The following is a 57671-nucleotide window of genomic DNA, read 5'->3' as shown; positions in this document are numbered from 1 at the left end:
TGATTTTGGAAGATAATGTCCATCTGGTCGCCAACGCGCCAGGTCATGTAATTGGGGATGTAATAGTAGTCGTACGCGTAGAGGTGGACCGTCCCGGAACTCACCGGCGATCCAAAGAGACCGCGCGCGGCATCCACGAGCGCTTGGCGCCCAAAGAGGGTCACTGCGCCCGCCACCCCTAAGGCGGCACTGCCGACGAGGAACTGGCGGCGACTCCATTGTTGCTCTTCAGGAATTTCCGGTTCAACCGGGGGCTCATTTGGTAATTTGTTCACCCAAGTTCCTCCTTCCAATCAGTTATTCATAACGTGCATTGGTGAGGAATCGGGAACATAGTCAGAATATTTTAACTATATATAGCTGACGAGGCGTCTTGGAGTCATACCAACGCGCTCGGGTTTTGCGGGGGATAGCAATCACTAAGATGTTGTGCTGTCGTCGTGCCGGGGCAGATTAGTCTCGGTTGGCGGCAGGGATTATTGACCTCGCATAAGCCCAGGACCTGTTCCCTTTCCAAACACTTGCACGAATCACTTGCACGAACTGTGGACGTTTAATACCTATCGGGAAATCCCCGATTACTCATCAAATTAATCTAGTTAAAGAGTGCTGTCAAGTTATATTTGATGATAATTCTTAATAGTTGTCCTGACTAACAATAATGGACTAACAGCAATGCTTATCATGGGTTCATCCCATATCTTTAATCGACACATCAATTTCGAATGATTCTTAAGACGTAGACATCGAAGGGGTTCCGGAGGGAACAACCTTGACAATATCCCACAAATCGCTCGTAGGCGTATTATTCGGATCGCCATTAAGCATATCGCCTAAAATAAATGTCCCGAGCTTCGATGCCGTAAAGGTATAGGATTGGCTTTGTCCCGGCAACAAGCCAGCGCTCGGCGAAATGGCAACTTGAGAATACGGTTCGCCTGCGCCCGGAAAGGCTAAATGATGATCGTGATAGACCCCAATGGACTCCGGAATCGGTCCATTATTAATAAAGTCCATATTAACGTGGTAGCCTAACGGGATGGTGATCACGAGCTGCCCTTGTGTGAAGCCGTCAAATACATTCGCCTGCTTGGCACTCGAGTAGGTGCTTTCAATCTTTAAATCGACCGTTTTGGTTGCCGGATGGACAATCATCCATTGCGAGGCATTGATGCTTTGTGTGCCGCAACCCGCTAAAGCCAATCCAAGCACACCCAAAGCTGTTACCCCAGCCCATTTACCGGCTTTTGGCATGCCTTCATTCCTCCTTTCTAAAAAATACAAATATACATTAGCACAAATAGGACGGAATGATGATACTCTATTTATCTTTTGACAAAAAATATTAAATCAGATCGTTATAACTTTACTAGTTGTATAGTCAATATTGTACTTTATAGATATCAAGTTAAGCCACCCAATGGGCTGTCGCGAATAAGGCGGTTAAGAGAGCTCCTAAATACAACGATCCCACCCAGTACCCTGTTCTCCAAAATGATTGACGTGTCAAACCAATGGCCGTCGCTAAAAGAATAGGAAAATCTTCAAAGATTAAGCGGGGAAACGACATGAGAGGTTGTTTGGCTGAAGGAAAGAACAAGGTCACACAGAGGGCTGGAACAAGATAGGCCCACAAATATAGCGGCAGATAACGACCATATATGATCACCATGATGAGGCTAAACATCATGAATAGGGCATCATAAAAATTAATATCAAAACCATGTGCTGGACCAGAAGCAAATAACTGCGGAAAATTCCATAAAGCCTGATGATGAAGCCAGGCGTCGTGTACCGCTTGACTTAATGTCACCCAAGGCCATGCAAAGTGCCGCCCCCAGTTCGATTGCACCGACTGAAATATTAAGGGATCATGAAAACGCCACGTCAGAAAAACCATATAGATCCCTAAGCCCACCACCGGTCCTAAACTGTACCCGACAGCCCGCCAAAAATCTTTTTCACGCTGCCAAATCCGCACAAAGAGCAAAGCGGCTAATAACAGACCATAAATACTGGTCAAGGTCGCCAAAGCCGTCGTGATAAAGGCGAGCCGATAATGCCTGGCTTGGACGAGATAGAGGGTGAGGAAAACCCAAGTCATGTAGAGCGACTCCGTATACACGGCACTGAGATAATACGCTGTGGGGAAAAAAGCATAGACAACCACGGCCATCCAGGCAACATGAACATCCCACTCTTTTTGGGCCCACAAGAACAGAAAAAGGCTAGAACTGGCAAAGAAGAACAAACTGAGCGCAATTCCAGCCCATATGGTGGCTCCAAAAAGATGAAGAAGCCAAGGATAAAGGGGAAAAAACGCGGTCGCGGTAGGACGCCCTTGATATCCATATTGCGCAATCGATAAATACCAGTAGCCGTCCCAATGTGCCCAAAATCCTACAAGACTTTGAAACCATAGTCCCCCATGCGGGGGAATTTCCCCTTGTGGAGCATCCACCCAGGCATGAGGTAAATAAATATACGCTAAGGTGCCAATCTCTTGGAAAAACGCCCGAGACAAGACAACAACAAACATCAATAAAGCCATTTGTGATAAGCCTACGCGCGACGATGACGCGTGTTCGACAGCTGACTCATCTTGTCTCGTCAGTTGTTGTCCCATTAATTGTCCTCCCATTTGAACACTACGAAATTCCGGTCCACTGACGGGACCGGAATTTCGTCAAAGATCACGACGGGTTTAAGATACACGAGCCACTTGAGGATGGGTTGTCGAGTGAACCGGAAAGCCGAGTTGTCGTTTACATTGGATAATATACTGATTTAACGCATCTAAGGTTTGAGACAATTCCTGGTTAACCTGGTCGAAATGATCGCTATCGGCCTGATTGAACCGGTCTAATGCCAATTGATAACGCCAAACTAATCTTTCGAACTCGTCCGGACCTCCCATGGACCATTCCTCCTCTTTTCTTTGTTGTACTGAAGCTTTCTTAAAAAATGATGAAAATCATGTCTCATTGTGAAAATCTGTATGGCCGATTTCCCCTCGACTTTTTACATGAAGAGACTTTTGACGTAATGTGCTCATGAGTCTCCAGTAGGGATCAGATCCCGGATGATAAAGGGGTTTGCGCATGTTATTTTGCGTAATCCAGCGTCCATGGGCTTTATCCGTCATGCGTCCTATTGACTGGCACAAAATTCCCTCTTCTTCTAGCACTTGTTGAATTATGGGGACAAAAGTCGATCGGGCTGTCATGACTAATGTTCCTTCGCTAATCACACTCAAAGGATCGATGTAGTAATGATCAAAAATTTTTTTGGTCACCGGATACACAAAAATGTTATCGGCGTCGAGTTCCACTCCCAAATCAGAAGCCACCGCGATTTCATAAACGGCCCCTAAAATCCCGCCTTCCGTCGCGTCATGCATAGTACTCACGCCCTTTTTCACCAAATTATGACGCAACAAAATACGAACATCTTGCAACACGCCAATCTGTTCAAACAGGGATTGGGCCTCAAAGGTTTCTTCAGCGCTTAAAAACGTGCGGAGTTCTGTTGAAAATAGCCGGGCTAATATCGCTGTGGCCTGGATGGCGGCACCTTTGGTACACAACACTTCATCACCTAATGACGCATCAGCTGGCGTGATATAGTGGCTCTGATGGCCCTGAGCAATGGCTGTGGCTGCCCCGACAACGGGAAATGTCGCATAATCCGAGTACATTAAGCGCACATTGGCAATTTGTATATGCTCCTTATGGCAGGCATCTGATAACGCCTGCCATAAGTCTTTAAGATCGGCTACAGCCAACGATGCTGGCAGAACGAGTGAAAAGGTCATGACCTGTGGCATAATTCCGGAAACAGCCACATCTGATGCCACGACTTGAACAGCAAACCAAGAGCTATCACGCCAGCCAAGCTCGGGACGAATCACAACCGGATCGGTACTGGTCACCAACACGTCCTCTTGACCGACCCGGACGATGGCCATATCCATCCCCGTATTCGGTCCCACTAAAATTTTAGGATTGGGATTTCCTAACGCAGGATAAATGATGTCGTGAAATAAACTTGGGGAAATCTTTCCAATCGGAAAATCTTCCATCTCAATTCCGCCCGCGTCGCATTTTTTTGTTGATATCTGGTATGATCATATGCCTTTCGTGTTCCAAGGTCCCCATCCAAGATGGCCACAATTCAAAGATCTTTTCGAGTGCTGACCCATAAAACATAATCCACTCGTGCCATGGCTGTCCTAAGTCTTTGATGTCCTCGGTCAATAAGGCTTCGGCAGCGTCTAGATAGCACAACACGACCGGTTCATGATCGGTCACTACATAAAATACTCCAGGTCTAATCAATACGCATTGTTGACAGATCCCCATGGGGGTGATGGTTCCTTGTGCAAGCATGATTAAAATTCCCTTTCTATCCACTCTATTCCTATAACGTCATGCTAGAGCCATAGGTCACAGGGAATCATTTCTTCAGCTAGTGCATATTTATGGTGTTTTTACGTGGTAGCCCAAAACGCCAGAGGACATTTGGTTGACTTTTTTGCCAATCCCCTTAATTATCAAGAGCAAGAGGAGAAATTCCAAAACATCCCTGATGACATGGCAAGTCCGGAGCTTTAAACGATGGAGGCACACCATGAGTAACGCGCTAGCCTTATATCTTCAGTTACATCAGTTACTTGATGAGCCCGGGGTCGAAGAAATTGTTTTAGGACCCAAAGTCGCCAAGGCTTTTCATTTCGATGTTCAAGATCTTCAAAATCTCCATGCCGAGGCCACACTCAATCGTCTCGTTTTAGGCGACGGCCCCGATATTGCAAGCGTTCAACCTAAAGAGGCTCAGCAGATTGCCGAGTGGATTAGACAAATTCCGATGTCGCTCGATTGGACGCTGAAAGATCGCAAGGAATTTCTTGAACACCGCATTTTATGGGTTATTAGACAGCTGCAACTCGGTAAAACGCGAGATCAAATTTTCCAGTCGACGCCCCCGTGGAGCCGAAATTCACAATGAATAAGGCGGTGCCCCCATGCTTATGAAGTGGTTGACGATCCCCTTTGCCCTCGACATCTTTTTACTAAGCGCCTTGGTAGCCAAAAGTCAGCCACGACGCGCTATGACTCTTATTCCTGTCCTAGTGGCCTTTGAAATCAGCATGTTAGGGATGGGGTTATGGTTCGCTTACACTATATCGCCTTTTATCAAAGCGTGGGCCCCCTTTATCAGTCCTATAAGCCTGATCGGACTCAGCATATATTTGTGGTTCGCAGGTGACGATGACGAGATTAATTCATGGACCGAGCGCCCCGTAGGTTCTTTTCTCTGGATTGTTTTGGGCCTCTTCGTTAGCCTGGATGAGGCCCTGGTGGGTTTAGCCATCGGCTTTGTCCAGATCCATCTGATTTCGTGGTTTATTCTTTTTAGCCTGACGTCTTTTTCTTCTGCGCTGTTAGGCTTCATCACCGGTTCCTTGGCACACAAATGGTCATCGCCCAAAATCATAAGCCAGCTTATTCCCCTATCTCTCTTTGCCGTGGGCAGCCTTCTTCTCATCCAGCAAATGGCCTGAGGTCCCCTCAAGACAATATCTTGAGGACATCAGATAACGCGAAGATTTTTTGAGGAGGAGAGGGGAGAGGACCATACCAGGGTCTGTCATAACGCCGCAGCCAAATCGCCTGCATTCCCGTACGTGTCGCTCCATAGATATCCATCACCGGGTTATCGCCGACAAACACGGCATCTTGAGGCGCCACCCTTAAGATACTCAAGGCATGATGGAAAATTTCAGGCTCGGGTTTCTTGACCCCTACCTCTCCTGAGATACTAATCGCATCGAGATAGGGGCGAATGCCTAACGTATCGATCTTTTGATTTTGCCCGGCCGTCTGACCATTGGTCACGACCGCGAGTTTTAATCCCCGCTGTTTTAAGGTGCGAAGGGTGTCTTCCATCTCCGGGGTCCAGTGACTACACAAGGGAAAATAGGTGAACCAGTGCTTCATCAACTGTTGCCAATCCGGCGGTGTGGCTTTCCACGGCAACATGCGTTGTAAAGCATGCATCGCTTCTTTTCCTGAACGAATAGGCCCTCCATCCGCTTCCACGATGACATCGGACAAAATCTCCTGCGGTATGGGCTTCAAGAGTGCATGAAAATCTCTGAAAAAATAGGTTGTCGCATAAGTCCGAATCGCTGGGATCCGGTCATAAAGCGTGTCATCGAGATCAAATAAAACCGCTTGAATTGGCTTCACATCCTTGTGATGCAACTTTTCGTTCTATGATACCCTTAAAGACAGCTTTGGGAAAAGCTAAGATCTAAGGGTTAAGTGTGACGAAAAATCCTGGGCAATGTGGAGGTCAATGATATTGGAAAAAGGCGATCATACGTTATTTTGGGAACCTCCTGGGCACAATCACCACCCGAGTCCACCATCTCTGGCTGAAGGTATATCGGGATTCATCGGAGGGTTTGTCGTCGTCATGTTATTGCGTTATGGCAGCCACATGACTAATTTTTTATGGTTTATCCCACCTTTTGCAGCATCGGCCATGGTATCTTTTGAGTACTGGCGTTCCCCGATTGCCCAGCCTAAAAACATTATCGGGGGACATGTCCTATCCTCTTTAGTCGGTCTTGTTGCGCTTCGCATTTTGGGTACCGCCCCTGTTGCCTTGGGACTGGCAGTGGGCACCTCGATTTTCTTGATGACGGTCTTACGATTTAGCCATGCGCCGGCAAGTTCTGATCCCATCATTGTCATGTTAAATCATGCGTCGTGGGTGTTCCTTTTGACGCCCGTGCTCGCTGGCGCTGTCACTGTCGCAGCCTTTGCCCTCTTTTATAACAGGTATATTCGCCATAAGCCCTATCCGGTATATTGGTGGGACGTAAAAAAACCGGAAGGGCGTCCTTCCGGTCGGAAACGGGTAGTCAGTTAGTACAACATATCGAGCGTATTGGTGTTGTCGTCCGTGAAGTATACCACCAAATGCCCTGATGCCGATTTTGTCGCATAGACACCAAAGAGCGCTGAGCCAGCACCCGTCTCAGGGTTTACTGCTGTCTTATCCAGTCGTTTCACCGCCACAGGGTGAGCTTTTATCGTGATTTCTTTATGGTTTTTGGTTTCTATGGTCTTGGGCAAGCGAATTTCAACCAAATTGTTGTTTTGTTGGTTGACAACCAGTAAGTCTCCATTGATGGGGTCGAGGGTGATTCCCGCCGGTTGGCGTAAAGGGCCACCTTGGTAAATTAATTGACCCTGTCCTTGATCGGGAGTGTTGGGTCCTTCCCACTTAAAGGCCCGAATCGAGTTGTCCGCCCCATCAGTCACATACACTTCGCCTGTCGCGGGATCATAGACCATGCCTTGCGGTCCCACAGCGTTATTAGCATTCGTCCCGGTGTGCGCCAGCCCTTGGCCAATGGTGAGAAACTTAGTATCCACATTAAAATCGGGTGGGGCGAAACCGTACATGGCTTCAATGGTTCCGTTTAATACGTTGGTCACCAAAAATGCGGCAGCCGTTTTATTGGGTACAAACACTTGTCCCCACGGCCCATCGAGATCTGGGTTGGTAATGACGCCCCCCCCATTGGGAAAGGTTTTGCCATTCGGAGCCAGAACGGCATCATTTTGCTGGGTGGGGTATAATCCTCCAAAGTCCGCAATCCATAGTGGCCCTTTAGGGCTCACGGCAAGTGCTACAGGCCCATATTGGGCCTCTTGTGAAAAGAGAGCAGTTTTGCCGGTTGTGGGGTTAATCGCTACAATACTGCTGCCTTCTCCATTAACTCCTTGGGCATTGGAAAAGTCGGAAACGAGCAGGTCCCCGTAATAGGGATTAGGCGCACTAGAGCTCCCTTTAAAACTGTCAAACGTTAATCCATACGGATTCTGATCGCCATTGGGCGCGACGGTACTCGCAATCACACGAATATGATGAAGGTGATTAATGTCCCCTGTTGTCGGATTTCCGTGAGCTGGACTTGCTGCTAAAACCGGGGCAGCCATCAACATGCTGGTCGAGGCGAGTAAAGCCAAAATCCCTTTGTGCATCATATATCTCTCCTTTGATTGGTCAATCCATCAAGATCTAGTTCGAAACATACCGCTTACAATTCATACCTCTTCAGTGGTGAACATCCTATGTTGTCTTTCGGTAAAGTCTACGCTGACAAGAAGTGATTTGGATGCAAAACATTTTGCAACCGGTGTGATTTCCCTCATCGTCTTTTTGGACTGCCTCATCGATGACCAGCACTGGCACAGGTTCCTTGGATGTCTTTTCTCTTCCCGATGTCTTTCCCCGTCTTTACCCCATGTTTACCGAGGATTTAAAGAATGGCCAGCGTTTGTGATGTTTTTCGGTCAACAAACTGGCCCCGAAGCGCCAAATCGGTGTCCAAAATTCGCTATACTCTTAAATAGATCAGAAAGGCTTTTTCACTTTCTGTCGAGTCATCTCGTAAAGCGCGAAAGGAGTCGTCTTTACGTCGAAACCCATTATTGTCCTATTCCGGCGGGATTTACGTTTAGCGGATAACCCCGCTCTGTACGATGCCAGACACGGTCAAGTCATTCCTCTCTATGTGTTTGACGATTCTTTGACCCCGCTAAATCACCCGACGGCGAGTGACTGGTGGCTGATGCAAAGTCTTTCCGCACTGTCCTCAGCCTTTAACGATCTCGGGGTCTCATTAATCTTGCGCCGTGGGCCTTATGCACGGACCATCGCCGATTTGGCTAGCAGTATTGGGGTCGATTATGTCGCTTGGAGTGAAGGAATTTTCCCGGGAGAAAAAGCCCAAGATGACGCATTAAAACATCTTTTATTAAAGCGGGGAATTCATTACCGCATTTATCCAGCAAATTATCTAACCCCATTTCAAGAGGTCATGACGCAACAAAAAACCCCCTATCACCTCTTTACCCCTTTTTTTAGCCAAATCCGGTCTTTGTTAAGGGAACAGGGTATTCCCCCGCTTGTGCCGGCTCCGACGGCTCTAAGAGGCTTTGGTGTGATTCCCAGTGAACGCTTAGCGTCATGGCATGAGGAGATGGCACAAGCGGTATCCCCTCAGCTGGTCTCTTATTGGAAACCGGGAGAAATCGCGCAACAAAAAATATGGCACGCGTTTGTCGCGCACGGTCTTGAGCAGTATCATGATAGCCGCGATATTTATCAGCCCAAAAATTCTTCACACCTCTCGGCAGCACTCCATTTTGGCGAGATCAGTATCCGCCAGATTCTTCACGATCTCGCCGAGTTGTACCCGCTCTTCCGTGCGGATCAAGAAATTCCGGCTGGTGTTGAGCATTTTTTTCGCGAGCTCATCTGGCGCGAATTCTCGGCCTACCTGCTCTATCATTTTCCGTTTTTAACAGATGTTCCGGCTGACAACGACTTTACCGCGTTTCCGTGGCGTCATGCCACCAAAACGCTAAAAGCCTGGCAAGAAGGGGAAACGGGATATCCCATTGTTGATGCCGGGATGCGGCAGCTAAAGACCATGGGCTTTATCCCTAATCGCATTCGCATGATTGTAGCGAGCTTTCTGGTTAAAGATCTCTTAATCTCCTGGACTGAGGGGGCCAAATGGTTTCTCGATCATTTAGTGGATGCTGACTTAGCGAATAATAGTGTATCGTGGCAATGGATTTCCGGCACGGGCTTTGATCATGCCCCCTTTTTTCGCATTTTAAATCCCATTACCCAATCTCACAAATTCGATCCCAATGGACAATATATCAAGTCCTGGCTTCCGGAGTTAGCAAACTTGCCATTATCCCTGCTCCACGCGCCCTGGCAAGCTCCTGGCGACGTACTAGAATCCTTTGGAGTGTACTTAGGAGAAAATTATCCCCACCGGATTGTTCGCCATGACCAGGCGCGTACACGCGCGCTTAAAGCGTATAACGCCTTGAAGAATTCCTCGTCGACTTCTCCTTAACGTTTTAAGGGGTTTTAGCGCGTGCATAGCCTGAGGAACCTCTGGGCAATTTTAGCCCTATGATGATAAGACATGGGTGGTTAATGACTTGGGCCTTCATGGCCGCAATCAGCGGGGCCTCTAAATCTCCACAAGTTCATGTGATTCCCTTAACCCCGCAAGAACAACAAATCAAACAGGTCTTATTAGACCTCGTGACAAAAGAAGACGAGGCCGTTGTGACCGGCAATAAAGAGGTTCTTCAGTCCGTTTTTCCGGCTCATGCCTCTGCCTTTCAACACGCCTTACAACGCGAAAAATATCTTAAAGCGTGGATAACAGCCCGTGGTCTTCAAATCACAGGCGTGACAGTGGGACTCAGAACCCCAGCGATTCGGTTCATCACCCCTCACCGCGTTCAAATTTTTGGTGTCGTCAGTGAAGCTTATTCTTTGAGACTCCCTGGTTCCAAAGATTCCCACAGGAGCCTTTACGATCAATTTGGCTTGGGCATCCGGCATGATTATGAATTAGTGAAGGACCACGGGCATTGGCTAATTGCTAACGATATCTTTACAGACCCCTTGAATCAAGATTCCCGGTTATCACATCACGCCGTGCCCGCTTCAGGCCGCATACAACGCCTCGCGCCCCCACCTGCGTCTCCTGAAGCCGCTAAAACCATTACCTATGCCAACACCTATTGTGGTGCGGCGCCAGGCTGCGGTAATGATAGGCGGTATAACCCGCATTATGTGAGTTACAATGGCGAAGGAGGGGATTGCACAAATTTTGTGTCGCAAGCCTTGAAAGCCGCTGGATTTCGCATGACGCCTTGGTGGGAGTACTCGGTAAGGCGTCAAGAAGGCAGTCCCGCCTGGGTTAATGCCCAGCGTCTTAAAGATTTTCTCGATGCGTCAGGCCGAGCCACCCTCTATGCTTCCGGTTCTTATGCACAGCTGACCAAACCGACTCCACAGTATCCTCACGGAGCCATTGACGCGATAAGGCCGGGAGATCTGATTAGTTACATCGAACGCGGGCGAGCCGTGCATAGTGCCCTGGTGGTGGGTTATGATCATTTTGGCTATCCGGTGGTCGATAGCCACACCGCTGACCGCTTTCAGGTGCCGTGGGATCTAGGCTGGGATCGCCATACCATCTATAATCTATGGCATGTTCATTATCCTCCTGCCCCGCATGCTCCGTCACAACGTCCTTAAGATTTGGGAGCATTGTCTTTGATTTGCGACAAGGACGGTTCCATCATAAACCATAAATGGGTCAACATACCGGGACCAATTGGAAAATATTGGCCCAAGAGGTAGGGCACAATCAAGTTATCATAATGCGAAGACAAAGGATGCCCCGATTGCCCCGTTAGGTGAACCCCAATGGATTCAACCGGGGAAGCCACATCAAGAATCTCCCGGTAACTGGGCATAAACGCCACCGTCCGTGGCCAAGGCAAGTGCGGGTCTAACGCAAACGCACTTTGTAAAGGACTATAAAGATCCCCTGGCATCGGCAATAGCTGGCGGGCAAATAAGGGGGCTAAAATTTTTACATCCGCAAAAGGATGAAAAAGACGTGCTTTATGAGCGCGCCCCCAAGCCCACTGCTGCGGCGTGGCGCCAAAATGCCGGTGCAATTGCTCGGTGGTTTCATTGATGGCCCGGGACACGTCAATATTTTGCCAATGGCTTAAGACCGCAGGAATCAGCCGCTCGCCCATCAGAGTCCATAATGTTTCCGGAAATGGATGAGTCCCCGGAATCCCCGGCGTGTTACCCGGGAAGAAAGCGGTATCCAGTCGTTCGCGAATGGCTGGCGGCACACAAGCCACCGCAAAGAGATAAAGCAAGGTCGGGGCTGGACTGTCTACGCTTGTCATGCCATCAAATTCTTCTAAGACGTGACGCCATTGTTCTGGAAGATTGTCGATATCCAACAATTTTTTGGCCAATTGGTCCAAAGGTTCCGAATAAATGTCCAGTTGAATGGCTTTGAATGTTTCTTTGGAATGTTTGGGTACTTGTTCAATCAATTCTTGGATGCGTTTGGCCCTGGCGCCCAACGAATAACGGCCAAATAAGCGCACAGGCGCTTTGTCACCCACTACAGGATTGTTCGCCGTGACGATATATCCGCGGGCGGGATCAAAAATTCGGGGCATTTCCGTCCACTCCACCCAGCCCGACCAGCGATATTTCAGGGTATTGCCATCGACAACCCCGCGCCACGGAGCATTTTCCCGCGTGGGCACCCGCCCTGCGGCAATATAACCAATGTGTCCTGCCCGGTCTGCATAGACAAAGTTTTGAGCCGGAACCCACCATTCCGCCAACGCTGTGTTAAAGGTCTCCCAGTCATGGGCCCGGTTAATGCGCAAGACCGCCTGCACCATCGGTAAGGGTTGAAATCCGGTCCATGCCATAGCAATATGTTCGGTCTCGGACTCCGAATAAATGACAGGTCCCCAAATGGTGTCGAGGCATTCCACAATCTCATCGATTTGTCCCCGGATATGGATGACTTCTTGACGTTTGACAATTTCATGCACTGTCTCGTCCACGTGATAATGGTGGTGGTCTTCATCCAAGTGGATCCGGTAGAGATCTTGCACATCGGGATCAATATTGGTCATTCCCCAAGCAATATGCTGATTTTGTCCAATAATAATGCCTGGCGCTCCTGGCAAAGAGGCCCCAAAGACATGCAAGGCACCGCCTTCAATAAACATTTCATACCAAATTGAGGGTAATTGGGGCATAAGATGCGGATCATTGGCCAATAACGGGCTGCCGGTTTCTGAGTGCGCCCCATCCACAACCCAGTTATTGGATCCCACCCCAATAGTCCCCCAGGCGTCATAGGTTCCCGAGTCTGGGACAATGGTGGGAGTTATGAGATTGAGCATACCAAATAGCCACTCCCGCACATCCTCATCTCGCTCACTTTGCAGTTGATCATAAACCCATTTGCTATGCCAAATGGTATTAAGCGACCAGGCCAATTGATAAATAATGGCATTAGTATCCTCTATGGTCCACTCTCTCAAATCCATTTTCAAAAACCGGTATTCGGGAGGCAAGGGTTGGGATCTCAATGCATAATTCACGCCATCGACATAAGCTTGTACGTATTCTTTGGTGTTGTCCGACCACGTTGAACTGGCTTCTTTAGCCCAATGTTTGACATTGAGCTTGCGCATAAATCGGTCGTAATCTAAGGCTTTTGGGCCGAGTAATTCGGCTAATTGCCCTAGCGGCAGGCGCCTAGACAAATCCATTTGAAATGCCCGCTCACGGCCATGAATAAATCCTTGCACAAACAAGGCATCTTTCATACTGCTCGCTTGGATATGCGGAACCCCGACATCATCGCGAACAACCTCAACGGGCCCGTCTAAATGATCGGTAAAAATCTCTTGGGGTAAATTCTGAACAGGCTTGACCATCCCTAGCCACCGAAATAAGTGGCTGGCCCGCCTAAACCCCTTGAGAGAAAATGGATAAAGCGATGATGGATCTTTTTCATTTAGATGAGTCTTACGCATTCTTCACCTCAAAATCCTAAGAATCTTCCCGTTATCCATTACACTTAGCTTGTAGTGTACAATGCTCTAAGCAAAATTACCATGGACAGCAACTTCGTGAAATCGACATTCTCATCATCCTTTCATCGTGACCGTGTTTACTGATGTTCAATGACAATGCACCAATGTGGAGGGGATCATGCATTTTATAGCTGGACTCTGGAACGCATTTCTTGGAACATGGATTCGTATTGGTATTCATCTCTTTCCTCATACCATTCATCCCATGGTGGTCCATTTTCCCATCGCCTTACTGTACCTGGCGTTAGCGATTGATATCTTGAGTAAGTTTGTGAAAACGCCCGATCGCTTTTTTGACCGGGCCAGTTTTTGGCTAACCATTTTAGGATTTATTGCCGGTGCCATTGCCGCGGCCATGGGGGTCATTTCGGAACAGTTTGTCCGGTGGAACGCTACGACGACGGTTCTTCTCAGTGCTCATCAACGCGATGCGGTTCTCACCGGAATTTTCGCTCTCTTAGCGATTGTGGTGAGATTTTTCTCACGGTATCCTGCGCCCACCACGGGCCGCAATCAACCGTGGTCCTTTTGGAATACCGGCCGCGGTCGCTCCAATGGTTTATCCACCTTATTTCTCTTGTTAGCGGTCGTTATGATTACGTGGACAGGCTCGCTGGGAGGGACCATGGTTTACCACTATGGGGTCGGAATCCGTCATGTGACCTACAAGAATCCTTTGAAGCCCTAATGAATTCGAGAAGACGGAATACATTGCGCAACCACCCACCTTCGCACCGTCGTGCGGAGGTTTTCTTCGTGATGAGCTCTTTTAAGAGATATTTCAAGGCTTTGGCGCATAGAGATAAGCCAGATTCCTGGGTAAATTAAGAGCAACGATGAAAACAAACGGGATATCCGCACAAAGGAGTTTCTTGGGACCATGACGGAAAAAAATCCGTGGACCATTTTAGGCATTGGGCCAACGACTGATGAACAAAAAATTCGCCAGGCTTATCTCACCCAAGTCAGGCGACATCATCCCGATTTATATGCCAAGGATTCCCTCACCCGTCATGAGCACGAAGAACACATGAAGTGGATTAATTGGGCCTATCACGAAGTCATGAAAACACCCTTCGTTGTCGAGGTCAACAAAAAAGATGCTCCTGGTCCCCGTGAATCATCGCATAAGGCCTCGCCACCGCCCCTATCGTGCCGGCTGCATCACCAGCCCATTGTGAGAACCTGCACACGCTGCCAAGCTCCTTTATGTCCATCCTGCGTGGGGTTCTCCCTGTCGTTATGTTCCATGCATTTTCGCAAGTGGGTGAATGCCAAATTCCGGCGGCGCGTACTTCGCGAATGGGGCCTCCTCTTTGTATTAATTGCCACCAGCAAATTATTATCGTGGCCCTTTTCGACCCTTCTTTGGAGTCTTTTAGGATATTTAGCCTTATTAGGTATTCTTGAACTCCGCCGTCTTCGCTATTTTGGGTGCATGGCTTGGCTGTTCATTCCCTATAGCTTGGTATTAGCTGGTCTCTATAGTCTCTATGAAGGTCTAAGCCGTTGGAACAAAGAGCTTGGAGATTTCACCGATTAGCGTATTTCGAGCACTCCTTGATTGGTCTATCCCACGAATTTTCATGGCGCTACCTTGCCGCAGTTTTTACCTCAAGAGTATGGTAGTGTTATGGTAAAAGGGATCAAGAGGGAACACGTTAGAATGGCGCTGGTCAGACACCGGGATCAGAAAAGGAGGCAACGATGCCGTACCCGAAGATATCCGTTATTATTCCGACCGTGCACAATCACACCATTAAACGAGCTCTATCCTCGATTGCGACTCAGAATTCTTCGGACCTGTCCGCCGTCGAAGTTTTTGTAATCCGCGATGGACAAGCTCCTTTCACCCGCCAAGAACTCGGTTCCTATCCTTTTACCCTGCACTTGCTGGGCCTTTTACCGGGACAAGGTGCCGCCGGTGCGCGCAATGTCGGTCTACATTTTTCCTCGGGGCAATATATCGCCTTTTTGGACGATGATGATGAGTGGCTCCCCAATCATCTAGCGCTGACGATTCCCTTAGTCGAAAAAACTCAAGGCATTGTCTTTACCGACGCCGAATTGTACCACGTTCAAGAAGGCTGGCATGAGCCGTTTCGGTTTGAGTATCAGCCCTCCATGTTAACCAAGACCAGCCCGGTGATTCCCTCAACGCTCGTAACGACCCGGACTACGTTCGAAGAGATTGGGTATTTTGATACGCAAATTCCCGCTTACAGTGATTGGGACTGGATTTTACGGGCCAGCCGCCGCGGCGTTCCGATTACCAGGCTCCCAGAAATCACGGCAAACTACTATTTCTCCATAGATTCGACTTCATCGCGGCCGTGCAAAATGGCCCCCGAATTGCGCAAACTGCGTAGTAAGCATCATTTAGGTCCGGTACCTGTCGCCAACTTTGCCAAAATGATGACAGATCCCTGGTTTGCGAAATGGCGCATCCCAGGACCTTAAGGTTTGGCAAACTCACAACAAATGGGCTCCATTGTGTAAGAATGTAAAGTGTTGGGCTATGAAATTCTCCCAGCGCAAAAAAGGATCTCACCAAATTATCGCGAAGTTATCACAAATGAATGATCATACCTACCCAAGCCGTTTGTTAAGGCGATATGAACACGATCCACGCATTTTTGCCGATGATGCACGGTGGCTGTATTTCGTCCTTACGTTCATCGTCACCATTTTCTATTGGAATCGTCAGGTGTTTATCCCTTTTCGCCTCGATGCTCTGTGGTCTTTAGGCGTCTGGCTATTATATCTTCCCATTCGGACAGTCATTCGCTCAACATGCCGAACTCCTAAGTGGCTGGTGTATGTCGATGCTCTGATCATGATTATCAACATGTACTGGTGGAAATGGCTTCCCGTATCCGTCCCCTTATTATCGGTCATAATCACCTGGGAAGCCGTCTGGTCTCTGCCCTTCATGCAAGCCTTAGTCGTTAGTGGAGGATTAGGTTTGGGGTATATCATCACCACGTTCATAGCACCTATCATTCCCCAAGAAGGTCCCTCGAGTCTCTTTATTGCCCCGTTTTATCCCTTAGTGACCATTTTGTCTTATTTCTTACGGCGGCAAATGGGTCTTTATGAAAGTTTAGCGGGCACCGATTATCTCACCGGGCTGTTTAATCGCCGCCAGCTCCTTCAAACCTACCGCCAGCATGAAAGCGCGCGGTGGTGGGTCGTGCTGCTTGACCTAGACAATTTTAAGCAGATTAATGACCGCTTTGGCCATTTGATGGGTGATATGGTTTTGCGGGATTTAGGACGCCTAATTCGGCAATTATTTCGTGCCGGAGAAATAACAGCCCGCTATGGCGGCGAAGAATTTTTGATTTTGCTACCAGCAGAACTCGACCGCAGTGTGATTGCCGAACGACTCCTACGCTTAAACGAACGGCTCAAAGATTTGTCTTTACGCTATCCCACGCCCATTACCTTAAGTGGGGGAATAGCCCTATCCCGTGAAGATAACGAACCCCTTTCCGACATTATCGCCCGGGCCGATCAGGCGTTATATCAGGCCAAATCCCAAGGCAAGGACCAAACTGTCTGGGCAAAGGATATTGTGGCCTCACCCCCTGCTTAACTTCTCTTCTCTATGACGGACCAGGCGCCGAAGAACTCGGCGTGGAGGATGACGATAGGCTTGGGGAAGTCGGCACATTTATGACCTGCGGCCCATTTTTCCACCAGTACCAACCCACGGGTAAATATACGGTGTGTTGTTGATCAGGCGCTTGATAGGTCAAAGCTAATAACGTTTGATTCCCTTTTTCCACAATCAGTTTGGGCGCCCCAGGATGCAAGCTCTGATACCCGGTTAAATTAATGGGCAAAGAGGCTACGGCTCCGGCTTGGCTATCAAAGGCGGTATAATCAAGGCTCTTAGCAATTTGGGTCAAATACTGAATTTGTGTCTCAGACAACACCACATTGACACCCTGACCTTGGGCATTTACCCCAATATGATAGGTCAAGATGTGCCCTTGCCATGCCGTGAGAACCTCTTTGGGGATAGGAATTCCCTCAGCGTCTAAGTGAAACCGGACGACGCGCCACCTGCCACCCGTCACATGAATCAAGTCTAAATGGTTGCCCTCTTGATTAAGAACCACGGCATTTAAAGGAACCTGGGTATTAAATAGGGTATTGGCTTCCCCAAGGCACTGTTCAATTAACGGGGCGGACGATGGTAACGGTTCACTAACACTCCCCGGTTGACTAGGAGCCGGTCCCGGGTTGATTTCTGGAACCGCATACAAAGTCGGAATGCCTCCAATATAGGGCGAGAGTTCGGCGGCTAAAGGCATAACTTGTGATGTTGTCATTTGCCCCGTAATCAAATTGGTGGTCAACCAGGTCGTGTGTTGACTTCCCAAGATGGAAAAATAGGCATTATCTCCACTCAAATTCGTCAATTGCACTGTGCCCGTGGCCACATAAGTCCCGGTAATTTGATGATCCCACGAGGTGGCAATGACTACACTATTAGGACCTTGAAAGAGTTGGAGGATGACATGGTGCCCTTCAAGCACGGCTTGGAGCTGAAAGGCCAGGGTATAGGTCTTAGGTTGATAAAACGCGATGGGATTTAAACTGAGAGGATAGTTAAGGGGTAATATGCCAGGTGCTTGGTTGCCTGCAAGAATCTGAACCTGGGTTCCAGAAAACACGGGTGTGGTGGTCGTCGTAATAGTCGTCGTCGAAAGACTCATGGTTGGGTTTGCAGCGGTTTTAACAGGCACGGAACCCTTTGTAGCAATATGGCTTTTAGAGACGACAGTTGTCGATGCACCCCGTGACGTGTTGGCTAAAACCGATCCGAAATATGGACGACCGACAAACGCTGCCAAGGCTCCTGTCGTCACCACGGCTGCCAAAGAAACCAGCACTATTTGGACTTTCATCGCATATACTCCCCTAGACTCACTCAAAATCTCCTATCCCTGGCATAACGCCACCATTCATCATAAGGTTACGGCTAATCCAACCAAAAAATCTAGGGAAATATTTGTCTTGAGTCCGTGGCGTCCAGCGGATCATGAAGCCCAAATTTTTGAGGATACCCTTTTGTACAGGATATCCTCTCGCCAAAGTCATTAATGAAATTTATGATAAAAAACCCGTGGCCCCGTGGGTTTTGGCATGTTGGGGGAATGTTCCAAAGTTATCCCAATAGCCTCAGCATTTCGGTCCTTTTTGGGTACGGCAAACATCACCGTTTCATCATGACTCGATAACGGAATAATCGCGACGGGGACATGCTTGCGGTCTTTGATTAACCACACTTCCAATACCGAATTGGGAATCACTTTCAACTGGGATGCAAAAATCTTGCCCATTTTATGGCCAGGGCTCCACTGAACCATGACACGGCTTGAAGCAAACGGAAGGGATGTCGCCGCCATCTGCACCGGTGCGGGCAGAATGGGTTTTTGTAAAGACGGGGAGAGCAGTGCCAATGATGACAACATCAAAGCTATGGCGACTCCAGCAATCTGTCGGCGCGATATCACCTTGAGAGTGTGTTCGCGTGAAGCCAGCCGCGATAAGATTTGAGTCGCTGTGAGGGAGGGCTCTTGGATGGGTTCTGGCAACACAGATGTCACCACTTCTAATAGGGCACGGCGTCTGGACTGACAAACAGGACACGACTGAATATGATCTAATTCATGTCCATAACGGCGCCACGACACCAGTAACTCTTCGTCATTTAGATGTGCCATTTTTCTCCCTCCCCTCCGTCATTCGCCGTTTCTGAAACGATCCGTTTAAGCTTGATAAGACCCCGTCGAATCCAACTTTTCACGGTACCCGGTGGCTTGTGCAACAACTTGGCGATTTCTTGTTGGGTAAAGCCCCCATAAACAGTCAATTCTAATGCGCGTCTTTCATCGGCGCTTAAAGCCTTCAACAAATCATCGACCACCACATGACTCACTTGATCCAGTTCAATGGGATCAGGCTGGCGATCCTCTTCTTCCATATCCACTAACACGTCATCATGATGACGGTGACTACGCATGTAGTCAATCATCCGGGTTTTCGCAATTTGGAAGATAAAAGCTTGAACACTTCCCCGCTCTCGCTCGTATTGATGACACTTCTGCCATATACTCATAAATACGATCTGTAACACATCTTCGGATTCATTTGCATCAAAAATTACGCGCCGAATTAATCCAAGGACCCGTGACGCATACCGGTTGTAGAGTTGCTCAAACGCCTTATCGTCGCGCCGTTGGATACGAATTATCAGTTCTTCATCGGAGCAATGATCCACGTCATCCGAATAGCCCATGGCTCTCTCCTAAACTTTGTTAGGTAGGACTCTACCCGCTTTGTCATTGCTATCCATTCAAACTTCTTCTTTGGCATGTTAGCATATTTCTTCACAAATGGGAGAGAACTATGTCTAAATGGCAGGAAAAGTATTCTCGCGTAAAGCCGTGTCTCACGCAGATGTTCCTGGCACCGGTATCAAAGATCAGCAAGCTCTTGAATTCAAGAGAGCGCGGGATTGAAAAAATCTGAGAAGACGAGGATTCACACAAAATAGTCAAAAGAGCTAGGAGGTGAAGTCATTGGCTGATGCTCCACAACCTGTGATGTTTGCCGTGGTTACCGTGAACCGTAAGGCCATTGGCGGAGGAATGGCTCCAATCTTTTTTGCCGATGATGTTGCTGAACGCGACCGAATTGCGATGTGGTTATCACGCATAACCAATTGTATTGTCCATGATCTGCATGATGGCTCTTTAGCCCTCACTGTGAATGCTGTGCCCCAGAGTTCGTCGTCATCCACCCAGGACTAATTGGTGTCCTGGGTGTTGATAGAGCGAAGATACTGCACGAGGCTTTCGATTTGCACCCGGTTAAGCACCAAAGACCACTGAGGCATCATGCCTTTCCCTTGCGCAATCATTTGAGTTAAAAATTCTGGTGTGCTTTCACGAGGATTCAGGTGATTGAGGGCGGGGGCTTTTTCGCCAGTGGGTAATCCCCAAAACCCTTCCCCATTTCCTTTAGGACCATGACACGATTCACAGGCTCTCACATAAAGTTTCTGGCCTAAGGCCCACGACGGCTTGATCTCTTGTGGGGTTTTTGGTTTCACCGGTTCATGATGCTCAAAAAAATGGCGGAAAGGATTCAATACCGAAGCCCCCGCCTTGGGACCCAAAAATGCCCATGTTCCGGCTAAAACCACAACCGAAAACAACAGCTTTCTCACGATGACGAACGCCTCCTTAAATTGACGGCATCTTGTAATAAGACATTTTGGATTTGCACCAGGCCTGCGTTTTTTATGTCGACCACACGAAACCCGAGTCCCATATATGGATCTGACGTGCTTTGGGGCCAGCGTTCCAACACCGTCAAAAATCCGGGTTCCGGCAACGGCCACGATGTGGGCATGGCTCCATATTGGGTGATAAAGGACCCTTGATGGCTCAGCAGCTGATGAACATGACCAAAGAACACCGACAAATGGTGAAAAGGCGCAAACAATTTCAGGACTTCATGGGCATCATAGGTATACCAGTTCCATGGACTAAACACATCATACAAAGGCGCATGGCAAAAAATCACCGTAGGGGCCATGGGGTTGGCCTGTTTCAGACGCTGTTTAAGCCATTGCCGTTGTTTTTCCCCCACAAAGAATCCTCGGGACACATTATCTAACGCATAAAATTGCACACCATGAAGACGAAAATCATAGTATAGGGGTCCCATAGCTTTTTCATAACTTTGCCCTTGGTCCATTAAGGCATCGTGTTCACCGGCCACCGTATAAACCGGAATATGTAACGATAACAAATGGTGGCGGAATGTCTGAAATCTTTTCAACCGTTCACTTTCCTGACTGGTGCCCTGCGTGAGATCCCCTGTCACCACAATAAAATCGGGCTTGGGATCCAAAAGGGCAATGGCGCCTAAGGCAATCGCTAAAGATCCCAAGACATCGCGGTTGGCATCGCCTTGATAGCCAATGTGGGTATCGGATAACTGCACAAATCGAAGAGGCTGTGATGGGCCCGTAGAACTCGCAAAGACCTTGTCACGCATCCAGATGCCCCCGGCGGCCATAAAAGACGCCCCAAGAAACTGGCGCAAAAATTGACGGCGTGAGGTCAACGAATCTTGGAGATGCTTACCTGGAGAAACTCCTGATGTCAATGATGGCTGTTCTGGGTTTGCCATTGTCATTCCCTCCCGGATCACTGTTCCCCACACAAAAGCGCCCTATACCGTGTCTAGGGCGCCTTGATGACAAAAAAGGGGAATAAAGGAGGTTGAGCTTTACTTCACAGTAATCTGGGGTTTTGACACATTTTTTACCAGGAAATATGCCCACATGCCGGAATCTGATTGACCATCCGGAACCGCGCTGACGACCGCATACTTGCCGTCTTGCCTCGCCACAAAATGAAAATGTTGGACCACCCCATGACTTACTCCGGTGATGGGGTCTGGACTGGTTGCTCCAGGGAATGCCGGCGTAAACGGTCCCCCTTGTTGCAGCTGGGCAAAGGGAACAATCATCGCACTGTTTTTTAAAAGAACCTGTTCATTAATAAAGGTGGCATCAACCGTCCATCCCTTGGGGATGGTGATCGTCATAAAACCATTGGCATAACCATCAAACGCCAAAGAACCAAAGTGGTTAACCGAGGCTTCTAAAAGTAAATGCACGGTTTTGGTTTTTACATTATATTGCATCCACTTATGTGGATTAAAGGTTGTCGGAGGAGCCGCTGGGTGATAATGAGGCGTGGGAGCTGGTTTGTCTCCTTGCGCGACCACCACCTGAGGAATGGCAAAGCCGAAGAGCAAAAACAGGGCCGTGAGAACGCTCGTAGAAATCCATCCCAGTTTCTTAACCATAGAACGCGCCACCAACGGCTCAACGGGTTTGGGCCGGTTGCTCTCAACCTTTCTCGCATACCACCAGCCGCCAAGCATTATCAAGAGCGCTAAAGGGGCGGCTTGAGGATCCGTTCCGACGCCCCCCACAATGCCAAAATCCTGACCTAACCACCAGCTCACAAAGATCCACAGGATCGTCACCGCCCAAAACAGTTTACCCGTGCGTTTGATCAGCATCATTACACCCAAATAGGCCATAACGGCCACAATAATGCTATTAAAGAGCACGGGATAGAGAGACGACTCGTGCATGGCCCAGGTAATGGGATCAAGGAATATGGCGGGCTGGGGCATCAGCGTATTATAGCGGAAGACGTTATAGAGACCTTGCGAAGACCAATAACCTGAGGCGGGAAGTGCTTGAAATATCGCCAATAAGAGCCAAATGCCGGCCATCAGATAGCGGGTCCACTCCGCAATTTTTCCTGATGTCCAGTATTTTGGGGGCAGTAATAACCAAATGGCGCCGGTAATATAAAAAATGACGGCACCTGGCGTTCCCGTTAACCACGAGGCGCCCGATGCAAATAAATTGCCGAGTCCCTCACCATAAATCCAGACCGGAATACTCCACAACAATGAGACATACAGCGCAATACGTCCAAGGGGACGGCGATATCCCAATAAAATGCCGACCCCAATGAACATCTGGATTAACACGGCAAAAACTGCCGAGGCAATTTGATGATCTGTCCAGGCTTGAATTCCTGCCCCTAGCAAGACTAAAAGCCAATGGGGTTGTCCCGTGACATTGGTGGCCACGTCCATGTCCACAAACATGCTGGTCGCCATCGGCGGTTGAGCTTGTAACAAGCCGTCAATCAGCCATAAAATCCCCAGTCCCCACCACAAAATATTGTAGCCCCGGGGATATTGTGGCGATTCCTTCAGTGCCCGATGATCTTCTGTAGTTCCGGGATGATCGGGGTTTTTACGAACCATATGCCTTATGCCTACGCCCACGAGTACCATCAACAAAATAACACCCGTCGCTTGAAATAGACTCACATAGAACGTATGAATCGTCACGGGGTTAATGTAATTTAATAGTGAATAAGGCATTGTCCCTATCTCCTAACCATTTTGTGTGCCATAAATGTGCCTTGCCACTAACATAACACGTTTTTATGATACATTCATGAAAATGTGTCCCCCTAAAACCCGCATGCAACGTCGATCATTTCATCCAAAAACGATGCGCCCATCAAAAAAGACGCCCCTTCGCAAAGGAAAACGCCTATCCTCGGGGGCGCCTTTTACCATGTCATCGAGTGATCTTTAAACATTTTAGATTCGATAAACGGGCGGAATATCGTGCCGGGTGGCTTCCCGGTAAAAGATGTTTGCTTCAATCGCGATAAGCGTGAGAACTCCTGCATAGAGCATAATCGCAAAAAATTGACCAATAATCGGAACTAAACTAAACAACGAGAAGAATATGGTCGCCACCAAAACAATGACCGCCGTTAATAGCAAAAGACGTAAACTTTCGGCTTTGTGGTGCCATACCCACCCTAAAGCCTCTGTAAAACTTACCCAAATCCGCTGTCCCCCAAAATAGACCGCACCGAGCCAAAATAATACGACGGCAAACCACAAAAACATAATCGTTAAGGTTATGATGGCGGCCACAACACTCGTAATCACACTAAGAACGGAGGAATGTCCACCTAAGAGGGTAAACAGGAGATTAATGGCAATGCCCGCCACCAGCATAATCGTGGTTCCTAGCACAATGCCCACAAAAAGACCAATGCTTTCCCAAAATAGCCGGGCCCCATAACGGAAAAAGGCAAACAGTCCCACCTGGTTATTCGCGGTCTTAAGACTATCGGCCACCCCGCCATAAAGCGCCCCAATCACAAACGGGAAAACAATTAAGATCATCGTCAGATAGGTTAATGCTAGTTTCAACGCCACCCCATGAGGTAACGGCGGCAAATTCGTCATGCTCATTTTGCTTGGGTTAAGGGCTTTTAGCCAGTGCTGAAAGCCACTGCCCAGTCCACGCATAGCAAATAACTGAAAAAAGAACAGGATAAACAGGTACCAAAAAGCCAACACCAAATTGCCCGGTTTGTGTAAGAGGTGTCGCCAAGCATGGCGCAGAATATTCGTGGCTGACAAAGTTTCCCCTCTTCTCCGTAATCGTTTTATTCTTCATTGGTACTTCATTGCTAAACTTTTCACACGGCACACCATCAACATCCCAAGCATAGCATTCCCATTATTTAGATGCCCGTTGATAAAGATGATGCCGGTAAATAACCCGCTATAGCATACCGTTTTCGAAACGCCTCACTTAAAAGTCCACCAATCTCACCCGTTATTTCTACAGGCATTATATAACACTTGGGGAAATCGCATCTGCGAAGTCTTGCAATCCCTCTTGACTCTGGCGATAATGAATGGGCACAAATTTCTCATGAAAGGTCTACCGCATGGCAACTATTCTTATTATCGATGATGAATCCGGGATACGCTACATTGCCAAAACCATCCTCAGTCAAAATCCCGGTCCTGAGCCTTTAACCATCCTCGAAGCATCAAGCGGATCGCAAGGTTTGGAACTGTTGACGCAATATCATCCGGATTTAGTCTTATTAGACTACCGGCTGCCGGACATGGACGGAGGCGAATGGTTGCAACAAGCCGAGTCGCTGTGGCCAACCGCAGTCCTTTTGGTCTCAGCCTCCTCCGAACTTGAACACATTGCGCATCAGCAAGCGTTAATCGTGGGCACTTTAGCCAAACCGTTCAAATTAGATAAGTTGCGGATTACGGTGCTAGACGCCTTATCGCGGGGGCTTCGCGGGGAAGTGTCACCGTAAAAATCGAACCACCCCCACACCGCGGATGATAGTGAATATCTCCTCCCATCATTTTCACAAATGTCGCCGTCACGTAAAGTCCGAGCCCCATTCCTCCCGAACCTGAACGGTGGGCAGGATCGGGCACCCGGGTAAATAATTCTTCAGCGATGGCCGCATCAACCCCGGGTCCTCTGTCCATGACGCGTAAGGTGACCCACTGATCATCGTTCTCGACTTCCACCGTCACCTGAGAAAATGGTGGCGAAAACCGTCCTGCATTGCCGATAAGCGCTTGTAAAATAGTCATTAAGATTTCATAGTTCATTCGTACCGGTAGACTCTCTGGCCCGACATAATCCCAATGGCAGTCAGGCCACAATTTTTTGGCTGTTGCCATTTCTGATTCCACCACTTTAATGAAATCCAGCGATTCCGAGAAATGGTCCCAGCCTCTCTTGGTTGCCTCACTCGCTCCCCAAATTTCCCGGATGAGACGGGACAAACGGAGCGCCTCACGCCAAATCAAATGAATATGTTTGTTCCATGACTCCAAATTGTCGGGCAGCGGAGTTGACTCCATCAACTCCGCCAATCCCTGAATAATCGTCACCGGAGTGCGAAATTCGTGGGCCACAAGCGACAAAAAGGATTCGTGGTATTGCTCGGATAAGACTTGCGAGGTCACGTCATTAAAGACGCAAATACGGCCTTGATAGACGCCCCTTAAGTGTACCGGTCTTGACATCCACCGCAAGTACCGTGTCGGTACCCCTTTTAATTCAAAGATCGCGTCGAAATCGTTATGTTGGGAATTGTTAAGCTGCTCCATGACCTGCTCGACCTTGTCTTCATCCAGAAAAATTTTCTGCATCTGCTGAACCATTTTTTTAACAGATCGGTCTCTAAGCGGCGGTTCGAGGTGAAAGAGTTCTAAAAATTGCCGGTTACAAACTTCGAGACGGTCCTCATAAACATAAGCATAGGCAGACTGGGTCATTGACGTAACCGTTCGTGCGACCACTTGCCGCAACGAATGGCTCTGCCATAATTCCGTCCATTGCCAGGCCAAAGCCAAGGTTCTGGCCACATTTTCCCATCGTTCGAGAATCACCTGGTCCATGGGTGGCGGATCGATCCACATGACCGTCAATACGCCTAATAAACAGGTGGGGACGCCAAATAAGGGAAAACTCGCCGTCCTCTTAATCCCTGTTTCTTGAGACCACTGACGAAATGGCGCATAGGAATGCTCGCATAAATGATCCAAAATAACCGGTTGGCCCGTCGTCCGCACCTGATTTAAATGCTCGTAAGCTTCAGGAGCTTGAAAAAGCTGTTTATGGAGAGCCCCATCAAGGCCCACGGAAGCAGCCAAATTCCACGACTTTGTCTCATCATTATTGAGCCATAACGACAACCCGGCCACGGGATAGATGTGGAACACTTCGTTTAATATCCACTGGGCGGTTTGGTCTTTTAGATGGACATGATCGACTTGTGTTACGAGAAACTGTTGTAGACGGGCAATAAAATCGAAGGCGTCGTCGCCCAACGATGCCTTCGAAGGGGAGCATTTCATAACATCCTCCTTCAAATCTCGACACTCAGGAGAGCTTCTCATAGGGAATATCCCTACTGATGAAGTCACAGACCGTTACCCGCTGTTACTTTTGCATTTTGGGTAATGACACCACAAACGCCGTACCCGGCGATAAATCGACAATATCAATAGTACCATGATGTTGCTCAACAATCCGCTGGCAAATGACTAATCCGAGTCCATGACCGTCGATTTTTGACGTATAATACGGTCGAAATAAAAAGGGACGGATTGTCTCATGAATTCCCATCCCATTATCGCTTACGCGTAAAATTACGTGTTCATCTTGCGCATTAACCGTGATATCAATATGGCCCCCAGGCAAAACGGCGTCAGCGGCGTTATGAAGAAGATTCCGGATGACCTGACGAAGTTGTTTCCGGTCCCCATGAATTTCACAGGGTTCCCCATGGATATTAAGCGAGATTTCTCTCCGGGTGAGAAAGACTTTGTAATCTTCTCCCACATCATGACACAATGCCGTTAAGTCAAATCCTTCCAGGCGACGGGTGCTTGAATACCCGCTTAACATATCATCTAGACGCTCAGCGATACGCATCATCAGTTCGTCCATTTTTTCCCACAGGGGATCAGGATGCTTTTGGGATAATAACTCTTGATATCCTGACAAAACCGTAAGGGGATTGCGAATTTCATGGACCGTAGCGGCGACAATCAGATCATCTTGCTGATCATGCACCATGTGCGCTAGAAACGCGGCCATCAACTTTACCCACGACATTCTCACCGGTTCTTTAAAGCCCAAACTGATCAGTCCCACATCGGTTTGTTCTCGGTAGACGTAACCCAGTGTTTGATTTTCACCGTATGTCCATTCACCCCATGTGACAAAATTAATCGGAATGCCAAAGCGGCGACAGAGCCGCCAAAATGATTCAACCACCTGCTGTTGTGAACTCACGATTATCCCATCTTCCTTTGTGTAATTTGGGACCGGTGATTTGGTGATGAGATGATACGAGATGAGTCTCTTGACGTATCACATCCTTTGATGATAATGACAGGTAATCCATCATGCGCCTGTGACTATGGGCTGATGGGTCCATGGTCTTTGAGTCCATCACCCGTTTGAGTGTTGAAAACCGTGAACGTTAAGGAGATCGTTATGCCGGTTTTGGATCTGTTTGCTGTGCAACCCTATATGGATCTCAGCGATTATGCTAACGCAACTGCATTTTACCACAAAATGGATCTTTTATTGCAGAAGGTCTCCCCTTATAGGCAGGCTGATATTCCCGCACTGGTGGTCTTCCCTGAAGACTTAGCCACTTTTTTGGTGCTTGCGGACAACTTGGATCTCATTGAAGGAACAAGGACCATGTCTGAAGCCTTTAGCCGCATAGGCCAAAGGCTGTGGCCGTCTTTGGCGCGTTATATGATCCAGTACCGAACCTTGTCATTACGCCAGGCATTTTTTCTCTTTAACGCGCCCAAGGTTTGGCGGATTTGGCAGACCACCATGAGCCAGCTGGCGCGCCAATATCATGCCTATATTGTTGCGGGCAGCGCGCTGTTGCCCATCAATGCCTTTGGCTACCAATCAGCGGCTTTTCGTCCTTTAAACAAAAACATATTTAATATGAGCATCATGCTCAATCCTTCCGGTGAGGTGATTCATATCACCCGTAAGGTGAATTTAGTGCCCACCCAAGAAGATGTGTTAGACCTTTCCCCAGGTCCCTTAGCTGAGGCTCTTAAACCCGTTTGGATAGAGGGAATTCCCTGTGCAACCGCCATTTGTTATGACGGCTTCCGTATTCCCCACACCAAGCGAGAACCTGGGTTTACCCCGCTACTGCCATTAATGGATCAAGAAGGCGTGCGCATTATTGCCCAACCGTCAGCCAATCCCTGGTGGTGGACTAAACCGTGGCCGTTTAATCCTGAGATTACGCGCCAACAGCAATGGACGACGGAAGGGGCTTTTAGCTTGCTTGAAAGCTTCGAGAATATTTCTATCATCATCAATCCCCAAATGCTCTTTCATGCTTTAGATATCCATTTTGATGGTCCGAGTGCCATTTATGGCTTTAGACAAGGGCAGGCACAAATCCTGGCACAAAGTTCTTTTGTATCCCCTGAACCCTCTTCCGAAGATATTGTGCATTTTCGTTGGCAGGATTGAATTGCCAAATTTTGTCTTTTAAGGTATGATATTCCTACGCACAAGGGGGAATATCCATGTCTATTCCACGCATCGCCATTTGCCAAATCGCCTATATGCGGGAGTTGGACAAAGCGCTGACACGGGCCGTTGAATGCATTCGCCAGGCTGCAAGCCGGGGAGCAGAGATTGTTGTGTTTCCGGAATGGTTTCTCGGATTAAATCCTGTCGAAGTCATTCCGAACCGGTTTACTGACAGTTTAAGCATCATGGCTCGCGAACTCGGCCTCATGATCATCACGGGCAGCTTGAGGGTTTTAGATAATGAATCCATTAAAAAGCAACAAAAAGGGCTCGTCATCGAACAAGATGGAACGATTGTGGGCACACAAGCCAAAATCATCTTTCAGCCGACAGAACGCCCCTGGTTTGAGCCCGGTTCGGGTATTTCTGTCATTCATACTCGTTTTGGCCGACTTGTGATTTTACTAGGTTTAGACGCCTTAGATGGCGACTTATGGGACAATGCGCGCAGTTATCAGCCCGATATGGTGGTGATGGCCACAAGTCCTCGCAATGTGGCCGAGCGTAACCAGTTACAAGAATTAGCGGTCAGTCACAGTTTGGACATTCAAGGCACGGTCGTCGTCTCCCCATTATTGGGCCGCTTTGCTGGACAAAATTATATTGGTGGCGCGGTGATTTCGCATAAAGGGCGATTACTCAGCATGGCAGGGGAAGAACCCACCCTGTTATTAACCGAAGACCCCCAGGCCCCCTTAATTCAGTTAGGCGTGACGGATGTCTCCTATTATATTCCCTTAACTCCCGCACCCCCAGGCCTCGCCTGCCATGCCAGGCGCGCCATTGAGCCAGAGGCCGAAAAGAAACTTTTACTAGACTGGGGAGCTTTACTCACGCATGAACCGCGCCTTATTGGCCAGCAATTGTTGCACGTCGCTCAAGATAACCCTCGTTGGCTCGCTTTAGCTCCGGGCATTCCAAATCAGAGTCATGATCTCGAGTCCCTTCTCGAACAGGGAGCCGCTGGAACCTACCTTTATCCAGCACTTCATCATCACCTGCCCTATGATCCGGAAGTATTGGCTTTGACCCCGGTTATTTCCCGATTTAAACGGCCCGTGGTTATCCATACCGGACCTGGTCCCATGCCGCTTCGGTGGGAATCGCCAATTTTTTGGGATGAGTTTCTACAAAAAATTCCCGATGTTCCCGTCATCATGGTGCATGCCGGAACCATGCCGCCTTTTTGGGACGAAGTCATCATGTTAGCCACACGTTATCCCCAGGTTTATTTAGAAACCTCTTTGCTCTCGGTCGAATTATTACAACGGACCATTAGCCTTTTAGGCCCCAACCGCCTCATTTTTGGCAGCGGCGGCGCAGAAAGTCATTTTTTGGAGGAATGGCAAAAACTTGAGTCTCTCAAACCCTTAGTCTCGGCCGTGGAATGGGCAGAACTCTCAGGTCAGCGCGCTAAAAAATTATTTTTCGATGCGTTAAGTCCTGTGAGTCAAAATAAGCTCACTGTAATCAGACGGCAAGGATAATACTCTCTTCGCATCACGAACATATTTTTCCACAGACTTATCAACATTTGTCCACAGTGGTGTGGATATTCTTGCAGATGCCAAAGTCATGATATCGCTCTTTCATAATCAATCAGATGTCCATCATCCAACTATCCATATCCGACATGCTTATCGTTCTAAATGACTAGAGCGAAGGCATCATTCTTTCCTGTTCGAAGACTCCTCTATTTTTAGCCCTCAAAAAGTTGCGGTATAATAATTCTGTAAGGAGGATTCCAAATGGAGGAGCCGGTCCTAGATAAAGTTCCGGTCGTCGATTTGCGGGGACAGATGTTATCACCGTGCAGTTGGGCAAAAGCGGAGCAAAATCTTCGTGATGGTTTAGCGCGCTTCATTGACGGTGTTCTCCATCTCAATTACCGTCCTCTCGCTTACCGGAAAATTTATAGGTTGGTTCGCCAACGTGATGGCTTTACCTGTGCATGGTGTCACGGTCCCGGATCCACTTTGGAGCATGTTCTCCCGATTTCCTGGGGTGGTCGAACCACCTTGGATAATTGTGTGATTGCATGCCGCTCCTGCAATCACTCCCGTAACAATGCCTTACCTTCACAATTCATCGCCTGGACAGGATTTAAGCCCACGCATCCGGTGATATTGAAAATTTTGCGCAATGAATCTGAGGCCTTACTAAAAGCCAAAGCCTCTTTAAGCTCTCGCCCTATCCAATCTTGTGCGAGTAAGGAGGAAGCGCAGATCTGGGTATCATTTCGGCAAGGTATCTTTGACACTGCCAGACCCAAGCCACCTCAAGAGCCTGTAAGCCGATTTCATCCCGATCCTCGGCCCTTTTTACAATTCTTCGTCCCGTAAAAATTCTATAATTCCTTCATCCTGCTGCCTCTAACCCGGTTGCCAGCTCCCTAAAACAGCTTGCGCCAGATTTTGTTGGGATTTTGGCACATGGATTTTAATGGCTTGCGTTTGATCGTGTCCCGTCCAGACCGCATAATAGGTAAAATGATTCGCTCCTTTGATTTGCCATTCATGAATGTTAGGGCCAACCTTCGGTAACTTTTTGGCGGTCGACGGAAGCTCTTGTGACGAAAAAGCCTTTAAGAACCACAAGCCATCTGCCGGACGCCCTTGTTCCAAATACGCTTGTCCATTATCTGTTGGATGCCACGTTGCAGGAATGGTTAAACTTTGCCCTTGATCATGCACCACTTTCCAACTGCCACTTTGTGTGCCAATCCAGATCGCCCCAATGACAACAATCCCGAATACTGCAGCACTGGCACTGATTATCGTCATTTTTTTCATCTTTTGTCAGTCACGGTGGAACATCCTCATCACGCAAAACGGGGACAAACACCGCATCCTCCTTTCATCTTTACCAGTAGTTTCAATAGCTTTCCTAATCTCCCGACAGGCATGCTTACCATGGTCATGATAGCACGTTCCCAAAACAGACGAAAACCCAAAAACCGGAAGAGGTACTGAGACAGCATGCAGAAAAGGATTCGCCAACTCATTTCTGAGACAAGAATCCCCATGAATGGGAAGAATGAGCCAAGTCCAATCTGTATGAAAAGAGCAATTAAAAAAACAGTAAAAATTAGTCGGATTCGCGGATAGGCACGGCATATGACTGCGTACTAAGATAAAAAATTGGACACGTTATCCCTAAAGATCTCGTGTCCCTTGATGCTGCCCAAATGATGATGACGACTTGATATAGGAGTGATGACACTGCAAACGCATTTAAAAAAGGAATTATCATTACTTGATTTAACCATGGCTTCTTTAGGTGCCATTATCGGCTCCGGATGGCTGTTAGCATCGCAAAGTGCGGCAGAGGGGGCGGGACCTTCTGCCGTGTTAAGCTGGCTTATTGCCGGCATTGTGGTCATGTTGTTAGGGTTGGTCTATGCGGAATTGGGTAGCTTTTTACCGGAGGCGGGAGCTATAGCCCGCTACCCCCAATATTCCCACGGACCTTTGGCCAGTTTCATCATTGGCTGGGCCGCCTTCGTCGCCTATTCGGCATTACCTGCTGTGGAATCTGAAGCGGTTGTGACCTATGCCCAAAGTTACATTCCCGCGTTTAAAGGCGCTCACGGAACCATTTCGTTATTGGGACTCATGACCGCCGCAGGCCTTATGATTGTGTTTTACACGATTAACTATTTTGGCGTCCGCACCTTTGCTCGGGTTAACACGCCCTTGACTTTACTAAAGTTCTTCATGCCGTCGTTAACGATTGTGCTCTTCTTTATTTTTGGCTTCCACGCCCGGAACTTCCATGTTGATGGATTTATGCCCGGCGGCAGTGCTGGCATGATGAAAGTCGTCTCCACGGCCGGGGTGGTCTTTTCGTATCTCGGATTTCGCCAGGCCGTCGATCTGAGCGGAGAAGCCAAAAATCCGGGACGTGATGTACCTTTAGCGGTTATCTTGTCGCTAATTATCGGCATTGCTTTATATACCCTGTTACAAGTGGTATTTATCGGCGCAGTCCCGTCGTCCGTCCTCGCTCATGGTTGGCAAAGCCTGTCCTATAGTGCTCCTTTTGCCCAGTTGGCCGTTACCTTAAATTTGGCCTGGTTTGGCGTATTAATTTTTGCCGACGCCATCATCTCTCCCTTAGGAACAGGCAATGTGTATATGGCAACGACTCCTCGAGTACTGTACGCTTTGGCCCAAAATCGTCATGTTCCAAAGATTTTTCGCAAAGTAGATCCCTTAACGGGGGTGCCCGTTTCGGCCTTAACGGCTGGACTTATTGTCGGGATTATTTTTCTCGCTCCCTTTCCCGCCTGGCAGGCATTGGTCGCGGTCGCATCATCAGCCGCCGTCTTAACATATATTACGGGTCCGGTTTCAGCGGCCGTATTTCGCCGCACGGCCATCCATCATGCCCGCCCGGTGCGTCTTGGCGGATTAGGGCTCATTGCCCCGTTAGCCTTTATCGGGGGATCATTAATCATTTATTGGACGGGTTGGAATACCAATGCACCCTTATTAGGCATAATTTTAGCGGGCCTGATTCTCTACCTGTTAGCGGGCTTCACCGCTCCCCAAGAAATTGCCCGCCCGGATAAACAATCCGTCAAATCGGCCGCTTGGCTTATTGTCTTCTTGTTATTTATGCTCGTCATGTCCTATATCGGATCAGGCATTTTTGGTTCACCCGCCAACCATGGGAAAGGCATTATCCCCTATCCTTGGGATTTGGTGGTCGTCGCCCTTTTCTCTCTCGCCTTTTATTACTGGGGAGTCCAAAGTGGCTACCGGACCAGGGACTTAACCGAACGGCTCGAGGAGTCTTTAACAGCCGGTAAAGAGGATCACGCATCATCTGTGGCCGATTTGCACCACCACCGCCACTAACATGCAAAACGGGCCTTAAAACATAACTTAAGGCCCGTTTGTCTAGCCAATAGTTCGTGAATTTGTGAATTACAACCGCATTAATCCGGGTGCCAAGAAGTAATACAAGAGTCCCACCACAATCAGCCAGGCTAAGACCACTAACGTCCAGCCCAAATTGTGGCGAATCACCGCCCCTTCACTCCGAACATATTGACTGGTTGAGACCCCGACACTCGCCGTTTGAGGCGCTATCGGCTTGCCGACTTCCGCTCCAACAGAGTTCAAGGAGGGAAGCAGCAAGATGGGAAATCCCAAGAGTTTGCCCACTAACGTTTGCATCACGCCAAACATGGCATTCGTTGAGGTATTACTCCCTGACAGGGCTACCCCAATCCATCCCAAAATGGGAGCTAACAAGATAAAGGCCGGTCCAATTCGGCTAAAGGCATACGCTAAAGAGGCCGCCATCCCCGAAAAATTAAAAACATCTGCTAAGCCGAAAATGAAAATGCCCACGACAATGGCTCCCCACATTTGATAGAGCGTTTTTTGAAAGATTTGTTTCAAAATGGCTGCCTGAGGTCGGACAAAGAGCAAGATCACGAGCCACGACGCCAAAATCGATGTACCGCCAACAAAAGGGGTAAAGCTAAACTCGACGTCCATGACCTTGTGAGAAATGGAAGAAATCCCGGTCACTTTCAAGAGGAGCCAGCTAATTTTCGGCAAGGGAGACCACGGCCCTGTCCATAACACCACCACAACAATCAAGACAATGAAAGGCATCCAAGCGCGCCATACCTCTTTGGCACTGAGCCGGGGCAAATCTGGACCCGCTGCCGCCACTTCATCCAGTTCGACGCCGCCATACCCTAAAATGTGACGCGGACGCCACACCCGCAAGAACAGCAACAACGCGCCAAAGGAAACCAGCGATCCCGTAACATCTGGCAAATAGGGTCCCACCCACTGCGATACGGGAAATTGTCCCAAAATATAGGATAGCGATCCCACCACAGCCAGAGGCCAGCCATCCCGTAAGCCTTTTTTCCCGGTGACTAAATAAATGAGGAGCCACGGCGGCAATAAGGCCAATAGGGCCACAATTTTCCCAACAGAAGCCGACAAGCTTAATAACGGCAGCCCGGTGACTGCCGCCAGCGCAATGATCGGTACGCCTAATGCGCCATAGGACACCGGGGCATTATTCGCAATGGCGGCCACGCGGATGGCATCTAATTCGACAATGCCAAACCCAATCAAGATCGGCGCCATGACGGCCCAGGGATAGCCAAAGCCGACCAATCCCTCAAGCAGTGCTCCCAGTGACCACGCTAACAAAATGGTTTGCACGCGAATATCGGCCGTCGCTTGACTAATTAACCAGGTTTTAAACGTGTCAAATATTCCCGTTAAGGTCAGCGTGTTGAAAATCACCACGCCCCACAAGGTAATCCAATCAATATCCCAAAAGCCCGTCAGGCTGCCTAAAAAATAGGCATGAAGTCCTGTGCCTAGGGGCATTTTCCAGACCCCAATCGCCATGGCGAGGGTGACGATGGATCCCACGATCACCGACAACCAGGCCGTAATGCGAAAACCCGCCAATAAGGCCAGCAGCACCGCAAACGGAATGAGGGCTAAAATAGCGGTCAAAGCGACATGATGTGCGGGATTTAAGATTTGATGAAACACCATTGTGCCTCCTCTTATCATCGGCGTAGTTCATGCGCTAGGAATAAAACGATCGAGCAATAGTTGACTGAATGTTCTTTCTTTTTTGAAGCTGGTAAAAGAGGGTTTCCCCTCCTTTAACGTCCGGTTTTCAATAACTTTTCATAAGCGGGTAGTGTCAAAAAGTCCACCCACTGGGGCGACAAGGCGACCTCCCGGAAGAGTTCCACCGCTTGCGGCAGATATTCCCACTGCTCTCCCCATTGCTGAACACCCTGTTGGATCACCCGATCGACCGCCTCGTGGGTCAAGGGACTGTGATGATCTAAAGATGCCCCGTGTAACACCCACTGCCATACCTGCGCGCGAGAAATTTCCGCGGTGGCAGCATCCTCCATGAGGTTATAGAGTCCCACGGCCCCATTACCAGCAAACCATGACGCCAGGTACTGGATGCCAACCGCCACATTATTAACCAAGCCTTCTTCGGTTCTCTGGTCCCCAGGTACCCTAAAGTCCAACAAGTCATAGACACTCACATGCACATCATCCCGCAACCGGTGCCTTTGACTTTTGCCCTCCCCAAGGGCTTGGTTGAAGACATCCATCGCGACCGGCACTAAATCAGGATGCGCCACCCACGTGCCGTCATATCCGTCACGGGCTTCACGCTCCTTGTCCTCGCGCACCTTAGCTAAAGCCACCTGGTTAATTTCCGGATGGCGCCGACTGGGAATAAAAGCGGCCATTCCTCCAATCGCATAAGCCCCCCGGCGATGGCAAGTCCGCACCAAAAGTTCGGTATAGGCCCGCATAAAGGGGACCGTCATCGTAATTGATTGACGATCGGCTGCTAACACATCACCCCGGTGGCGAAATTTCTTAATAATGCTGAACAGATAATCCCATCGGCCCGCATTTAAACCCACGATATGATCTTTAAGCGCCCACAAAATTTCCTCCATCTCAAAAGCCGCTAAGATGGTTTCAATGAGCACCGTCGCTTTAATCGTTCCTGGGGCCAAGCGTAACCTCTTCTCGGTCCAATCAAAAACATCATTCCACAATTGTGCTTCTTCCATATTTTCTAACTTCGGCAGGTAAAAATAAGGGCCACTTCCCTGTTCAACGAGATGGTGTCCATTGTGAAAGACGTAGACGCCAAAATCAAAAAGCGATGCGGACATTCGCTCACCATCTACAAGAACATGGGCTTCGTCCAAATGCCAACCCCGGGGTCTCACTATCAAGGTTGCCAGATGGTCTTTTAATTGATAGTGATCGCCCTTGGGCGAGGTATAAGTCAGTGTGCGTGCTATCGCCCGGGTCAGGTTGATTTGACCTTGAATCATATTCTGCCACCAGGGACTATTGGCGTCCTCAAAGTCGGCCATAAACACTTTAGCCCCCGAGTTTAGGGCATTGATAATCATTTTGGCATCTGTTGGGCCCGTGATTTCCACGCGCCGATCTAAGAGATCATCAGGAATATTTCCGACTTCCCAATCTCTTTGACGAATGGCTTCGGTGTCCTTGCGAAAATCTGGCCTTCCACCCTTAAGAAGGTCGTCTTGAATGGATTGGCGGCGCTGGAGCACCATGCGGCGGCGCTTTTCAAATTGGGCATGCAGTTCACTTAAGAAGCTTAACGTGTCCTCGGTCAGAATCTGGTCTTGTCCCGGGACATCCGGACCGTTGATGATCACTGCCATGGGATTCCCCTCCATAAAAGGCCTTGAATCAATGCTGTAATGATGAACCACCCGTATATTAATGACACATCAAGGGGTTCATCTAGTTATTTGGGGCGAAATGCCAAGATGATGAGGCCAAAAGAAGGAGAACGGCAACCAATAACCCAAACGTACCGGACGAAATGAATGCGGGTAACACGCACAACTCCTCCACCACATTAAGGACCATGACGGGACATGTATGAGACTATGCCTTGGATGCCAAAGCTGATTCAGAAATCTTTTTAATCAATTGCAGTAATAAGCGCTGTTCATCGACGGACAGCGCTTGGAGATGATCATGCCAAATCTTGCGGCGGATGCCCCGCAATTCTTCCACCATCTGTTCGCCTTTCGGGGTTAAGGACAGTAAATGACGGCGGTGATCATCTGTATCTTGTTGTTGCTGAAGATATCCTTGATTGCGCAGCCGCCGAATGACGGACGAGGTCGCAGGCCGCCCCACTCCCATCTTATCGGCTAAATCGGAAGCACTCATCTGACCATGGCGGGATACAATCATCAACACGCGCACCTCAGCGCCATTAAGAGAGGAAAAAGATGCCTGAGCACGCCATCGCCAGCCTGTGCGGATGAACCGTTCGACTTCAATGACAAGCTCGTCTAAAATATCGGGTTCGGCCAATATATGCCTCCTTCGTCTCCTTCTTCTAGTTCCTTATCGGGTTTTACCTGTTCTTAACGTTTTCTCTTCGTATTATGCCATATTCCTTTAGTCTTCTCATGGTGCATCAATCAAGACCATTCACAAAGGCATCCACAACACAATAATTCCCATGTTTTTCTCTATAGATTGAGGCGGGATAAAGTCACCACTCTCAACTATCTTTCTTTACTCTTAACATGTCTTGGGCAGCCCCGAAATCTCCTCCCTGAGTCATCACCAGCAAATTGAAGGCAAAAATAGTTCACTTTATGAACTTTTTTCAGCAACTCTTCAGGCACTAGCAACAACTTGGAAACAACTCTTGGGTTTACTATATAGGGGCGTTAAACCAAGCCCCACAAGTTGCTGAGGAGTGTGACACCGTATGATGAAATCCATCACAATTCTGGCCGCTGGCCTTTTAGTCGCGGGAGGCGCTTCACTCACGGGTGTTCTTCATGGGGAAACGCCTGCAGGATCAACGCTTCAAAATATAGAGCTGTCTGCTAATGCTAAGGCTCCCGCGTCAAATAGTCAGAGGCACAGTTGGCATCACGGGAAACACGGTTTCGCTGGCCGCTTCATGATGGTCGACGCGGCCAAGGCGCTCAACATCTCACCGAGTATGCTGAAAGCGGATCTCAAAGCGGGGGATAGCTTGGCCACTATTGCCCAGGATCATGGGTCTTCGACTACGGCACTAGAAAATACCCTGCTAGCCGATGCCAAAGCCCGGATTAATCAGGCTGTGTCCGCTGGCAAACTGACCCAGACTCAAGCCACCAAGATTGACGCCCATTTGAGTACCCGCATTGACCGCATGGTTACCCACCCAGGCTTTATGCATGGGCCATGGAGCCATAAGCGGCACCATTTCGGCCTGATGGGACACGTTCTTCCCACCGTGGCTAAAGACCTGAACATCTCACCGAGTACGCTGAAAGCGGATCTCAAAGCGGGGGATAGCTTGGCCACTATTGCCCAGGATCATGGGTCTTCGGCTACGGCACTAGAAAATATCCTGCTTGCCGATGCCAAAGCCCGGATTAATCAGGCCGTATCGGCTGGCAAAATGAGCCAGACTCAAGCCAGCCGGATCGAGACCCATTTGAGCACCTGGATCGACCAGATCGTCACCCACCCAGGCTTTATGCATGGCCCGTGGAGCCATAAGAGGCACCATTTCGGCCTGATGGGACATGTTCTTCCCACCGTGGCTAAAGACCTGAACATCTCACCGAGCACGCTGAAAGCGGATCTCAAAGCGGGAGATAGCTTGGCCACCATTGCCCAGGATCATGGATCTTCGGCTACGGCACTAGAAAATACCCTGCTAGCCGATGCCAAAGCCCGGATTAATCAGGCTGTATCGGCTGGCAAAATGACCCAGACTCAAGCCACCAAGATTGAGGCCCATTTGAGCACCTGGATCGACCAGATGGTCACCCATACGGGTATGCCGATGCATGGAGCGTGGAACCACCAAGACTTCCACAAATTCTCGTCATCCACTCACGCCTCATAAACTCTTTATCACAACAAGCCACGAACGTGTTGTCCTCTTCCCCCGTGGCTTGTTTTTCTCTCCCCAGATACTCCCTTCTTGGGGTTAATGAGTAACGCGGGGATAGTCATCATCACGCACCATTTATGCAAGAATGCCTGGCGCCCTACAAACCTTGACGCCAGGCATTCCATGTTTTGGTCTTTGCCAAAGATCTTACATGCTTTCCGGAACCGAAATTCCTAAATACTGTAGACCTGAAGAGATCACGATTAATGTAGCTTCACTTAAGGCAATCCGGGCCATACTGAGAGCCGGATCCTCTTCCAAGATGCGGTGTTGCCGATAAAAAGAATGAAAAGCCCCTGCTAACTCGGTCAAATATTTGGGCAAGTACTGCGGTGCTCGGTCAATCGCCGCCCGTTTCAGGACATCCGGAAACCGGGCCAAGACAAATAATAGGCGGCGTTCTAAAGGAGCTGATAATAAGGCCGGATTCCACGTAAAAGGTTCTTGATGACTTTGCCGCCACTGGCGAAGCACACTATGAATCCGGGCTGCAGCATACTGAATATAGTAGACCGGATTTTCATTGCTCTTCAATTCCGCCAACCCTAAATCAAAGTCCATTGGGGTATTCGGAGCGCGCTCCAAAAAGAAATACCGGGCTGGATCCACTCCCACTTCTTCAATAAGATCTTCCAGGGTTACAAATTGTCCACCCCGTTTGGACATGCGCACCACTTCATTGTCGCGAACAAGCCGAACCAGTTGAATGATCATAATTTCGAGATGATCTTGAGGAAATCCCAAAGCCTGAACCAGGGCCCGCATTCGGCCAATATAGCCATGATGGTCAGGACCTAATAAATCAATAACCCAGTCATAGCCCCGCTCAAATTTTTGTGCATGATACGCAGCATCCGGGACAAAATACGTGTAACTCCCATCGGATTTGACGAGGACCCGGTCTTTGTCATCCCCAAATTGCGTAGAAACAAACCATTTTGCCCCGTCTTCTTCTTTAACAAAGCCTAGACTCTCCAACCGGGCTACAATGGCTTCAGGCGCTTTTTGATCACGTAAATCCTTTTCATATGTCCAGTGATCAAATTCCACACCGAAATGGCGCAAAACGTTTTCTTGCACTTGGCGCAAATAATTGGCGCCAAATTGGCCTAGTTCCTCATAGACGGAGTCACTGGGTTCTGGCACCGTAAAATCAGGATGGGCCTGAAGAAATTGTTTAGCCACATCAATGACATATTCTCCTGGATAAACACCCTCCGGCCATGATAGGGTTGGTTCACCATGAAGCTCTTTAATGCGCAGATAAATGGCCTGCCCCAGTTTCAAAATTTGGTTACCGGCATTATTAACGTAAAATTCACGGTCAGCACGAAATCCATTGGCATTGAAGATTCGGGCCAGGCTGTCGCCGACAGCGGCCGCCCGGCCGCTGACAATCACCAAGGGTCCTGTGGGATTGGCTGAGACAAATTCAATGAGAACCCGCTGGCCCTGGCCCCAGTCGCTGTGTCCATAATCGGAGCCTTGCACGCGAATATCATTGACCACCTGAGCCAGCCATGCGGTGGAAAGAGTAAAGTTTAAGAATCCTGGTCCGGCTGCTTCCACTTCCGTTACCAGATCACGCAGATGAGACGCCAGACTTGACGCCATGTCTTGTGCCAACAGACGAGGGGCTTTCTTGGCCTCTTTCGCAATCCTTAAGCAGATACTAGATGTTAAGTCGCCATGCCCCTCCTCAGTCGGCACATCCACTTCAATCCGGTCCTTTAGGGCGTCTAATCCTTCTTGTTGGAGCCATGCCGTAATCGCCCGAGTAATCGCCTCGCGCGCGTTATCCAAACGGGATGTCACGAGTACTTCCCCCCTGTTAGCCTATTGCCAATAATGCTTCCCGGACTAATTTGGCGGCCAACACAGCCGAGCGCTGGGACAAATCGTAAGCGGGCATCGTTTCCACTAAGTCCATGCTCACAACTTGAAGACCTTTGAGCAATCGAACAGCTTCAAGCGCCTCACGCGATGAAATCCCGCCGGGTTCTGGCGTTCCCGTTCCGGGCATAAACGCCGGATCAATCACGTCAATGTCTATAGTGACATAGACCGGGCGGCCCTGCAACTCAGGCAGGACATGCTTTAAGGGGTCTAACACCTCATGCGGGTACAAATGTCCAAATTCCCGGGCAAATTGTACTTCATCTCGAGTCCCCGAGCGGATGCCGAATTGATAGAGATTACCTGGTTTGATCCATTCGCAGATGCGCCGCATCACCGTGGCATGAGACAAGGTTTCCCCCATATAGTCTTGGCGCAGGTCGGCATGGGCATCAAAATGCACAATCACCAAATCGGGATACCGCTTGACCAAGGCTTGAACGAGGGGAAGACTGACTAAATGCTCGCCCCCCAAAGCAAAAAACCTTTTATCTTCAGAAATCACCGACCAGGCAGCTTGATGGATTCGTTCCAGGCTTTCTGTCACATTTCCAAAAGGCAGTTCGACTTCCCCGGCATCATGTACCTTGATCGTTTCTAAATCCCGATCTTGGGCTAATGAGTATGTCTCAATGGCATAAGAGGCTTCCCGGACCCGGGAGGGGCCAAAACGAGATCCCGGCTGAAAGGAAACGGTAAAGTCCATCGGGATACCAAAGTAAATCCAATCAGCCGCGTTCCATTCGCTGTTCATACCAAGAAATGTGTCCGTTTTGCTAAATAACGTCGTCACCGAATTAAATCCTCCACAAAACGGGGCAACTGAAAACAGCTGGTCTGAATTTCAGGGGTCCAGTAACGCGTTTTAAACGTGGCCTGCCTCGGTTTTTGTAAGGGCTTTTTGGACCCCAATGTAAAGCTCCAGAGTCCTGAAGGATAGGTGGGAATGCTGGCCAAATAAAGGCGCGCCACGGGAAACGCTTTGGAAACCCCGGCCATAACCCGTTGAATAATGTCAGGCTCTAAAAATGGCGATTCCGATTGCGCCACCATAATCCCATCAGGACCTAATGCGTCATAGATGCTTTGATAGAATTCCGGAACAAATAGTCCCTCAGCCGGTCCCACAGGATCCGTCGAATCCACCATAATGACATCATAATCCCGGGCTTCTTTCATCCAAGCGATGCCATCGGTGAAATGTACTTTGGCCCGCTCATCATCCAGTGCTTCAGAAATTTCGGGTAAAAATCGCTTGCTGGCTTCGACGACTTTCTCATCGATTTCAATGAGATGCGCCTCTTCAACACTCGGATGCTTCAAAATCTCCCGGATGGCACCGCCATCCCCGCCCCCTACCACCGCGACTTTCTTGGGATTGGGATGAAGAAGGAGGGGCACATGGGTAATCATTTCATGATAGACAAACTCATCGACAATGGTGGTTTGAATCGCCCCATCTAAGACCAGCATGCGGCCATATGCCTCAGTTTGCAATACCGCTAATTCCTGGTATGGGGTCTTTTCATGCCATAGCACATCCTCAATCCGGAGCCCTAGGCTCACATTACGGGTTTGAAGCTCAGTAAACCACGTATTCATCAGTCATCGTCCTGCCTTTCCCAACGCCAGTCAAGGACTGGTGGTCTAACCAAATTGTTCCGTTCCCCTTAGTACCACAACGCTACGGCGGCAAATGCACAACCGATGGATTGCACCTGGTGTTCTTTCGCCCGCACTATGACGCGTTTGAGTTCCCTTTGCCGTTGCCGAAACGCCGCGCGCACCATTTCTGTGACGGTCTCTTCGGCTTCTTGTTGCCCACAACGCCCAGAAAATTCCATGATAACACCATATTCATCCTGTTCGCCGATTCCCACCGCAACGGCTGCCGAAATCGTCTCACCCGCGATCTCGGATGTAATGGTGCCATAGGCTGTCGGCATTAATTGCCCCGGGATAATCTCCAAGTGGGGCACTTCAATAGCATTGGGAGGAAGAATCGAACTGACACGGATCAAGTTGACATTCCCAATACCAGCAGCTAACAATGCATTGTCAAACGCGTTTAAACGACTGGGTCCTTCGGCCGACCCTGCAATTAATGTAAATTTCTTCGGTGTGTCTAGCACCAGTGTGCCTCCTTATGCGGACAAATTTCCTTGCAAATTATAACAAACGCCGTCAAGAATACAATGTTTCTGACCGCATTCCGCAAATAAACCGTAAATTCACGTCGGAAGGCTGCTGACAATGACATTGTGGCCGTTTAGCATCTTTTCATGCACGTTTATGCGTTTTTACGCGACTCCCCTCAGCTGCTTCTTCTGTCCGTCCATTTAATGGATCAAATGTTTTTTGTACGACCAGCAATACTAACCAGGGATAGCCTTCCTGGAGAAAGACGCTGTTAGGAGGATAATGATGGAATCGAGGCGGGAACGGCAAAGACACCGTCCCAAGTTCATGCAACGGGTCAAAAAGAAAATCGTCAATACTGCGGCCCTAGTGAGTCTCCCAGCCCTCGTCATCGGCGCCACGGTTTTGGTGTTACCAGTGGCCTGGTTAGCTTTGCCCATCCCCGAGCTTCCTGCCGATACGATGATCTATGACCAGCATGGGCAGCTGGTCTCCGTACTCTACGGCCAAAAAAATCGCATGCCAGTACCCTATCAACAAATTCCTCCAGCCATGCAAAATGCCCTCGTGGCCATTGAAGACGACACCTACTGGATTGAACCCGCGATTGATCCCGTTGGCATTGTCCGAGCAGCCATCGTTGATCTGACCAATGGCAAAATTCTTCAAGGCGGAAGTACGATTACGCAACAACTGGCCAAGAATTTATATTTAAGTAACCAACGCACCTTCTCGAGGAAATTCAAGGAATTATTGATCACTCTTAAGCTGTCAACAATGTTTGATAAGCGCCAAATTCTCACTATGTACCTCAATGACGTGTATTTCGGTGAAGGAGCTTACGGCGTTGAAGCCGCATCGGAGATTTATTTTGGTCATTCCGTCAAATCGCTGACGTTACCAGAAGCCGCTTTATTGGCCGGTTTGGTCAACGCCCCCACCTATTATGATCCCTATATTCATCCAGGAGCCGCCCTAGCAAGACGTAATCTCGTGCTCCAGCAAATGGCTAAACTTCACTATATTACGCTTAGGCAAGCCCTTATCGCCGAACAAGCCCCATTAAACTTGTGCCGTTCAACCCCTCTGGGTGACCGGGCTCCTTACTTTACCAAATTTATTGCCGATGAGTTAATGAGCCTTTCCCCACACATTGGACGTCACCTCTATGACGGCGGCTACCGGGTTACCACCACTATGGATTGGCACATGCAACAAGCCGCGCAAAACGCCGTTGCCTGGTATATGCCGAGTACCACCGATGTGAACGGTGTGCCAGAACCAGAAGTCGGGCTTATCGCGATGAATCCTCAAAACGGCTATATTGAGGCCTTAGTCGGTGGGGATGATTTTGCCAAAACCTCTCTCGACCGGGCAACCAAAGCGGCTCGCCAACCCGGATCGACCATGAAATATTTCTTATATACCACGGTCATTAACGACGGATATCCCACATCTTCGGTCAAAGATTCGGCTCCCGTCCGTTTCCCAGCTGGCCACGGCAAATGGTATGTCCCCCACAACTTTGGACATGTCTATAACGGGCCTTTAACCATACGTCGGGCCATTGCGTATTCCGATAATATTGTAGCGGTCAAATGGATGAACACGGTGGGTCCGCCAGCGATGATTCATATGGCCCATGAAATGGGCATTGAGAGTCCTTTAGCGGACAACCTGACCACAGCACTCGGATCTTCCTCTGTCACGCCTTATGAAATGGCACGAGGAGTCAGTACCTTGGCTAATGGCGGTAGCCGCGTGCGACCTTTTGGTGTCCTTAAGGTCGTCAATCAAAATGGGCAAGTGATATTTCAAGATCACCCGCATTTGACCCGGGTCTTAAGTCCCCAGGTCGCTTATGTGGTCACGAATTTGTTCACAGCCCCTTTATTAAATCCCCAAGGGACTGCGCACGATCTTCGGTCAATTATTAATCGACCCGCAGCGGCCAAAACTGGGACCTCCTCACAACAACGTGATGCCTGGTTGGTCGGTTATACCCCCCAGCTCGCTTCCGCCGTGTGGGTGGGCAATGACAATGATTCTCCCTTAGGTCTGACCGGTGATTTGGGCGCCGGCCCCATTTGGGCACATTTTATGCGCATGGCGCTATCCAACCAACCCAAGTTGACCTTTAAACAACCGCCGGGCATCGTCTGGAAATCGGTCTGTGTCAGAACAGGCTTATTGGCCAATGGCTGTTGTACATCCTACCGCGAAGTGTTCATCAAAGGACATACGCCTACTGAGGTCAGTCCAGGCTGCTCAGGGGATTCTTCCAGTGGGACCAATCCCAAGTCAAAGAAGAAGAATTCCCCACACCAAGGAGCTTCTTCAAACGAACAATTGCTTAAGCAAATTTTGAAGTCGCTCACACCTTAAATAAAGAATTGACCTTCGATCACCGGCGACACGCGACCGCCCACTTCAAGGGAACCCAAGGAGAGGGCGTTAAGACGGACATGAATTTCCGAGGGACGCCCCATATCCTGCCCTTGTTCGACCACATACCGGCGAATGGCCGTTTCTCCTGCACTTTGCAATAAATACGTACCAAAGCCTGCCGCGGCCGATCCGGTTGCGGGATCTTCACCTTCGTGGCTAAAATACCTGGCCCGGTAATGTCCTGCCCCCACCATGGCTAGGATATAGAGACCTTGGACATCTAAATCTTTTTGAAGAGCCTTGATGCGCGGAAATTGCGCCTCCAGTTCCGGCAAGATATGGGGATTGTTAACAAAAACAATCAACTGATCTAACCCTGTGCCACATGCGGCTGGGGGCATCATCTCATTCAAAAATAAATCATTTACCCCTAAGGCGGCGGCCAACCGGGTCGCATTCACAGGCAGACTGCGCACATGGCCCTTTGGCGGAATCATCCATACCCACTCTTGATCATCTTGAAAACAGGAGGTATCTCCAGCGTGAGTGGTTTGAATTCCCTGCCCATTCAACAGCCCTTTGGCTTTTAGCACAAAGTATGTCCCTAATGTCGGATGACCTGCAAAAGGCAGTTCCTGATAAGGCGTGAAAATTCGGACCCGGTAATGACCTTCTTGATCCGGTTTGGTGGTCACAAACACAATTTCGGATAAATTCATTTCTCGTGCAATGCCCTGCATCGTGTGAACGTCAAGAGAACTGGGAACATCATAGAATACGGCTAGAGGATTTCCCCCTAACGCACGACTCGTAAATACGTCCACCTGCATAAAAGGCAATTGTCGTTTCGGCACGAATATTCTCCTTTGTCATTTTTGCACGCTGTCTCGATTACAGTCCATTATACGATCCCAAATACGCATTTTCGGGATATCCACGCTGCTCCCAATATCCTAATACGTCTTGGTCCGCAAAATCTATCTTATACAACCATTTTATGGATTTATATCCATACATTCCCGGAACCAAAAGACGAAGCGGGAATCCTTGGGACTGCGGTAAGGGGCGGTGATCGATCTGCCACGCTATTAGAGGTTGGTATTGGTGGATTTGTTCAGCACTTAAGGATTCGGTATATACCCCATCAGCGGAATAAAAGAGCACCCACGGCTTTTCTTTTGGATCCCATCCCTTGCTCAACAAAAACTTTTCCAAGTCAACCCCTAAAAAACTCACCCCGTCAACAGCCCAACCCGTTACGCATTGAAAATTGATCTTGCGCTCAATCATCGGCAGAGCCTTAAACTGCTCGTAACTAAGCCGTATGGAGTTTCCTGGCACATTCACTTCCAAATGATAGGTGGCGGGATCAATTGCAGGGTAGCCATTTGTCACGGTATAGGGCACGAAGCCTGGCAACGCCCCTTGCACCTCACCTTGTTGAATTGTCCGCCCGCTCACCACTTTGGCCAGTGACGGTAAGGACCACAGGACGGGCAGCGTAGCGGCTGTACCAATAACCCATCCTAAGAAATGACGCCGAGCCAAAGACAATGTAAAAGGTTTTTTCTTGCCAATGCGGATGGGAATATGCGCAACTAAATGCCATACAACCCAGCCAACAAACACAAAGGCAAAAATTGCGTGAGTCACCGTAGCAATCGACCGGGTCCATGAGGGTCCAATTAAGAGCCCAACTCCACTTATGAAGAGCATGACGATGAAAAAATAAGCCCAACGGGTAAATCCCGGCGACTTGGCCGGCGATTTCGTGGGCCAAGGATAAAACATGCCACCAAGACCTAATACCGCCAAACCATAAAATAGTCCGCCCCATTCGTGAATAGTTTGGACCAGGGCAAAATGATTGCCAGCAGCTTTCCGCCACTCGGGCAAAAATAACCCGAATCCGGTTAATACAATCAATCCCAAAATGGCTGCATGTCGCCAGTGACGCCGGTAAAACGGACTCATGCTCATCTCGCGCACTCCTTCGGTTATATTCTTACTTAGGAATACGACAAGATGTCATGCAACGGATGTTATTTCCCTAAAAATCGTGGATGGCGGAGGAGCCACAATTTTATCGCATCACATTCTTGGGCTAGAGATATTTGCCAAATGGCCAGCGCATGAAAAAGGGCCTGCCATTCTGGCGCAAACCATTCGGCGCCAGAGGCTTCTTCTTCCGCTAAGAGATCGGCAAGCCCTTGAGTATAGGGGTCATGCATCATGTTAAGAGCGCTCCTAATCCATGTCCCGCAGCTATGCCAATAATTATAGCTATGGCCGTCACAAAGAAAAACTGCAGACCGCCTTTGATCCAAGACGTCCTCCCCACGATCGATTTGAGGACACCTAAGGAAAATGCGGCTACTGAAGCCAAAACGATAGCCCAGGTCAACGCCGTGGTCGTATTAGTATCGATAACAAACGGAAGAACGGGCGGTAAGGATCCTGCAATGACCGCTAAAGTCATAATCAAGGCAGAGGTCCAAGGATTATCCATGCTATCCAACACAATTCCCAATTCTTCTTTCATCATAAAATCCACCCAGCGATCTTTGTCGGCGGTAATGTGCCGTGTCAACATTTCCACTTGATCATGAGAAAATCCTTGTGCCCGGTAAATACTTTCTACTTCAGCCACTTCTTCTTGCGGAATCTCGTGAACCTCCCTCATTTCGCGAGAACGCTCAGCCAGAAAGTACTCGTTTTGGGCCACCGTGGATAAATATTGCCCTAAACCCATTGCCACCGATGCCGCCACCACCGCCGCAATAGCCGCTACCAAAATTTGATGAGAACCCATATGCGAGGCACTGACCCCAACAACAAGTCCCGTAATGGATACCAGACCATCGTTCACGCCAAAGACCACTTCCCGGATAGAACGTGCTTGCGGCGTATGGCGCACTTTTTCTGAGTGCCCAGTTGTCTTAAGCGGTTGCACCGGATAATCCCTCCTCCCTATTGTCTGTCTCATGGAAACTGGATAGCGCAGTTGTTTATCTTCCAGCGCCATTATACGGAGAAGGAATGCATTATTCGCCTTAAAGCAAATGAGAATCAGTCTTGTCGCAGCACCGGAACAAGATCCCCATTCTTTAATGAGTCATAGGCAGAGCCTATATCACTATATGGGAAATTCGTCTGCCCTAAAAATTATGTCCGGTTGTATAGTGGACAAGGCACAACCCGTGTCAATGTGTTCTCATCGGGAAAGGGTTAGTGATGTCACAACATTCGGTTTCGCCTCAACACGTGGACTCCTTCACTTCACGTTCGGTTAATGCTCTCCCGTTTACTTTGGCGATTTTACTGGGTGTCTCCTTAAATGCCGTCAATTCATCAACGATTTCGATTGCTATCCCCGAAATTTTACGGCAGTTTCATTTGACATCTCATGCCATTGTGTGGATTATTTCTGGATTCTACTTGGGGAGTGCTATTACCCAACCGATCGCGGGCGATCTCGGGGACGTTTTAGGATATAACCGTCTGGTCTATCTTGGTCTTGGTTTACTTTTCATTACCGCCATAGGTGCGCCATTTGCCCCGTTCTACGGCATATTGGTTTTATGGCGCGTTATCCAAGCTGTCTCCACTTCCATCTTGTATCCTAATGCCATCGGCCTTGTCCGCCTTTACCAAACTAAGCGCCAAGGTCAGTTTCTCGGATGGATCGGTATGAGCATCGGCGTCGCAGCCGCCATCGGCCCCACCATCGGTGGTTTTCTGGTTAAAACCTTTGATTGGCGGGCTATTTTTTGGCTCAATGCCCCTTTAGTCATTCTCACCGCAGGACTTTTATGGTTAGGGCTTCGCCGGGTCAAACCCTCTGGGGGCCGATCCCAACCCGCCTTAATGCATTTTGATACCCTAGGAACCTTGCTGTTTGTGGTCACCATGGTCCTTTGGCTAATATGGTCAAATAGCATGAAAAGTTCGATGGCCTGGCTCGATTTGCTGGCCGCTATCTTGCTCACCATAGTGTTCATTATGGTGGAAAGCCATAGAACACATCCCGTTATCCCTGTTAAGCTTTTTCGGAGTAGGTCTTTTAGCTTATATAGCGGGTTAACGGTACTGCTCAATGTAGTTTTTTATGCCGGATTGTTTGGCATCCCGACCTTTTTACAAGAATATCGGCACTCAAGCGTCATGGATACCGCTCTCGTCTTATTCGCCATGTCTGCCGCCATGGCTGTGGGATCCATTTGGGGAGGGCGCTTTGCCCAAGGTTCACGCCGGCGCATCCCATTAATCGGGGGCACAGGCATTGCCCTCATAGGCAGTGTCTTGATGGTAGATCTCGATCACCTCACGACCATCATGCTTTTTGCCGCCGCGATTTTATTAGGATTTGGCTACGCCATTAACAATGTCGTCTTACAAAAAGCCGTAATTGAGTCTGTGCCCGCCTCGCATACAGGCACTATCGCTGGCACATACATGTTATTGCGCTATCTGGGTGCCATTGTCTCTGCCGCTGCGCTTTCTGCCATGCTAGTCACGCTGAGCACCAGTGAAACGCTGTTTGTTGCCCTCTCCTTTATCAGTGTGCTTGCATTTGTCAGTTCTTTTTTCACACCTTGGTCCCGGAAAACTCAAGGCGTTTAAGGAGTCTTTCGCGTACGGCTGGCCATCGGTGTCGATTATGCTATAAAGCATGGTGTGCCGAATGCTCCCATCAGGACGAATACGGTGATTGCGCAATTGCCCTTCAAAGCTCGCTCCTCATTTCTTTATCGCCCGCTGTGAATGGAAGTTCTTGTGGTCCATTTGGGGAACGACCCGAAGAGCTCCCGGGCCTAAAATACCAGACTTCATATCGCTGCTCCTCTCTTTACAATATCAAAAACGACAAAAGAAAACCCCTGCACATGGTTCAGCAGGGGTTAAGTTCGACCTTAGGCTTGGAGACTCTTGGTCGTATCCACACTGTGAATCTTGACCGGAATCACTTTCTTCCCTTGCAACGGAATTCGGACGGTTAACAATCCCGCCTTTAATTCCGCACTGATCTGATCCACTTGAGCTCTTTCAGGCAATTCCACCCGGTAACGGAAGGGTAATTGCCGGATTTCCCTCCGCAGATACACTTCGTTATCGGTGCTCGCCGCGCCTTGAGCACGAATCTCTAACACATTATCGTCAATGCTCAAGCTTAATTGATCTTCTGTATATCCCGGGACGGCCAAGACCACAGCAAATTCGTCGTCCTTTTTTACAATATTGGTCGCTGGTACAAAATCAATTTGTTCCAAAGGCCGGAAGAGTTCATCCCACATCGTCATGACTGCTCACCTCACCTTTATGACTTTGTCTTTCTTTGACTTTATATTAGATCCATGACCTTCCTCTGTCAAGTAATTTTGGAAAAAAATTTTTTAGAAGATGAGGATGGTTTGGCATAGGCAACAAGAAAAGAGGACCGGTATCGCTTTGCAATCATCATGGCAGGCCCTCTTCCTAAGAATCCCCTGTGGCTATACTCCTTGCTTCACGTCAAAAATTCTTTAGAAAGCTTGGCCACGAGACTGTAATACGTATCGACCATATTGCCCACATATAATTTGCCCGCTTGACTCACCAATTGATAGGCATCCCATTTATCAAAGTGGAAATCCTGAATTAACCACTTGACCAATTCACTGTAGGCAATGCGCGCTGCATCTTCCATAGGTCTTGCACTGCCCACGGTCATAATTTCTTCTGGGGACTCGATACGCGGCCAGCTAATGGGTCGGTTTTTTATCAGATCAAAGGACAGGGTAATTTTTCCTGAAATTTCTAATGCCACGCCACACGCTTCGCCTTCCCCTTGCGCTACGTGACAATCGCCCGTCGAAAAATAGGCTCCTTTAACATTCACCGGCAAATAGACCGTATTGCCCGCTTTCACATCGGGAACATCCATATTTCCCCCATGCATAAAGGGCGTTAAGGCGGATAAGGCTTCTAAATCGGGAGCCGTCCCAATGGTGCCCATAAAAGGTGCGGGAGCAATAGAAAATCGATCCGAATAGGCAAAACGCCCATCCGCTTGTTTACGGTAAATCCAGACTTTTTCCGGTAAGGGATCTTGCAGCGTTGCCGTCAGCGTGGTGGCTGTGAGCCCACCGAAAAAAGGAATTTGGGCACTCACCGCCCAGTCCCGGGTTAACGTGATGTCATGAATATGTACCACGAGTTGGTCGCCCGGTTCGGCTCCCTCGATGTAAATGGGGCCGGTTTGAGGATTCAGATACTTGCCCGCCACGACGCTAGGCAAGTCCTCTTCCGACTGGACCCGGCCTTCGAAACAATCTTCGGTGTATAATACGACCATCTCGTTGAGTTTTACTTGGGCAATCGGTTCGTGATAACGTCCGAATGTATACGGATAGGGGGCCACAGGATAGATTTCCCGCATAACACTCTCTCCTTTTCGTTTTGTCCATGGTGTTTTCATTCGACAACTTCATCCGCTTTCCTGCTGTGCCCTCAGCTGAAAAATCATCATGACCACAAAAAAAGTCCCATACCAAAATCCTTAGGCATGGGACTTATTCATGATAGACACCGTCAATTTCCGGCCTCACCGAGGTTGAGGCCTCAGACTCCGTTTAAGCCTCAATACTCTTCGTGGCGTCATTGCCAAGAATTTTCACCGGAATGACTTTCTTAGGCTGCAAGGGGATTCTAATTGTCAACAATCCCGCTTTTAATTCCGCACTAATGTTGTCTACTTGCGCCCGTTCGGGTAATTCCACCCGGTACCGGAAGGGCAGTTGTCGAATTTCCCGACGCAAGTACACTTCATTTTCGGATGGCGCCGCGCCTTGCGCACGAATCTCTAACACATTCTCATCAATACTTAAACTCAATTGTTCTTCTGTGTAACCGGGAACCGCCAACACCACAGCAAACTCATCATCTTTTTTCACAATGTTGGTTGCAGGCACAAAATCTATTTGTTCTAATGGCCGGAAGAGTTCATCCCACATGGTCATCATACTTCACCTCTCCTTTGTGACTTTGTCTTTCGTTGACTTTATATTAAGACCATTTGGTCGTGATGTCAAGGAAGTTTTGGAAATTTTTTTGGACAAATTTTCCCGAAATACATTGGCGAGCCTTTCACGGGTAGGTTTTGATTTTATGCATAAAAACGCACGCATGGTGTTGAGTCTAACTCTGTTTTTGACGATATCGCTTGTTTTGCTGGGAGGGATAACAATGGTAAATGGGGGCACTATGCCACCACAAGACCATGATTCACCCTTAGGGTGAGTTCCCAGGCTAAAGATCCACCGAGTCAAAGAAAAAAGAACAAGGCAAGGCGCCCTGTTCTATCCACTTTTGGAACTTCCCTGCTATTTCGCAGCAGGCGGCACGATTAATACGGGAAGGGTTGAATGAGTCACCAGCCAACGGGGAAAGCTGCCAAACATTCCTTCAATAAAGCGGGATCCTTGATGTCTACCCACCACAATGACATCTGCGCCCCATTTCGTCGCGGCATCAAAAAAGGCCTGCGCTGCCGTCCCTTCTCCTTCTTCCACGGTAACAATGCGCCATTCGGCATGGATCTTGGTCGATTCCACCATTTTTTGGGCCTTTTGATGAACGGCCTCAGCATTTTTATCCCACTCGTCGAGAAGCAGTTGCAAATTTTCTGTAGCTACCGGCGTTCCATAAGTCGTACCTAATGACATCGGTTGAATAAATGCGGCAATATCTTTTACATCGATAAGAAGAAGTTGTCCCTCATCCCCCGTCCTTTCCAGGGCTTTACTAAGCGCATGATAACTCGCTTCCGATCCATCGACGGCAACAGCGACCTTGGTAAACATCAAACAGTTGACCCCTTTCTCTTCTCCATGATTTACTCATCATTATGACAGATAGCACAAGCTCGGCAAGCATATATGACATCCTGCGTCGTGCTTTCAATTGTCTTTTCTTATGCGCGGTGTTCTAACGCTTCGGTCAACTGGGAAGTCGGGTATCCGCTGGCCACACCCCAATAATAAAATGCGAGGGAAATCAGCGCACTCACAATCAGATCATAAGGAAAGTGGATTAACCCCTTGTGATGATTATATGGCGAACCAAAGCGGTGGGAACCGCCATAAGACATGGCTAACATGGCGATCAAATACACCACCAACCAGATGCCCGATTTCACCGACTGCCAAGATGGCCTTTCAATTTGTTCAGGCAGAAGCCAGGCAAACAGGGCATAAAGGACTACCCCCACTAGCATTGTTAATAACAATTTCCAATCGACATTCCATCCCGTCCAGTAGATGATCCAAGATCCCATTACGAAAGCCACAGGACCGACGATGGACAACCCTGGCACCTTATAGAAGCGGGGGGCATCTGGCGCTGTTTGCCGAAATACGGCCGCTGAAACGGGTCCCATAATATAGGTGAGAACCGTCGCAGAAGAAATCACACTGACCAGTTGGTTCCATGCCGGAAAGGGAGCCAAAAACAATAGGCCTAACAGAAATGCCAGAATCAATGAGGCAACCGGAATACCGGTTTTCGGGTCGACTTTGGCCAACACTTTGGGTAAATAGCCATTTTCCGCCATTGCATAAAGCACCCGGGTAGTGGACGCTAAGTAGACATTACCCGTACCTGTCGGCGATATAATCGCATCAGCATACAACAAGGCCGCTAACCATCCTAAGTTCAGTCCCACCGCCAATTGGGCAAAAGGTGCCGCCATGGCAAGATGAGCCCATCCCTGCCGAAGATCTGCTGTGGGCACTGCGGCAATAAACACCACTTGCAGTAATGAATACAAAACAATGCCAATCCCGATCGACAACATAATCGCCCGGGGGACATCACGGTGAGGATTTTTCGCCTCACCCGCCAAATCCACGGCTTGGCGAAATCCTAAATACGAAAAAATAATCCCCGAGGTGGCAATGGCCTCAAGAACTCCCGCACTGCCATATGGCGCAAAATGTTGAACATGAAGATTATGCCAATGAAGCCCGGTTGCCAAAAACACGATGATGGTCAATGTCGGCATAATGAACTTGATTAATGTTAAGGGGGTATTGACCCGGGCAAATGACCGTACCCCAAAATAATTAATCAAGAAAAACATAAACATTAAGACTGCCGCCAATAAAAGACCTGGCGGCTTTATGGTATTCGTCGTGGCATTAAACAAACCCGGAATATAATGCGCGCTATATTGCACCATCGCCTCGGCTTGAATCGCCGGGCTTGCCGCATAGCCAATCCAAATCGCCCATCCCATGATAAAACTGGTTAAATGCCCATGCGAATAATGAGGATAACGGGCAACTCCACCCGATTCCGGGAGCATCCCGGTCAATTCGGCAAAAATCAACCCAATGAATATGACCGCGATCCCCCCAAAAACCCACGATAGAATCGAGGCGGGACCCGCCACATTAGCAGCATATAATGCCCCAAATAACCATCCGGAACCAATAATGCCGCCTAATGAGGCCATAACCAAATCAATCAAGCGTAACTCGTGCTTTAACGAAGATCGGCCCACGATGTTCACCTCAGCTGTCTATTTCTCTTATCTTGAGCTCACGTCATAAAAAAGGGTCGGTTCCTTATTCACCGGCCCATCTTCTCAAACGCCACAAAGATATTTCCAAATCATAAAAACAGGGGGAGTCTAATGAAAAATGGCCACGGTAAAGAAGACCAGCGTAATCGCAGCTAAACCTAAATGCGTAATGACCCACGGCAATGGGAAATTGCGTTTAGGCAGCAAATAGACAAAAAATAAGACGGCTCCTCCAAGGACGGTTAGCAAAAAAATCAAATAAGTCCATTCCAATAAGGTCATCGTCATGCCCCCTTGCTTGGCGGGATAACGGATTTTTGGTGCAACATATGATCATGCCGTTCCAAATTCAACCAGTTTGAACTGTGTACACCGGTGCTGACCCTAGGATGCCCATATTGTTCTTTGAGATAAGGGGCCATCGCTGAACTAAAAAAGATAAAGGTCATCACGGTCAGAAAAAAATGTACTGCCAAAAAGCTGGGTGGCAGTTTTTTCTTCTTTAAGTCAAAGCGTATAAAAAACACCACTCCTAAAATGAATGTGAGGAGATAGGTGATGTACGCCCAGATGACAAAATGCATGAATATCACCTTCCTTGTCCACGCCACCCTTTAGCCTATCCCATTTGAAATAAAAGATCAACCAGTAAGAATAACCTCATTCATGTGCACCAAGAACATAGTGTGGGTGAAAGAATGGGGTCAATCACCTCGCATCTTTGGATCTCCTTCTCAATGGCTATGCCCAAAGGGCTTATCGGCATGACATGGCCTGTCCACTTAGCCGTATGAAACCTGCTGGAAATTGGCTACACTATCCAACAATGAGCTTAGGATCCAAAAATTGAACGGCATTGTTTAGTGTTTTCATCTAGGAAAACGAGGAGGATTATAATGACCACGTTTATTCGTTCGTTGATACCTTTCACCATGTTGACCCTATCCCTTCCCTTTATCGCCGCTTGCTCCACGATATCAGGACCCGCGCCCCAAAGCTCCTCATCAACTAAGCCCGTCATCTTGCGTACCATGGTGATTCGTACGGGGAAAGAAATTCACCGGCCCGGCTGGCCCCAATATCAACCCGCTTTTTGGTCAGCACCTCAAAACTCTGTGGTCAAACTCACCATTATCTCCCATGATAGCGGGGCGTCCCCGCTCATGATGACCCAAAACGATCAGGTCCGAGGGACAGTCGGCGGAATTGAGCGTATTGATGGCAAAAAGGTCACGCAGATTGCCAATAACGAGATTTCTCATACCTTTACCATTCCTGCCCTGGGAATTAATTTGCCCATTCCGGTTGCGCCGCCTGGAAAAACGGTCACCGTCACCGCGGAAATTCCATTCCATCAAGCCGGTTCCTATTTATGGCAGTGTATGGCACCGTGCGCCACCTCTCCCATGGGCATGGGAGGAGCGATGGTCACACCGGGTTATATGCGGGGCACCATCACCATAACTAACCAATAACCCGAATCATCCCATGAACACTGTCCATCTAGTTACAAAAAAATCAGGTCCGGATAAATGGACCTGATGTCTTTTTCCCCCGACTAACGCTTACGAATCTGATATGCCTCTTCGGCCGCCGTGATCGCTTCCTCAGCACTCGAACCCATACTGAGTACCATACATGCGGCCAGGGATCCTTCCACAAACGGCGCATCCACCACCCGGATGTCGACAGAGCCTTGCATTAAATCGCGGGCCGTTTCCGCCGCCAAAAAGGCACTGCCCAGATCCCCAAAGATCAGGATGGTTGTACACCCCAAATCGGTCAAATCATCGATCCCTTCCAGGACCATGGTGGCATCGACACCTAACGTCTTCATACCTCCTACCGTTTCGATGAGTAGATCCTCTCCGGCCACGCCATGAAGCAATTGCGCTAAGCCCTCGGCTAATTGTTTAGAATGGGAAACCAGCAATATCCCGGTCATTTCTCAGAAGCCACCACCTTGCTTAAGCATTGCCACCATAATGCGGCGGAAAAGGATCCGGGGTCAATATGTCCGATACTGCGTGCGCCCAAATATGCCGCACGTCCACGTTTGGCTTGCAAATCTTTCGTG

General features: G+C 48.8%; 58 protein-coding genes (2 of these 58 cut by a window edge). 19 read left to right on the top strand and 39 right to left on the bottom strand.

Translation table 11 applies throughout. From position 1 onward, the window contains the following. The 6 genes from B8987_RS07820 to B8987_RS07795 all read right to left on the bottom strand — a co-directional run. A protein-coding gene (locus tag B8987_RS07820; RefSeq protein ID WP_084660845.1) for a twin-arginine translocation signal domain-containing protein crosses the window boundary here: on the bottom strand, nt 1-275 show its 5' end (the start). 373 nt of this gene lie to the left of the window's left edge; only the first 275 of its 648 coding nucleotides appear in the window; it begins with the start codon at nt 273-275; the stop codon falls past the left edge of the window. Between the two features lie 457 nt (nt 276-732). Next, entirely contained in the window at nt 733-1254 is a 522-nt protein-coding gene (locus B8987_RS07815; protein ID WP_084661189.1) for a sulfocyanin-like copper-binding protein, read from the bottom strand. Between the two features lie 154 nt (nt 1255-1408). After that, complete coding sequence (locus tag B8987_RS07810; protein ID WP_084661188.1) at nt 1409-2626, bottom strand: hypothetical protein; 1218 nt, start codon at nt 2624-2626, stop codon at nt 1409-1411. A gap of 78 nt (nt 2627-2704) precedes the next feature. After that, complete coding sequence (locus tag B8987_RS07805; protein ID WP_020375526.1) at nt 2705-2917, bottom strand: hypothetical protein; 213 nt, start codon at nt 2915-2917, stop codon at nt 2705-2707. 57 nt (nt 2918-2974) lie between these two features. Further along, a complete protein-coding gene (locus tag B8987_RS07800; protein ID WP_084661187.1) occupies nt 2975-4081 on the bottom strand; it encodes an AIR synthase-related protein in 1107 nt (368 codons plus the stop codon). 1 nt (nt 4082) lies between these two features. Further along, nucleotides 4083-4388: a hypothetical protein gene (locus B8987_RS07795; protein ID WP_020375524.1), complete on the bottom strand. Its 306-nt coding sequence runs from the start codon at nt 4386-4388 to the stop codon at nt 4083-4085. Between the two features lie 241 nt (nt 4389-4629). On the opposite strand from B8987_RS07795, the gene B8987_RS07790 reads away from it, so the two are divergent. Next, nucleotides 4630-5007, top strand: coding sequence for a hypothetical protein (locus B8987_RS07790; protein WP_084661186.1), 378 nt, complete (start codon nt 4630-4632; stop codon nt 5005-5007). A gap of 16 nt (nt 5008-5023) precedes the next feature. Beyond that, nucleotides 5024-5563, top strand: coding sequence for a manganese efflux pump (locus tag B8987_RS07785; RefSeq protein WP_084661185.1), 540 nt, complete (start codon nt 5024-5026; stop codon nt 5561-5563). Nucleotides 5564-5570: 7 nt separating this feature from the next. On the opposite strand, the gene B8987_RS07780 is transcribed toward B8987_RS07785, so the two are convergent. After that, complete coding sequence (locus B8987_RS07780) at nt 5571-6251, bottom strand: HAD family hydrolase (RefSeq protein ID WP_176213192.1); 681 nt, start codon at nt 6249-6251, stop codon at nt 5571-5573. Between the two features lie 109 nt (nt 6252-6360). Between B8987_RS07780 and B8987_RS07775 the strand changes: the two genes are divergently transcribed. Next, the gene (locus B8987_RS07775; protein ID WP_176213191.1) at nt 6361-6939 is read left to right on the top strand and encodes an HPP family protein; all 579 of its coding nucleotides are present in this window, start codon (nt 6361-6363) and stop codon (nt 6937-6939) included. Here the strand turns inward: B8987_RS07775 and B8987_RS07770 are convergent. Beyond that, nucleotides 6936-8063: an NHL repeat-containing protein gene (locus B8987_RS07770; RefSeq protein WP_139793498.1), complete on the bottom strand. Its 1128-nt coding sequence runs from the start codon at nt 8061-8063 to the stop codon at nt 6936-6938. The genes B8987_RS07775 and B8987_RS07770 overlap by 4 nt on opposite strands. 443 nt (nt 8064-8506) lie before the next feature. On the opposite strand from B8987_RS07770, the gene B8987_RS07765 reads away from it, so the two are divergent. Next, a complete protein-coding gene (locus B8987_RS07765; RefSeq protein WP_341372086.1) occupies nt 8507-9955 on the top strand; it encodes a cryptochrome/photolyase family protein in 1449 nt (482 codons plus the stop codon). A 98-nt stretch (nt 9956-10053) separates the two neighbouring features. After that, on the top strand, nt 10054-11157 hold the full coding sequence (locus B8987_RS07760) for an amidase domain-containing protein (protein ID WP_176213190.1): 1104 nt from the start codon (nt 10054-10056) through the stop codon (nt 11155-11157). Here the strand turns inward: B8987_RS07760 and B8987_RS07755 are convergent. Further along, a complete protein-coding gene (locus tag B8987_RS07755) occupies nt 11154-13394 on the bottom strand; it encodes a penicillin acylase family protein (RefSeq protein WP_157782401.1) in 2241 nt (746 codons plus the stop codon). The genes B8987_RS07760 and B8987_RS07755 overlap by 4 nt on opposite strands. A gap of 277 nt (nt 13395-13671) precedes the next feature. Between B8987_RS07755 and B8987_RS07750 the strand changes: the two genes are divergently transcribed. From B8987_RS07750 to B8987_RS07735, 4 genes are all read left to right on the top strand, one after another. Beyond that, the gene (locus tag B8987_RS07750) at nt 13672-14241 is read left to right on the top strand and encodes a DUF2231 domain-containing protein (RefSeq protein WP_020375514.1); all 570 of its coding nucleotides are present in this window, start codon (nt 13672-13674) and stop codon (nt 14239-14241) included. A gap of 192 nt (nt 14242-14433) precedes the next feature. After that, on the top strand, nt 14434-15096 hold the full coding sequence (locus tag B8987_RS07745; RefSeq protein ID WP_020375513.1) for a J domain-containing protein: 663 nt from the start codon (nt 14434-14436) through the stop codon (nt 15094-15096). Between the two features lie 164 nt (nt 15097-15260). Next, complete coding sequence (locus tag B8987_RS07740; RefSeq protein WP_020375512.1) at nt 15261-16013, top strand: glycosyltransferase family 2 protein; 753 nt, start codon at nt 15261-15263, stop codon at nt 16011-16013. 115 nt (nt 16014-16128) lie between these two features. Beyond that, nucleotides 16129-17151 (top strand): GGDEF domain-containing protein, encoded by a 1023-nt coding sequence (locus B8987_RS07735; protein WP_157782400.1) that lies wholly within the window; start codon nt 16129-16131, stop codon nt 17149-17151. A 10-nt stretch (nt 17152-17161) separates the two neighbouring features. Here B8987_RS07735 and B8987_RS07730 read toward each other — a convergent pair whose 3' ends face one another. The 3 genes from B8987_RS07730 to B8987_RS07715 form a co-directional block, all read right to left on the bottom strand. Then, nucleotides 17162-18472, bottom strand: coding sequence for a hypothetical protein (locus tag B8987_RS07730; RefSeq protein ID WP_028963399.1), 1311 nt, complete (start codon nt 18470-18472; stop codon nt 17162-17164). A 192-nt stretch (nt 18473-18664) separates the two neighbouring features. Continuing rightward, entirely contained in the window at nt 18665-19291 is a 627-nt protein-coding gene (locus B8987_RS07720) for an anti-sigma factor domain-containing protein (protein ID WP_020375508.1), read from the bottom strand. Beyond that, the gene (locus B8987_RS07715) at nt 19279-19866 is read right to left on the bottom strand and encodes an RNA polymerase sigma factor (RefSeq protein WP_020375507.1); all 588 of its coding nucleotides are present in this window, start codon (nt 19864-19866) and stop codon (nt 19279-19281) included. Before B8987_RS07715 ends, B8987_RS07720 begins: the two co-directional genes overlap by 13 nt. Before the next feature lie 283 nt (nt 19867-20149). Here B8987_RS07715 and B8987_RS07710 point away from each other — a divergent pair, with 283 nt between their 5' ends. Beyond that, nucleotides 20150-20380 (top strand): capping complex subunit for YIEGIA, encoded by a 231-nt coding sequence (locus B8987_RS07710; RefSeq protein WP_020375506.1) that lies wholly within the window; start codon nt 20150-20152, stop codon nt 20378-20380. Here B8987_RS07710 and B8987_RS19615 read toward each other — a convergent pair. The 4 genes from B8987_RS19615 to B8987_RS07690 form a co-directional block, all read right to left on the bottom strand. Then, nucleotides 20377-20799, bottom strand: a complete 423-nt coding sequence (locus B8987_RS19615; RefSeq protein ID WP_020375505.1) for a c-type cytochrome — start codon at nt 20797-20799, stop codon at nt 20377-20379. The genes B8987_RS07710 and B8987_RS19615 overlap by 4 nt on opposite strands. Next, a complete protein-coding gene (locus tag B8987_RS07700; RefSeq protein ID WP_176213189.1) occupies nt 20796-21770 on the bottom strand; it encodes a metallophosphoesterase family protein in 975 nt (324 codons plus the stop codon). The genes B8987_RS19615 and B8987_RS07700 overlap by 4 nt, the downstream gene beginning before the upstream one ends. A gap of 99 nt (nt 21771-21869) precedes the next feature. Continuing rightward, a complete protein-coding gene (locus tag B8987_RS07695; RefSeq protein WP_084661179.1) occupies nt 21870-23558 on the bottom strand; it encodes a sulfocyanin-like copper-binding protein in 1689 nt (562 codons plus the stop codon). 225 nt (nt 23559-23783) lie between these two features. Continuing rightward, nucleotides 23784-24623 (bottom strand): hypothetical protein, encoded by an 840-nt coding sequence (locus B8987_RS07690; protein ID WP_020375502.1) that lies wholly within the window; start codon nt 24621-24623, stop codon nt 23784-23786. 314 nt (nt 24624-24937) lie between these two features. Here B8987_RS07690 and B8987_RS07685 point away from each other — a divergent pair, with 314 nt between their 5' ends. Then, complete coding sequence (locus tag B8987_RS07685; protein WP_020375501.1) at nt 24938-25327, top strand: response regulator; 390 nt, start codon at nt 24938-24940, stop codon at nt 25325-25327. Here B8987_RS07685 and B8987_RS07680 read toward each other — a convergent pair. Together B8987_RS07680 and B8987_RS07675 are read right to left on the bottom strand one after the other, a co-directional pair. Then, nucleotides 25275-26888, bottom strand: coding sequence for a sensor histidine kinase (locus B8987_RS07680; RefSeq protein ID WP_020375500.1), 1614 nt, complete (start codon nt 26886-26888; stop codon nt 25275-25277). The two genes, B8987_RS07685 and B8987_RS07680, sit on opposite strands and share 53 nt — an antisense overlap. An 85-nt stretch (nt 26889-26973) precedes the next feature. Next, nucleotides 26974-27831, bottom strand: a complete 858-nt coding sequence (locus B8987_RS07675) for a sensor histidine kinase (RefSeq protein ID WP_020375499.1) — start codon at nt 27829-27831, stop codon at nt 26974-26976. A gap of 204 nt (nt 27832-28035) precedes the next feature. Between B8987_RS07675 and B8987_RS07670 the strand changes: the two genes are divergently transcribed. The 3 genes from B8987_RS07670 (at nt 28036) to B8987_RS07660 (ending at nt 31460) form a co-directional block, all read left to right on the top strand. Next, nucleotides 28036-29055: a carbon-nitrogen hydrolase family protein gene (locus tag B8987_RS07670; RefSeq protein ID WP_020375498.1), complete on the top strand. Its 1020-nt coding sequence runs from the start codon at nt 28036-28038 to the stop codon at nt 29053-29055. 56 nt (nt 29056-29111) lie between these two features. Then, nucleotides 29112-30605, top strand: coding sequence for a nitrilase-related carbon-nitrogen hydrolase (locus tag B8987_RS07665; RefSeq protein WP_020375497.1), 1494 nt, complete (start codon nt 29112-29114; stop codon nt 30603-30605). 261 nt (nt 30606-30866) lie between these two features. Further along, the gene (locus B8987_RS07660; protein ID WP_020375496.1) at nt 30867-31460 is read left to right on the top strand and encodes an HNH endonuclease; all 594 of its coding nucleotides are present in this window, start codon (nt 30867-30869) and stop codon (nt 31458-31460) included. A gap of 30 nt (nt 31461-31490) precedes the next feature. On the opposite strand, the gene B8987_RS07655 is transcribed toward B8987_RS07660, so the two are convergent. Then, a complete protein-coding gene (locus B8987_RS07655) occupies nt 31491-31901 on the bottom strand; it encodes a hypothetical protein (protein WP_139793496.1) in 411 nt (136 codons plus the stop codon). A gap of 432 nt (nt 31902-32333) precedes the next feature. Here B8987_RS07655 and B8987_RS07650 point away from each other — a divergent pair, with 432 nt between their 5' ends. After that, complete coding sequence (locus tag B8987_RS07650) at nt 32334-33980, top strand: APC family permease (protein WP_020375494.1); 1647 nt, start codon at nt 32334-32336, stop codon at nt 33978-33980. A 69-nt stretch (nt 33981-34049) separates the two neighbouring features. Here the strand turns inward: B8987_RS07650 and B8987_RS07645 are convergent, their stop codons facing one another. From B8987_RS07645 to B8987_RS07635, 3 genes are all read right to left on the bottom strand, one after another. Beyond that, complete coding sequence (locus B8987_RS07645; protein WP_242940645.1) at nt 34050-35660, bottom strand: L-lactate permease; 1611 nt, start codon at nt 35658-35660, stop codon at nt 34050-34052. 113 nt (nt 35661-35773) lie between these two features. Continuing rightward, nucleotides 35774-37348 carry a malate synthase A gene (gene aceB, locus B8987_RS07640; RefSeq protein ID WP_020375493.1) on the bottom strand — a complete coding sequence of 525 codons (1575 nt, stop codon included), beginning with the start codon at nt 37346-37348 and terminating at the stop codon, nt 35774-35776. Nucleotides 37349-37577: 229 nt separating this feature from the next. Next, a complete protein-coding gene (locus B8987_RS07635) occupies nt 37578-38015 on the bottom strand; it encodes a MarR family winged helix-turn-helix transcriptional regulator (protein ID WP_020375492.1) in 438 nt (145 codons plus the stop codon). 406 nt (nt 38016-38421) lie between these two features. On the opposite strand from B8987_RS07635, the gene B8987_RS07630 reads away from it, so the two are divergent. Further along, nucleotides 38422-39561: a hypothetical protein gene (locus tag B8987_RS07630; RefSeq protein WP_020375491.1), complete on the top strand. Its 1140-nt coding sequence runs from the start codon at nt 38422-38424 to the stop codon at nt 39559-39561. Between the two features lie 195 nt (nt 39562-39756). Here the strand turns inward: B8987_RS07630 and argS are convergent, their stop codons facing one another. From argS to B8987_RS07610, 4 genes are all read right to left on the bottom strand, one after another. After that, on the bottom strand, nt 39757-41424 hold the full coding sequence (gene argS, locus B8987_RS07625) for an arginine--tRNA ligase (RefSeq protein ID WP_020375490.1): 1668 nt from the start codon (nt 41422-41424) through the stop codon (nt 39757-39759). A 16-nt stretch (nt 41425-41440) separates the two neighbouring features. Further along, a complete protein-coding gene (gene speB, locus B8987_RS07620; protein WP_020375489.1) occupies nt 41441-42298 on the bottom strand; it encodes an agmatinase in 858 nt (285 codons plus the stop codon). After that, nucleotides 42295-43107, bottom strand: a complete 813-nt coding sequence (speE, locus tag B8987_RS07615) for a polyamine aminopropyltransferase (protein WP_020375488.1) — start codon at nt 43105-43107, stop codon at nt 42295-42297. The genes speB and speE overlap by 4 nt, the downstream gene beginning before the upstream one ends. A 68-nt stretch (nt 43108-43175) precedes the next feature. Then, nucleotides 43176-43637, bottom strand: a complete 462-nt coding sequence (locus B8987_RS07610; RefSeq protein ID WP_020375487.1) for a pyruvoyl-dependent arginine decarboxylase — start codon at nt 43635-43637, stop codon at nt 43176-43178. A gap of 289 nt (nt 43638-43926) precedes the next feature. Between B8987_RS07610 and B8987_RS07605 the strand changes: the two genes are divergently transcribed. Continuing rightward, the gene (locus B8987_RS07605) at nt 43927-46029 is read left to right on the top strand and encodes a transglycosylase domain-containing protein (protein WP_100217907.1); all 2103 of its coding nucleotides are present in this window, start codon (nt 43927-43929) and stop codon (nt 46027-46029) included. On the opposite strand, the gene B8987_RS07600 is transcribed toward B8987_RS07605, so the two are convergent. The 4 genes from B8987_RS07600 to B8987_RS07585 form a co-directional block, all read right to left on the bottom strand. Continuing rightward, on the bottom strand, nt 46026-46886 hold the full coding sequence (locus B8987_RS07600) for a PhzF family phenazine biosynthesis protein (protein WP_020375485.1): 861 nt from the start codon (nt 46884-46886) through the stop codon (nt 46026-46028). The two genes, B8987_RS07605 and B8987_RS07600, sit on opposite strands and share 4 nt — an antisense overlap. A gap of 37 nt (nt 46887-46923) precedes the next feature. Beyond that, a complete protein-coding gene (locus tag B8987_RS07595; RefSeq protein ID WP_020375484.1) occupies nt 46924-48012 on the bottom strand; it encodes a molybdopterin-dependent oxidoreductase in 1089 nt (362 codons plus the stop codon). Nucleotides 48013-48074: 62 nt separating this feature from the next. Next, nucleotides 48075-48266, bottom strand: coding sequence for a hypothetical protein (locus tag B8987_RS07590; protein WP_020375483.1), 192 nt, complete (start codon nt 48264-48266; stop codon nt 48075-48077). After that, on the bottom strand, nt 48263-48985 hold the full coding sequence (locus B8987_RS07585; protein WP_020375482.1) for a VIT1/CCC1 transporter family protein: 723 nt from the start codon (nt 48983-48985) through the stop codon (nt 48263-48265). The genes B8987_RS07590 and B8987_RS07585 overlap by 4 nt, the downstream gene beginning before the upstream one ends. A gap of 281 nt (nt 48986-49266) precedes the next feature. Between B8987_RS07585 and B8987_RS07580 the strand changes: the two genes are divergently transcribed. Next, nucleotides 49267-50655, top strand: a complete 1389-nt coding sequence (locus B8987_RS07580; RefSeq protein WP_020375481.1) for an MFS transporter — start codon at nt 49267-49269, stop codon at nt 50653-50655. Between the two features lie 290 nt (nt 50656-50945). Here B8987_RS07580 and B8987_RS07575 read toward each other — a convergent pair whose 3' ends face one another. The 7 genes from B8987_RS07575 to B8987_RS07545 all read right to left on the bottom strand — a co-directional run bounded on the left by B8987_RS07575 (nt 50946) and on the right by B8987_RS07545 (nt 56178). Next, nucleotides 50946-51332, bottom strand: coding sequence for an Hsp20/alpha crystallin family protein (locus tag B8987_RS07575; protein ID WP_020375480.1), 387 nt, complete (start codon nt 51330-51332; stop codon nt 50946-50948). A gap of 206 nt (nt 51333-51538) precedes the next feature. Then, nucleotides 51539-52450, bottom strand: a complete 912-nt coding sequence (locus tag B8987_RS07570) for an acetamidase/formamidase family protein (RefSeq protein ID WP_020375479.1) — start codon at nt 52448-52450, stop codon at nt 51539-51541. A 193-nt stretch (nt 52451-52643) separates the two neighbouring features. Next, the gene (locus tag B8987_RS07565) at nt 52644-53033 is read right to left on the bottom strand and encodes an Hsp20/alpha crystallin family protein (protein WP_020375478.1); all 390 of its coding nucleotides are present in this window, start codon (nt 53031-53033) and stop codon (nt 52644-52646) included. 360 nt (nt 53034-53393) lie between these two features. Continuing rightward, entirely contained in the window at nt 53394-53873 is a 480-nt protein-coding gene (locus B8987_RS07555) for a universal stress protein (protein WP_020375476.1), read from the bottom strand. A gap of 110 nt (nt 53874-53983) precedes the next feature. Continuing rightward, on the bottom strand, nt 53984-55573 hold the full coding sequence (locus B8987_RS07550; RefSeq protein ID WP_020375475.1) for an APC family permease: 1590 nt from the start codon (nt 55571-55573) through the stop codon (nt 53984-53986). Between the two features lie 129 nt (nt 55574-55702). Continuing rightward, the gene (locus tag B8987_RS19610) at nt 55703-55876 is read right to left on the bottom strand and encodes a hypothetical protein (protein WP_176213188.1); all 174 of its coding nucleotides are present in this window, start codon (nt 55874-55876) and stop codon (nt 55703-55705) included. A 2-nt stretch (nt 55877-55878) separates the two neighbouring features. Then, the gene (locus tag B8987_RS07545; protein ID WP_020375473.1) at nt 55879-56178 is read right to left on the bottom strand and encodes a hypothetical protein; all 300 of its coding nucleotides are present in this window, start codon (nt 56176-56178) and stop codon (nt 55879-55881) included. Between the two features lie 312 nt (nt 56179-56490). On the opposite strand from B8987_RS07545, the gene B8987_RS07540 reads away from it, so the two are divergent. Beyond that, nucleotides 56491-57069, top strand: coding sequence for a hypothetical protein (locus tag B8987_RS07540; protein ID WP_084661177.1), 579 nt, complete (start codon nt 56491-56493; stop codon nt 57067-57069). Between the two features lie 83 nt (nt 57070-57152). Here the strand turns inward: B8987_RS07540 and B8987_RS07535 are convergent, their stop codons facing one another. Both B8987_RS07535 and dhaL read right to left on the bottom strand, forming a co-directional pair. Then, nucleotides 57153-57539 carry a PTS-dependent dihydroxyacetone kinase phosphotransferase subunit DhaM gene (locus tag B8987_RS07535; RefSeq protein ID WP_020375471.1) on the bottom strand — a complete coding sequence of 129 codons (387 nt, stop codon included), beginning with the start codon at nt 57537-57539 and terminating at the stop codon, nt 57153-57155. Then, a protein-coding gene (gene dhaL, locus B8987_RS07530; RefSeq protein WP_084661176.1) for a dihydroxyacetone kinase subunit DhaL crosses the window boundary here: on the bottom strand, nt 57536-57671 show its end. It continues 497 nt past the right edge of the window; the window shows 136 of its 633 coding nt (coding positions 498-633); its start codon lies beyond the right edge, outside the window — the gene reads right to left on this strand; its stop codon occupies nt 57536-57538. The genes B8987_RS07535 and dhaL overlap by 4 nt, the downstream gene beginning before the upstream one ends.

The organism is Sulfobacillus thermosulfidooxidans DSM 9293, assembly GCF_900176145.1.
GTDB lineage: Bacteria > Bacillota > Sulfobacillia > Sulfobacillales > Sulfobacillaceae > Sulfobacillus > Sulfobacillus thermosulfidooxidans.
Note: the sequence above shows the minus strand (reverse complement) of the source record. Positions and strands in the feature narration are given on the sequence as shown.

Bases quoted from the DNA above. Each gene is read 5' to 3' on its own strand.
- B8987_RS07815 (WP_084661189.1), bottom strand. From the start codon at position 1,254: ATGCCAAAAGCCGGTAAATGGGCTGGGGTAACAGCTTTGGGTGTGCTT.
- B8987_RS07810 (WP_084661188.1), bottom strand. From the start codon at position 2,626: ATGGGACAACAACTGACGAGACAAGATGAGTCAGCTGTCGAACACGCG.
- B8987_RS07805 (WP_020375526.1), bottom strand. From the start codon at position 2,917: ATGGGAGGTCCGGACGAGTTCGAAAGATTAGTTTGGCGTTATCAATTG.
- B8987_RS07800 (WP_084661187.1), bottom strand. From the start codon at position 4,081: ATGGAAGATTTTCCGATTGGAAAGATTTCCCCAAGTTTATTTCACGAC.
- B8987_RS07795 (WP_020375524.1), bottom strand. From the start codon at position 4,388: ATGCTTGCACAAGGAACCATCACCCCCATGGGGATCTGTCAACAATGC.
- B8987_RS07790 (WP_084661186.1), top strand. From the start codon at position 4,630: ATGAGTAACGCGCTAGCCTTATATCTTCAGTTACATCAGTTACTTGAT.
- B8987_RS07785 (WP_084661185.1), top strand. From the start codon at position 5,024: ATGCTTATGAAGTGGTTGACGATCCCCTTTGCCCTCGACATCTTTTTA.
- B8987_RS07775 (WP_176213191.1), top strand. From the start codon at position 6,361: ATGATATTGGAAAAAGGCGATCATACGTTATTTTGGGAACCTCCTGGG.
- B8987_RS07770 (WP_139793498.1), bottom strand. From the start codon at position 8,063: ATGATGCACAAAGGGATTTTGGCTTTACTCGCCTCGACCAGCATGTTG.
- B8987_RS07760 (WP_176213190.1), top strand. From the start codon at position 10,054: ATGGCCGCAATCAGCGGGGCCTCTAAATCTCCACAAGTTCATGTGATT.
- B8987_RS07755 (WP_157782401.1), bottom strand. From the start codon at position 13,394: ATGGTCAAGCCTGTTCAGAATTTACCCCAAGAGATTTTTACCGATCAT.
- B8987_RS07750 (WP_020375514.1), top strand. From the start codon at position 13,672: ATGCATTTTATAGCTGGACTCTGGAACGCATTTCTTGGAACATGGATT.
- B8987_RS07745 (WP_020375513.1), top strand. From the start codon at position 14,434: ATGACGGAAAAAAATCCGTGGACCATTTTAGGCATTGGGCCAACGACT.
- B8987_RS07740 (WP_020375512.1), top strand. From the start codon at position 15,261: ATGCCGTACCCGAAGATATCCGTTATTATTCCGACCGTGCACAATCAC.
- B8987_RS07735 (WP_157782400.1), top strand. From the start codon at position 16,129: ATGAATGATCATACCTACCCAAGCCGTTTGTTAAGGCGATATGAACAC.
- B8987_RS07730 (WP_028963399.1), bottom strand. From the start codon at position 18,472: ATGAAAGTCCAAATAGTGCTGGTTTCTTTGGCAGCCGTGGTGACGACA.
- B8987_RS07720 (WP_020375508.1), bottom strand. From the start codon at position 19,291: ATGGCACATCTAAATGACGAAGAGTTACTGGTGTCGTGGCGCCGTTAT.
- B8987_RS07715 (WP_020375507.1), bottom strand. From the start codon at position 19,866: ATGGGCTATTCGGATGACGTGGATCATTGCTCCGATGAAGAACTGATA.
- B8987_RS07700 (WP_176213189.1), bottom strand. From the start codon at position 21,770: ATGGCAAACCCAGAACAGCCATCATTGACATCAGGAGTTTCTCCAGGT.
- B8987_RS07695 (WP_084661179.1), bottom strand. From the start codon at position 23,558: ATGCCTTATTCACTATTAAATTACATTAACCCCGTGACGATTCATACG.
- B8987_RS07685 (WP_020375501.1), top strand. From the start codon at position 24,938: ATGGCAACTATTCTTATTATCGATGATGAATCCGGGATACGCTACATT.
- B8987_RS07680 (WP_020375500.1), bottom strand. From the start codon at position 26,888: ATGAAATGCTCCCCTTCGAAGGCATCGTTGGGCGACGACGCCTTCGAT.
- B8987_RS07670 (WP_020375498.1), top strand. From the start codon at position 28,036: ATGCCGGTTTTGGATCTGTTTGCTGTGCAACCCTATATGGATCTCAGC.
- B8987_RS07665 (WP_020375497.1), top strand. From the start codon at position 29,112: ATGTCTATTCCACGCATCGCCATTTGCCAAATCGCCTATATGCGGGAG.
- B8987_RS07660 (WP_020375496.1), top strand. From the start codon at position 30,867: ATGGAGGAGCCGGTCCTAGATAAAGTTCCGGTCGTCGATTTGCGGGGA.
- B8987_RS07655 (WP_139793496.1), bottom strand. From the start codon at position 31,901: ATGACGATAATCAGTGCCAGTGCTGCAGTATTCGGGATTGTTGTCATT.
- B8987_RS07650 (WP_020375494.1), top strand. From the start codon at position 32,334: ATGACACTGCAAACGCATTTAAAAAAGGAATTATCATTACTTGATTTA.
- B8987_RS07645 (WP_242940645.1), bottom strand. From the start codon at position 35,660: ATGGTGTTTCATCAAATCTTAAATCCCGCACATCATGTCGCTTTGACC.
- aceB (WP_020375493.1), bottom strand. From the start codon at position 37,348: ATGGCAGTGATCATCAACGGTCCGGATGTCCCGGGACAAGACCAGATT.
- B8987_RS07630 (WP_020375491.1), top strand. From the start codon at position 38,422: ATGATGAAATCCATCACAATTCTGGCCGCTGGCCTTTTAGTCGCGGGA.
- speE (WP_020375488.1), bottom strand. From the start codon at position 43,107: ATGAATACGTGGTTTACTGAGCTTCAAACCCGTAATGTGAGCCTAGGG.
- B8987_RS07605 (WP_100217907.1), top strand. From the start codon at position 43,927: ATGATGGAATCGAGGCGGGAACGGCAAAGACACCGTCCCAAGTTCATG.
- B8987_RS07595 (WP_020375484.1), bottom strand. From the start codon at position 48,012: ATGAGCATGAGTCCGTTTTACCGGCGTCACTGGCGACATGCAGCCATT.
- B8987_RS07590 (WP_020375483.1), bottom strand. From the start codon at position 48,266: ATGATGCATGACCCCTATACTCAAGGGCTTGCCGATCTCTTAGCGGAA.
- B8987_RS07580 (WP_020375481.1), top strand. From the start codon at position 49,267: ATGTCACAACATTCGGTTTCGCCTCAACACGTGGACTCCTTCACTTCA.
- B8987_RS07575 (WP_020375480.1), bottom strand. From the start codon at position 51,332: ATGACGATGTGGGATGAACTCTTCCGGCCTTTGGAACAAATTGATTTT.
- B8987_RS07570 (WP_020375479.1), bottom strand. From the start codon at position 52,450: ATGCGGGAAATCTATCCTGTGGCCCCCTATCCGTATACATTCGGACGT.
- B8987_RS07565 (WP_020375478.1), bottom strand. From the start codon at position 53,033: ATGATGACCATGTGGGATGAACTCTTCCGGCCATTAGAACAAATAGAT.
- B8987_RS07555 (WP_020375476.1), bottom strand. From the start codon at position 53,873: ATGTTTACCAAGGTCGCTGTTGCCGTCGATGGATCGGAAGCGAGTTAT.
- B8987_RS19610 (WP_176213188.1), bottom strand. From the start codon at position 55,876: ATGACCTTATTGGAATGGACTTATTTGATTTTTTTGCTAACCGTCCTT.
- B8987_RS07545 (WP_020375473.1), bottom strand. From the start codon at position 56,178: ATGCATTTTGTCATCTGGGCGTACATCACCTATCTCCTCACATTCATT.
- B8987_RS07540 (WP_084661177.1), top strand. From the start codon at position 56,491: ATGACCACGTTTATTCGTTCGTTGATACCTTTCACCATGTTGACCCTA.
- B8987_RS07535 (WP_020375471.1), bottom strand. From the start codon at position 57,539: ATGACCGGGATATTGCTGGTTTCCCATTCTAAACAATTAGCCGAGGGC.